Raw genomic sequence first — 54,323 nt, 5'->3', positions numbered from 1 at the left:
ATGGCGAACGGCTTGGCACCTGCCAGCAGTTCCTGCAGCCGGTCCTCAAGTAGCACGTCGGCAGGTCCGTACAGGAGGTACTCGATCGTCCGGCGGGTCGTCTCGCCGGCCGAGACGTCGCCCATGGTGTTCCACGCCGAGTTGAAGGTGGCCTGGTTGCCGGGGTGGGCTCCGACATCGGAGTTGGCGAAGTCCTTGAGGAGCCTCGGGTCGCACGCCCGCAATCCGTCGGGCGAGAAGATCCGCTGGTACTTCTCCCAGTAGGCCGCTACGTCGGGGTCGAATCCTGGCCTGGTGGCGAGGTACTGCGCCTTGAGGCGGGCCGCGCGTTCCAGCCACTTGGGCTCGACATCCTCGGTTTTCGGGAAGCGGGCCTTGAGGTCGTTGAAGGAGTTGGACGGCTTCTTCGGGGCGGGCGGCTCGCCGTGCTCCCACGCGTAGCCGCATCGGTGCTTCACGACCCGGCGCCCGTCATCGAGCATGCGGACCAACTCGATGTCCTCGTCATCGCTGCACAGCGGGCACATGGCCAACACCATGGCTCCCCCCCAATTTCACTGGGTGCTCGCGCCCCACCCCGTCAGCCGATGCACCATCGCTCAAGGGTCACATTCTCACATTCGGCCAAGGTGACTGCGTTCCGGGCTTACTCGTCCAGGAGGACGGGCGCCACTCCTGGCACCGCTCGGCCGGCTCACCTCACCGCCTGGTGCGCTCTCGTGCGTCGTGTGTGCCGCACCATGTTCCGGCCGGACTGATGGTGAATGCCGCGAAGCGTGGACGATCACCTTGCCCAGTTGCTCGTCGACTGCCGTGTCCAGCAAGGAGCGGTGGCCGTCCCAGAGCACGACAGTGTTGGACCTGGTCGGCGTCCCGCCAGTGCCCCGCGAGCAACCGGCCACTGGCACACACATGGCAGCCCGGAACGACACAAGCTCCTTGACGGCCTCCATCACCGCACGGCGAGGTGCGGCAGGCGAGTCATCCGCCGTGTCATGCTGTGGCGGTTTCTCAAGGGAGGGATGTCCATGGCTGACACGCCGCTGACCCATCAGCAGGCGCTCGCCAAGGTGGTACAGGCTCTTGGCGGTACATGGGATACGCAGCGCGCCGTGCTGGCCCTGCGGGTGGCGGGATACGAGCCTGCGGACCGGCAGGCTGCGGAGAAGGAGGCGCGGCGGAACCTACGCCTGCTGGCCGAGAGTGGACTGATCGTGAAGACCGACCCGGACACGGCTGTGTACGAGTTCGTGTGACTACGGCACTGGGCTGTCGGCTCCCCTGCGGCTGCGGTACCTCAGCGCGGGTCACCTTTTTCCACAGGGTTTTCCACAGGGGTGCGCGGTTATGGGCGGAATCAACGGAACAGTTCTCCAGAGCCTGCACGAGAAGCTGCGAGGACCCGTCGTCGCGCCGCAGGATACGGGCTACGACGAGGGCCGCAGCATCCACAACGCCATGATCGACCGGCGTCCCGCCGCCTTCGCGTAGTGCGCCGACGTGGCGGACGTCACGGCAATGATCTCGTTCACACAGGACACCGGAGTGGAGCTTGCGGTGCGCGGCGGCGGCCACAGCGGTCCGGGCCTGTGCCTGGTCGACGACGGGCTCGTGCTTGATCTGTCGCCCATGCGCTGGGTGCGAGTGGATCCGGAGACTGGCACGGCGCAATTGGGCGGCGGCAGCCTGCTGGCCGACGTCGACCACGCGACCCACACGTTCGGTCTCGGCGTGCCAGCCGGGATCATGTCCACCACGGGGGTGGGTGGTCTCACCCTGGGCGGCGGTCACGGCCACCTCACCCGCAAGTACGGGCTCACGATCGACAGCCTGCTCTCTGCCGACGTCGTGCTCGCCGGCGGCACCTTCGTCACCGCCTCGAAGCAGGATCACCCGGACCTGTTCTGGGCACTGCGAGGCGGTGGCGGAAACCTTGGTGTAGCCACCTCGTTCACCTTCCGGCTGCACCCGGTGGACACGGTCGGGGTTGCAGTGACGGCGTGGCCGGTCGACCGCATGCCAGAGGTGCTTCGCTGGTACAGGGAGTTCCTGCCCGCCGCGTCGGAGGACCTGAGCGGCTTCTTCCTCGTCCTGCCCAGTCCGCCGTTCCCGGAGCCGAACCACGGGCAGAAGATGTGCGGGGTGGTGTGGTGCTACACCGGCGACCTGAAGGCGAACCGCCTGGAAGAGACACTGTGCTGTGAACGAACCGGCGCCGCCCGCCTTCCATTTCACCACTCCCATGCACTACCCCGCCCTACAGCGCATGTTCGACGCGCCAATCTCCAAGGGGCTGCAGTGGTACTGGCGCGGCGACTTCTTCGACGCGATCTCCGATGCCGCGATCGAAGTGCACCACAAGTACGGCGAGAACATCCCCACCGACCTGTCGACGATCCACCTGTACCCGGTGGACGGAGCGGCCCACCGCCCGGGCACCGACGACACTGCCTGGTCCTACCGGGACGCCGTTTGGTCCGGCGTCATCGGCGTCATCGACCCGGACCCCGCCAACGCCGACCTGGTCCGGCAGTGGTGCGTCGACTACTGGACCGACCTGCACCCCACTCCATGGGCGGCTCCTACGTCAACTCCCTGGGCACCCACGAGAGCGCGGAGCGCGTCCTTGCCACGTACCGGGGCCACTACGACCAGGCTGGCCTCGGTCAAGCGCACGTACGACCCGGACAACTTCTTCCACGCCAACCAGAACATCCCACCGTCGGCCGGATGACCGAACCTGAAGCGCGCCGGGTTGCGGTGGCGCCCTGTGGTCGCGGCCGCAACCGATCAGTGGCAGTGGCTTGCTCAGCATGGTGGGACGGGCCTCGGTGGCGTAGCACTTCTCGTGCCTCGCCCGAGCGCCACCTCGAGTGCGAGCCAGCCCCGGACGGCGCCACCCATGCGTGTCCCGTCCTGCAAGCACCGCTGGCCAGAGCAGCCACCCACGCGGCGAGCACGATCCAGGCATCCACGACGTCGCTGCGGTGCCATGGGGGTCCCCGGCTTGAGCGAAGCCGAGGGTGGGGCCGGGTTCCGGCGCCAATGCCACGTCCAGCCCCTGCCGCAGTGTGTCGTGGTCATAGCCGACACTCCCTCGCGAGTACGGATAGCGTCACCCCCTTTCCCGGCGTCCTCCGGGAGACGTTGCGGAGCACCTGGCGCGTGCGGCGGATGCTCTCCAAATGGCGTTGTTATCGCACCTGTTACGCGAGTTTGGCCTCGCCTTTGCATAGTGCAAAATAGGATGGCGTCCGTCATGCGGCCGACCGTCCAGGCGGCCGTGGACGGCTGCTGCATACATTCCGGGGGGATGTGGGAATGAGCGACCTTGGCGTGCGCCGTCGTACCCGGCGTTTCGTGGTCGGCACCGTGGTGGTACTCGCGCTGGCCGGCATGAACGGGCCATGGCTGTACCGCTTCGGGAGCGAGAAGTACCACCACTACGCGATCAACAGACCGGAGTACAAGGCCGAGAACGGCCACTGGGACCTTGTGGACGTCCCGAAGGAGTTCCGGCAGAACACGATCCACGGGGCCCTGCTGCAGACCGGCAAGGTGCTGCTGGTGGCTGGCTCCGGCAACAACCTCGACAACTTCGACGCGAAGAACTTCCGCTCCGTGGTGTGGGACCCGGTCAAGAACACCTTCCACGAGGTCAAGACGCCGGCAGACCTGTTCTGCACCGGGCACATCCATCTGGCCAACGGCAACCTGCTGTTCGCGGGCGGCACCAGGCGCTACGAGAAGCTCAAGGGCGACGTCACCAAGGCCGGCGGGCTGATGGTGGTCCACAACGAGGACCCGGACAAGCCGATCACCCTGCCCGCCGGGACCCGCTTCACCGGCAAGGAGAACCACAAGACGTTCGTCTCCAAGGACTCCGTCACCGTCAAACCGGCGAAGAAGATCTTCGACAAGAAGACCGGGAAGTTCCTGCGCACCGAGGCGAGCCTGGGACGAGTCTATGTCGAGGCGCAAAAGAGCGGCACCAAGTACGAGACGGGCGCCCAGGAGAACTACCGGGTCGAGGGACTGACCGGCTCCGACACCCACAACGTGTACGCCATCGCCAACAAACTCGGCCTGGACAAGAAGGACTTCCAGGGCATCCGCCAGGCGTACGAGTTCAACCCGTACACCGAGAAGTTCACGAAGGTCGCCCCGATGAACGAGGCGCGCTGGTACCCGACCCTGACCCGGCTCGCCGACGGCCGGGTGCTGGCCCTGTCCGGTCTGGACGACATCGGCCAGGTGGTGCCGGGCAAGAGCGAGATCTACGACCCGAAGACCAAGACCTGGCACTACAGCGGCAAGGTCCGCCAGTTCCCCACCTACCCGGCGGTCTTCCAACTGCCCGACGGCACCTTCTTCTACTCGGGCTCGAACGCCGGTTACGGGCCCAGCAACGTCGGCCGCACGCCGGGCATCTGGCAGTTCGCCACCAACAAGTTCACCAAGCTGCGTGGCCTGGACGACGCGAACCTGATGGAGACCTCCGGCACGGTCCTGCTGCCGCCCGCCCAGGACGAGAAGTTCATGGTGGTCGGCGGCGGAGGCATCGGGGAGTCGACCAAGTCGTCGAACAAGACCCGGGTCATCGACCTCAAGTCGGCGGCCCGGCACTTCACGAACGGTCCGGAGCTGGAGAAGGGCACCCGCTACCCGGAGCTGTCGGTCCTGCCCGACGATACCGTTCTGGTCACCGGCGGCTCGCAGGACTACCGGGGTCCGTCCTCCGAGAACATCCACCAGGCCCGCATCTACGACGCCAGGACCGGCAAGATGCGCCGGGTGGCCGATCCCGAGGTGGGCCGCAACTACCACTCCGGCTCCATTCTGCTGCCCGACGGTCGCGTGATCACCTTCGGCGGCGACTCGCTCTTCGCCGACAAGGCCAAGTCCAAGCCCGGCGTCTTCGAGCAGCGCCTGGAGATCTACACCCCGCCGTACCTGTACCGGGACTCGCGGCCCTCACTGACCGACGGCCCGAGCGCCGTCAGGCTCGGCCAGAGCGCGACCTTCACCACCAAGTATGCCTCGGTCATCAAGACAGCGCGGCTGATCCACCCCAGCTCCACCACCCACGTCACCGACGTCGAACAACGCTCCATCGCCCTGGACTTCAAGAAGACCAAGGACGGCAAGGGCATCCAGCTCACCGTCCCTAACAACCGCAACCTGGTCCCCGCCGGTTGGTACATGCTCTTCGTGACCGACGACCAGGGCACGCCGTCCAAGGCGCGCTGGGTCAACGTTCCCTGACGGGCTCGAGCACGGTTGCTAGTGAGGATGAAGACGTGACGCCGGGGCCGAACCCTCGGTCCCGACGAGCGGCAGCGGCGTGTGGGCCTTCTGGACGGTGGCCGGCGAATACCGAACCGTCTCCCGCCAGGGCTACGCGGACCGCGTCCGGCGCATCCCCCGGGCATCCTGATCCGGCGGCCGGGACCACAACCTCGGCCTGTCTGCCGCGGCCGACGCAATCGCCGCAAGCAGCACAGCACGGCGGTCACATCGGCGAACCCGCCCGCCGAGCCACTGCGGGGTGAAACCGGGGCACGGCCGTGCGGGGGACGCGACGGCACGAGCACCGAGCAGCTGGCCGCGGCGGACACCCCTCGCCCAGGCAGAGCCCGTCGCGCATGTGTCCGCCGTAGAAGATCACGACGGTGGCCGGGCCGCGCCGATCGAAGCGGAACTCGACCGGCCATTCCTCAGCCGGGCCACCTTGGTCGGATGTGCGTCCCCGTCGTGGCGGCGTCCGGCCGTCACAGCAGATCTTCGATCCGGTGAAGCTCCTTGCGAACGGTGTCCAGGTCCGCGCGACTGCGTTCGAGGACCAGGTATAAGAACAGGCCCTCGTGGGACCGGCGGGTGAGCAGCCGGATGAGGTGGTACTCGGTGTCGAGGGTGATCAGGATGTCCTCGATGCGCTCGGGTGCGTAGCCGATCAGGTGCAGGGCGGCCAGTTTGGCGCGTACGACGTCGGTATCGCCGTGCGCCGCCCGATCGAGGTCGATGCCGACCGGGTGACCAGCGGTGCCAAGTGGCATGCGGCTGAGGTAGTCGACGACTGCGGCGCCCAGTGCTCCCTCGAGTTGCATCGCTCGTTGCAAGGCGATCTGGATGCCGGTCACGGCCGGACTCCTTTCGGCGCAGGGCGATGCTCCGTGCCGACCAGACTTCCCGGCGCTCCAGCCCCGGACCGGTGCCTCCTGCCGGAGAACGTGGGCCGAGCCACGTTTGCATCGTGCCACGGTCCGTGAGGCTTGACCCCGGAAACGACCCCACCGGTCGCGACGGGAAGCGGGAGAGGACGCTGCGCCGCGCGGCCGTCCCGGGTTCCCGGTCGCATACTGACCCGGGTGCTCGTTGCCGTGCTCTGGCAGGCTTCGGTGCCGTTGGCGGAGGCTGGCGTCTTGCGCTCAGGCGACCGGAGGTTCAGTCCCTTTCCGGGTCGCAGACGGCCAGGCCGGCCGGTTGTATCGTTCGGCAAGGAGCCGTCCAGGTGGTATGCGCTCGCGTCGGCGTGTCCGTCGGCGGCATCAGGAGCGAGACGGGAGCCGACTGTGCGTGCAGGTGACTTGGCAGTGGAGTACGAGACGGTCGGCGCCGACAGCGACGCCATGGCGGCCGCGCGGTTGATGGCCAAGCAGCGGCTGCCCGCTTTGCTGGTGGTCGACGAGGCGGGCGCGCCGAAGGCGATTCTCCCGGCATCCCAGATGATCAAGGTTTTGGTGCCGGTGTACGTCGTGGAGGATCCGACGCTCGCGGCCGTGGTCGACGAGCGTCATGCCGACCGACTGTGCGAGGCGCTGGCCGGCCGCACCGTACGCGACTGTCTGTCGAAGAGCGTTCCCGCTCCGCCGGTCGCTGAGCCGGACGCCACCGCACTGGAGGTTGCGGCGTTGATGGCTCAGGTCCGCAGCCCGCTGGTGGCGGTCGTGGACAAGGACAAGGCCGGCATGCGGCTGCTTGGCGTGATCACGGCCTCCCACCTGCTGGAGCGACTACTCATCGCCGCGACGTGAGCCGACGGGACCATCTCCCTCGTACATCTCGAGGTACCGGCCCAGACCCAGCTGGGTGAGGGTGCCCCGCGACTGCGGACCCACGTGGGTGGCGATCACCCGCGTGCTGTGCGACCGCGCCGCGCGCAGTGCCATGAAGAACACCGCGGTGCCGTCGCCGTTGAGATGCGTCACCCGCCGCAGGTCGAGTTCGAGGACGCCCGGCTGCGAGCGCAGGACCTCTTGCAGCCCTTCGCCGATGCGCTCGGCATTCTTCGCGGTGATCTCTCCCGAGAGCCGTACAACGACATGGCCCGGGGCAGATTCGCGTCCTCGCTCGCAATGCCGGAACGGGTGCCGCAGGCGGCTTCCGGCTCCCAGCAGCCCCCGGTGCCGGTGGGGGTCCCGCGCGGGGGAAGAGTCTGGCATCCGGGCTCCAGGGCAGAGGGCAGCCGATTGCCGACCAGACTTCCCGGCTCTCCTGGTGATCAGCGTAGGCGCAGCTCGTTGAGATCGCCGCCTCTGGGCCCGTCGCTGGGACTGGCCATCGAGGGCCGCACCACCGCGTCAGATAGCCGGGATTCGGCAATGGTCCAGCTCTCGGGGTGCCTGTAAGTGATCTGTCAAAGACGTATCAAGAACAGGTAAGGTTCCCCGTGGTGTGCCGGGAAGCCTGGTCGGCGAGCAGGGGATCAATCTCTCTTCCGATCGGGGGTGACCGTCATGGTTCTCGTGGTGGTGTTCGGTGCCGCGCTGCTGGTGGCGGTGCTGTTGTCGGGCCTGGCGGCACGGACGGTGCTGTCCACGTCGTTCCTCTTCCTGGTGGGCGGCGCGCTCGTCAGCGACGGCTTCCTCGGTCTGATCCACATCACCCCGGACAGCGAGATCGTGTCCGTAACGGCCGACCTGGCGCTGTTCGCGGTGCTGTTCACCGACGGCATGCACGTCTCCCTGCCGAAGCTGCGCGCCAGCTGGAAGAACCCGGCGCGCGCCCTGGGCCTGGGCATGCCGCTCGCGTTCGTGTTCATGGCGCTGATCACCCACTACCTGGTGGGCCTGGACTGGACGACGTCGTTCCTGGTGGGTGCGGTGCTGGCGCCGACCGACCCGGTGTTCGCCTCGGCGATCGTCGGCCGCACCGAAGTCCCGGCCAAGCTGCGGCAGTTGCTGAACGTGGAGAGCGGCATCAACGACGGCCTCGCGCTGCCGGTGGTGCTGATCCTGATCGCCGCCGCGGGCCCGACGGCGGACAGCGCGGAGGCCAGCGGCTCCACGATCGCGATGGAGCTGCTGCTCGGTCTCGTCTTCGGCATCGCGCTGCCGCTGCTGGTGAACTGGCTGGTGCGGTTCCGGCTGCTGGGCGCGGAGCCGAAGCTGCAGCCGCTGCTGCCGCTGGCGACCGGGATCATCCTGTACGCGGCCTGCCACCTGACCCACGCCAACCCGTACCTGGCTGCCTTCTCGGCGGGCGCGGTCATCGTGCACGTGTCCCCGGAGGCGAAGGAGTTCTTCGAACCGCTCGGCGAGGCCCTGGCGGAGCTGGCGAAGTTCGCCGCGCTGCTGGTCTTCGGGGCGCTGCTGACCCCGCAGCTGTTCGGTGACCTGTCGTTCGGCGGCTACGTGGCGGTCGTCCTGGCGATCGTCCTGATCCGCCCGGCCTCGCTGCTGATCTCGCTGCTCGGCACCCGCATCTCCCGCAAGGAGAGGCTGGTGGCGGCCTGGTTCGGTCCGAAGGGCTTCGCGTCGGTGGTGTACGGGCTGCTGGTGCTGCAGTCCGGCATCCCGCAGGCCGAGGAGGCGTTCACGCTCATCGCCGTATGCATCGCGTTCTCGATCATCGCCCACAGCTCCACGGACGTGCCGATCGCCCGCGCTTTCGATGTCGACGAGCTGGCCGGCATCCCGGACAAGCCCGCCGACGTGGATGCGCGACCCAAGGAGGTTCAAGCCGATGCGGGCACGTGAGATGGCCGAGTCGTACCCCACGGTGTCGGTGGACGACGACGCCGTGGCGGCGGCCCGGCTGGTGGTACGTGAGCGGCTGCCGGCGCTGCCGGCGCTGCTGGTCCTCGACCGGGACGAGTACCCGTACGCGATCGTGCCGGCCGCCCACATCGTCAAAGCCCTCGTCCCTGACTTCGTGCAGGAGGACCCACGGCTTGCCGCCGTGATCGACGACCGGCTCGACGACGATGCGCGGGAATCGATGACCGGCCGGTCCGTGGCCGAGTGGCTGCCGCGCGGTCACCTTCATACGGCTGCTGTGGTCGGGCCGGATGCGTCGCCGATGCAGATCGCCACGTTCATGACGCGCATGGACACCGCGGTTGTCGCGGTGGTCGAGCGTGACGGCGACCAAGCCATGTTGATCGGCGCGGTCGTCGCGGCTGCCGTGCTGGACCACTTCATCGGAGGATCGTGAACGACTGGCACAGCTGGGCGGCGATCGTCGTGTTCGTCGGCGCGTACGCCCTGATCATCAGCGAGAAGATCCACCGTGTCGCCGTGGCCCTGGGCGGCGCCGGCCTGATGCTGGCGATCGGGGCGACGGACGACGTCTCGGCGTTCTACTCCGAGGACTCCGGGATCGACTGGAACGTCATCTTCCTGCTGATGGGCATGATGATGATCGTCGGTGTGCTGAAGAAGACTGGCATGTTCGAGTACCTGGCGATCTGGTCGGTGAAGAAGGCGAGGGCCAAGCCCTTCCGGGTGATGGCCATGCTGGTCGTCATCACGGCGATCGCGTCCGCGCTGCTCGACAACGTCACCACGGTGCTGCTGATCGCCCCGGTCACCCTGCTGGTCTGCGAGCGTCTGTCGTTGCCCTCCGCTCCGTTCCTGATCGCCGAGGTGCTGGCCTCCAACATCGGCGGCACGGCGACCCTGGTCGGTGACCCGCCCAACATCATCATCGCCAGCCGGGCCGGGCTGACCTTCAACGACTTCCTGGTCCACCTCGCCCCGTTGGCCGCCGTCCTGGTCGTCGTCCTCGTCGCGCTGTGCCGGGTGATGTTCCGCAAGACGTTCGTGTACGACGAGGACCGCGCCGCCGAGATCATGGCCCTGGAGGAGCGAGAAGCCATCCGCAACCCGCGCCTGCTCATCCAGGGCCTGATCGTGCTGGCCCTGGTGGTGGCCGGCTTCGTGTTGCATCCGGTGCTGCACTACGAGCCCAGCATCGTCGCCTTGCTCGGCGCCGGACTGCTCATCGCCGTCTCCTCGGCCGAGACGAGCGAGGTGCTCGCCGAGGTCGAATGGCCCACGCTCGCCTTCTTCGCCGGGCTCTTCATCATGATCGGCGGACTGATCGACACCGGCGTCGTCGGCGAGGTGTCCCGGGCACTGGCGGACGCTATCGGCGGCAACGAGCTGGGCGGTTCCATGACCCTGCTGGGCGGCTCGGCCGTGCTGTCCGGGATCGTCGACAACATCCCGTACGTCGCCACGATGGCCCCCATCACCAGCGACCTGGTCAAGGACATGGGCGGCGCGAGTGACCACGTCATGTGGTGGGCCCTCGCCCTCGGCGCCGACCTGGGTGGCAACGCCACCGCGATCGGCGCCTCCGCCAACGTGGTCGTTCTCGGCATCGCCGAACGTAACCGACAGCCCATCTCCTTCTGGCAGTTCACCAAGTACGGCCTGATCGTCACCGCAGTCACCGTGGTCATCTCGCTCGGCTACGTCTGGCTGCGCTACTTCGCCCTCAGCTGACCTGAATGGGGGAGTCCGTGGATCCGTCGTTCATCGCCCCGATAGCGCTGGCGATGCTGGTGATCGGAACCGCCCGGCTGGAGATCCGTAACCCGGGGAGCGCACGCGCGCACTGGTCATGGCTCACCCACGGCCGCGCCAGGGCGGCCGGAGCGGCCGCAGCGCTGCTGCTCTCCGTCGCCGGCCGGGGGTTGGCCGGTGTCGCGGCCATAGCGTGGGCGGTGCTCGCGGGGCTGCTCGTTGCCCACATCGCCGACCTGGGCGGTGAGCCTGTGGCACCTTCGGTGGCGGAGCGGGGTGAAGGAGACGCATGCGTGCCGAGAGAGATCGTCCTGCTCGACGAGAGGAACGACGGGAGGCGCACGGTCATAGGGCGACTTCGGTTCCGTGAGTGCCCCAAGTGCCGCACCGGACGGATCCTGGACATCTGGGTCGACGAGGCGTGGCGGCGCCAGGGCCTTGGCCACGAACTGATCGACACCCTGCTTGATCGTCATCCCGGCCACCGCTGGAGCACCACCCTGAAGACACGCCGAGGACGGGTCTTCTTCGCGGTGATGGCCCGGGAGACGGCGGTGGCGTTTCCACACTGCGGTCCCTTGTGTGCCCATGTCGCGGGATGGCTTGCGCGTGCCTGGCGGCGTGTGACCGTTACGCGGTGAGCGGCACGCCGTGCTCGTCGGCGAAGATGCGTCGGCACTGGCCGTTGCAGAAGCCGTACAGGGTGCCCTCGTATTCCAGGATGAGATCGGTGGTGCCGAGGTCGACGGTCATGCCGCACACCGGGTCGATGACCTTGCCGGGCGGCAGGGTCTCGGCGGACATCCGGGCGATGGTGTCGCGGTGCGGATCAGTGAGGTGCTGGAGGAGGTCCAGGCTTCCCATGGGGCGGCCCATGGTTCCGAGGCTGCCCTCGGACACGCCGATGACGTGGATCCAGGCATGGGGATCGTGCCGCAGCCGCTCGGGATCGCGTCCGGCTTCGGTTTCCGCCTCGACGAGGGCCTGGGTGAGGCGGTCGACGGCATGGGCGCTCATGTCCTTGCGCCAGGCCGCCGGGGCCGTGACCCGGACTAGGTAGCGGGGCGGGTCGGCGGGGTTCACCGGCTGTTTCCCGCCCACCACCCACGTCGCGGGCTCATGGACGAGGACCTGCGTCAACGCCTGGGCGGAGTCGATGACTTCGGGTGCGTGGGAGGCGTCGGGGCGGTCGGATGTCATCAGCAGTTCGATCATCCGGCGGGCCAGCCGCTCGCGTTGCCCGGCGGCCAGCACGCCTGGCGGTGTGAGGAGTTCGATGAGAATCATGGTTTCATGCTCACCCCGTGTCCCGCGCCCCGGCGTCATACCGGCGGCGTGCATCGGGCCTACTCCGAGGGGAGTGGGGCGCTACGGTGCCGGGAGTAGCCCCCGATCGGCTGGCTCTGGTGTGCACGGTTGCGGGTCCGGATCCGGAAAATGACCAGCCCGACCGCGGTGAACGCGGCCGCCCAGGCCAGGCCGAGGGCGAGGTGCCCCCACAGGGCGGTGTGGCCGAAGGAGCCGCCAACCGCGAACTGCATGGGGCCGAAGGACGGAAACCACTCCAGGACGGGCTTGTTGGCGAGGGGGTTGCCCAGCGGGTTCTGCAGGAAGGTGTCCATCAGCCCGCCCATGATGATCAGGAAGAAGCCCTCCAGGTCACGCTTGACCAGCACGCCCAGGAGCAGGCCGAGGGCGCCGTAGGTGAGGGCGATGACCGCGAAGCCGGCGAATACCGCGAGCCAGCCGCCGACCGTCGGGCGCCAGAAGAACAGGATGGCGAATGCGGTGTAGAGGGCGATGGCGGTCGCGACCAGAGCGACGGCGAGGGTCTTCGCCCCGATCAGCGTGGCCTGACGGTATCCGGCGAAGACGAGGCGCCGGTCGAAGGCGAGCGCCTTGCGGACGGCGTCGAACACGACGAACCCGGCGATCATCGTGACGGAGTTGAGCCCGGCCGAGATCAGGGTGAGGCGGCCGCCGGCGACATGCAGGATGTCGCCGGTCGCGTACAGCTTGAAGTCCAGCACCTCGCCCGAGGCCAGCGCGTCCATCACCAGGTACCAGACGGGCACGAAGATCACGAGCAGCAGCCCGGCGAGCCGGTTGCGGGTCTGGTCGCGTACCGAGAAGCGCAGTGCGGTGGGGAACTGCCCGTACAGCGGCCGCGGTTCGGGTGCCTCAGGCGCTGACATGATGGTCCTCCCTGGAGGCCGGGCGCGGGGTGAGCCGGCCGCCGGTGAGGTCGGCCAGCAGGTCGAAGCGGTCCTGCTCGAACACGAGATGAGTGATGATCACGACGGCCTTGCTCCGGCCTCGCAGGTCCTCGACCAGGTCCCAGAAGCGCAGGTAGGTCTCCCAGTCGAAGCCCTGGTAGGGCTCGTCGAGGAGCAGGACATCCGGGTCGTGCAGCAGAGCCAGGGTGAGGTTGAGTTTCTGCCGGGTGCCGCCGGAGAGCTCGCCGGCGACGGTCTGCCGGTAGCGCTCGTAGCCCAGGCGGCCGACGAGATCGTGGCCGCGGTTGAGGTCGGGCAGGCGGTGCGCGGCGGCGAAGTGGCGCAGGTGCTGATCGACGGTGAGGCCCGCGTTGAGGACGGGGTCCTGCGGGCAGTAGCCGAGCGTCCCGGACAAGGTCACCTCGCCGCGGTCCACGGGCAGGGTGCCGGCGAGTGTCTTGAGCAGGGTGGACTTTCCGGCGCCGTTCTCGCCGACGACGGCGATGAGCTGACCGGGGGCGACGGTGAGGTCGGCGCCGCGCAGGACGTGGTGCTTGCCGTAGGACTTGTGGATGTCGCGGGCCTGGAGCAGGGATGGCGGTACGCGGGGGGATCCGGTCGGCATACGCGGTGTCCTCTCTAGCGTTGGTGAGGTGGGTCTCCCTGGGGTGAGGCGTTCAATCCGCCCGCGTAGATGCTCAGCATCTCCGGGGCCCAGCGGGCCATGCCGTCCGGCGACAGCGGGTCGGTGTCCAGGACGTCGGCGAGGCGGTCGCGCAGCAGGAACACGGCCAGGTCGTTGGCGAGCAGGAAAGCGGCGCGCACCGCCGGCTCGCGGCCGGGTGCGGCCAGTCCGGCCGCGGTCAGACCGTCCAGCGCGGCGCGGCTGAGGTCGAACAGGCGCCGGAACAGCTGTCGCCCGGCGTCCGTGTCGGACAGCAGGAGCCGCCGCAGGTAACCGGGCAGGGGGGAGTCGACGGGCAGGTGCCGGGCGAACGCCTCGCTCAGGGAGCCCGCCCCCGTCCCCGGATCGAGCAGTTCCGCCCCGCCCTCGCCGGTCAGCTCGCCCACCATCGCCTCGAAGACGGCGAGCACGTACTGATCGACCTCGCCGCGCAGTCCGTCCTTCGAGCCGAAGTGGTGCACCACGAGCCCGGCCGACACTCCCGCCGCCGCCGCGATCTGCCGCATAGTGACCTTCTCCGGACCCTGCTCAGCGAAGAGTCGCAGGGCCTCGTCGCGGATGACGGCGCGGGTGGTCCGGTCGTCCGGGATTGAACACATGTGCAGCATGTTAAACGTACGTTCAGTGCCGAGTCCAGCGCCTTGTGGATCGGGCGGGTTCGGGGATGGAGCTCCGGGCGGCCAGGCTCCGACTGCGGACGTTCGGGCGGCTTTTGTCCGGGGCGGGGGATTTCCCTCGGGTATGAGGGCCCTCATGCGGATCCTGGCGGCGGCGGCGATCGGCGGGCGGTGAGGGGAGATCGCCGGAGCGGACGTCTCATTCCGGCCTGCAGCCCCGTCTAGGACGGGCCTGCGGAGGCGAAACCAGGCGGGAGGTGCGTTGCCGTGGGCAGATCGGCGGGGGCCTCGTCCAGTTGCTGCACGGTGTCGCCCGGTCCGTCGTGCGGGGTGTCGGCGCGGGTGGACAGCTGGGACCAGGCCAGCAGGGCCAGGGTGATTGCGGTGGCCGTGGCAATCACGCGGACGCCGCGCCGGAACCTGGCACGGGTGCCCATTGCCCGCCAGCTTGGGCCAGCCCATGGGTCGTCCGGGTGCCACAACTCGCCGACCGCCCCGATCGGGTCGCGGGGGAGCGGTGCTTGCCGCACTGTCGCATCCGCCTTCAGGGGGCGGGTGGGCCATCCCGGTGCCCGCTCCTGCGCGGAGGGTTCCCTGGGGGCGGAGGTGCGGATGGCGGGCTCGCTGTCGGTGAGGAACTTCAGCCAGACCTCCTCGGGGGTGGCGTCCGGTTCCTCGGGTGTTTCGTTGCTGCCCGGGCCTGGGGTGGTCACGGTTCCGCCTTCCCCCTCGTGTTCACAGCTCGCCGACGACGACGTCCGGGGCGAGATGCATACGCATCCTTCTCTCCCCCAGGACCATGTACCTGCATGAATCTGGTGTTTTCGTTCCGCAGGTCGAGCCGACCCGGCGTTGTCCCGCCGCAGGCAGAGCGGCGGTGGCAGTGCCGGTCGGCCACCGGGCTCTGGAGGAGGGGGCCCGCCGACGGCCGTCATGCCGTCCGTAACCATGCCGGTGTCACTCCTGGGCGCCGAGCGGCAGTCGGCCGTCGGCTCGGCCCCCTGAGGAAATACTTGCACAGTGCAAAATATGATCGCCACCCTTCTCCTCCACCCGGTGAACTTCTTTTGACGCCTTTTTGCGGAGTGCCGCTCTCGTTGGTGGCCATTCTCCGGGCGTGGCGTCAGGGGAGTCCCTCAGACGTCCAAGACCTGACCGCGGTCGTCAATCCCCTCCGTGCCACTCGTCTCGGGCACTACCGCCCTGCCCGCGCGGTCTGTCATGGCGGCGAAGGGCCGAGCGGTGGCGTATGGGCAGGGGCACCAGACGGAAGGCGGTCTGGTTGACGGGCACCGGTCAGGGCCGAAAGCCTGCGGCGGCCTCGAGGCGAACGAAGGGGATGACTCGTCCGGCCTCGCGGTACGACGCCTCGCCGCCGTCGGTGGGAAGGCCCATGAAGGCGCACAGGCGGCGGGCCGTTCGCGGGTGCCGGCGCGCGTAGCGGGCCATGATCTCGGCTCCTTCGTCGGGCGGGAGGAAGTGGGCGGTGATGGCGTGCGGGCGGTTGCCGAACTGGATGAGGGTCTTCGGCTGTTCGCGCAGGTTCTGGTACCAGTCGGCCTTCGGTCCGAAGCCGGAGGCGACGGTCCAGCTCTCCTCGGCGGGATCGTAGGACACCACTTCCAGAACCACCCGTCGGTCGAGACCGGTGACGCGGCCGGTGTGGTGCAGCAGGAGCAGGCGCTTGCCGAAGAGCGGTCCCAGTCCTGCGCGGAAGAGATGGATGGGCAGCCGCGCCGCCAGGCGCCGCCATCCGGTGGGCAGTTGAGGTCGGCGAGGTGTCGTGTCTCTTCGCGTCATGGTCGCCTTTCGCGGGTCGGAAATGTCGGCTCTCGGACTCGATTGGGTAAAGGCCCGGTGCGAGAGCGACCTCAGGGAAGCAACCTTTGCATAGTCTAAAGGTGGGGGAGGGGCGTCTGTGGAAGTAAGGGGGCGGCTCTCGAGTGCCTGGACCGCTGGAGTGCCCATGACCGACCAGAAGCCGGCCGCGAGCGGCACGGTGTTGTCCTGCATGCCGGTCGCGGTGATGGCGGTGGTCGCGGCAGTGGACGTGGTGGCCGGGCCGGGGGTGGGGCTGCTGCCTCTGGTGTCGCTCGGGCCCGCGTTCTCCGGCCTGGTCGGCGGCTGGCGGCGTACGGCCGTGATCGGTGTGGTGGCGCTGATCCTCTGCGTGGGGCTCGGGGTGTACGACGGGCTGTTCGAGGAGCGCCGGGGCTTCGTGGCCATCGGGTCGGTGGCGGGCGTGACCGGCGCGGGGGTCGCGGCGGCCGTGATGCGCGGCCGCCGGGAGGCGGAGCTGGCCAGTGTGCGGTCGATCGCGGAGGTCGCCCAGCGGGTACTGCTGCGGCCGGTGCCGCTGACCGCGGGCCCGCTGCAGGCGGCCGTGTCCTACACCTCGGCGGTCGCTGAGGCGCGGATCGGCGGGGATCTGTACGAGGTGGTCGCCTCGCCGCACGGGATCCGGGTGATCGTGGGGGATGTGCAGGGCAAGGGCCTGGCCGCGGTGGAGACCGCCGCCGTGGTGCTCGGCGCGTTCCGGGAGGCCGCCCACGACGAACCGGACCTGGCCGGGCTCGGCGAGCGCCTGGAGCGCAGCGTCTCCCGGGAGCTGGAGGGCGAGAAGTTCGTCACCGCGATCCTCGCGGAAATCGGCACCGACCACGACGCCGTCTTCCTCAATTACGGCCACCCGGCCCCGATGCTCATCCGCGTCGGCGGCAGCGCCGACTTCCCTCAGCCGCCGTCGTACGCGCTCCCGCTGGGCCTGGGAGCGCACGGGGGCGGCGACCCGAAGCCCTACCGGGTGGGCTTCGCGCCAGGTGAGCAACTCCTGCTGTACACCGACGGTGTCACCGAAGCCCGCGACCACAGCGGGCGCTTCTATCCGCTCGCCGAGCGCGCGCATCTGCTCAAGGACGGTGACGCGCACCTCGCGCTCGAGGCCCTGCGCGAGGACGTGGTCCAGCATGCCGCCGGGCCGCTCCACGACGACGCCGCCATGCTCCTTTTGCGCTACCACGGTCATGGGGAGGGAAAATCTGCTCCGACCGGGTGAGCGAGCAGGGACTTCGGCGAGGTAGAAAGGACGCATGCCGGAGCATGAGACCAACACGGGGACGACTGACGACGGTGATGCCGTCACGCGTGCGGTACTGACCGCTTCGCGGCTGCTGGTGGCGGTCTCCGCCCGTTCGCTGGCCGCGGTCGAGGAGCGGGTGACGCTGCCGCAGTTCCGGATGCTGGTCGTGCTGTCCACCCGCGGTGCCACCAAACTGGTGGTGCTGGCCGAGCTGCTCCAGGTGGCGCCCTCGACAGCGATGCGCATGGTCGACCGGCTCATCGCGGCAGGGCTCGCCGATCGGCAGACCAACCCCGACAACCGCCGTGAGACCCTGTTGCAGCTCACCGACGAGGGGCAGCGCACCGTCCACGACGTGACCGCACGGCGCCGCGCCGAGATCGCGGCGATCGTCGAACGCCTCAGGCCGACAGAGCGGTTGGCCCTCATCGAGGCGCTCAGCGCCTTCAACGAGGCCGGGGGAGAACCTCCGGCTCCGGCGCTGGACGATCCGGAACCGTACCCGCTGGGCTGGGCGGTGGACGCGCGATGACGCGCGACGCCTGACGCCGCCCGCGTCGGCATGTCCGGACCGCTCTTCCTCTTTCCCCGACTCGTTTTGCATAATGCAAGGGAATCGTGAAGGTGTGCCCGGCGATGCGGGCCGCACTGCCTGCCCTACGAGGGCAGGGCCCGCGCCGTCAGGGTGCGGGGCGCAGACGGATACGGAATGACGCCCCGGGGGGGAGACGCACATGCGCCAACTGCGCCGACCCCGCTCCACGGCGCAACCGCACCTGATGGCGCATCTGCGGTCCACGGTGTGGGGACCGGCAGAATTCGTCGGTCTGCCCCCGTGGTGGCTGGTCGGAGAAGGACTCCTGGCCGGAACACTGGGGGCGGCGGTCATCGTCGGCACGGCGGTCGGGGGCGCCTGGTACGGGCACCCTCAACTGGCAGACGGCGAGGCCGGGCTGGTGTGCGCCGCCGCGCTCGCCGTCTATCTCTGCGTGGTGCGGGCCGGACGGGCGCTGGTCGGCATCGTCGCCCTGCTCGGTGTATGCCTGGCATTCCAGACACCCCAGGCGGCGGCAGCTGTGGTCCTGGCGGAGCGGGGACGCGTGGAGTCCGTGGTGGTGACATCCGTTGAGGACGCAGCAACCTCGGGACGAGGCCGCTACCTCTGCTCGGTGTCCGACCGGGACGGCGTACCCCTCAAGGTCCGTATCTGGCGGGGCTGCGGACAGACCACCAGTCCCGGCGACGCCCTCGCCGTCGTGCACGACCCGAAGGGGCAGGTGCCGCCGCGCGGCGTCGTGCCGTCCGGAACATCTCCGGCAGGCCCGCTGCGTGATCTGGGCGGCTGGGCGGCTGCCCTGGTCGCCGGGTCTGTGGTCGCGGTGGTGCGCTCCTACCGGCTCTCCGCCGTCACCCCCGCTCCCCGTTGATCACCCGACCGTCGCGCTTGGGGTGGGCGTCGGGGAGCTGGTGTTCACGTCGAGGTCGGGCCGCGGGGTGAGGACGACGAGGGGGGATCCGGGCTGGGGCGCGGGCGGGGTGAGCTGGTCCTTGGGGAGCTTGGGCGGCGTGGTCTGCTGGAAGTTGACCTGGTCGTAGTTGACCAGGCCGGTCTTCTCCAGAACCGTGATGTGGTCAAGGACGGTGTCGTTGGCCAGGTCGGCGAGCTGACGCACCATGGTGTTCTGAGTGGTGGCGCGGATCTTGGCGATGGTCGGGAAGATCTGGCCGTGGGTGACGCGCATGATGTTGACAGCGGAGGAGTCGAACTCCTTGCCGCTCTTGGAGTCCACGGTCGCCACGAACTGCTGCTGTTGCGGTGTGGCCTGGTTGGGCAGGGTGATGTTCAGCTCGGGGGCGATCTTGCGGCACAGGTCGTCCAGCCCCGCGTGACCGACGACCAGGTGCTCGCCGGCCTCCTTCATCTCCGCAGACGTGCCTCGCTGCATGGCCAGTTCACCCAGGGGGTACTCCCACAGCCCGGCCGAGCGGACCTTGACGACGAAGTCGCGGTCGGCCTCTGTCAGCGGCCCGTACTTCGTGTTGGCGATGATGCGCGACGTGTTCGTCGCCGTGTTCTGTATCCCGAGCATGCCGGGGTAGGCGAGAGCTGCGAGGGTCAGCGTCAGCGCACCGCCCACGAAGACGGTTCCGATCGTGTTGCGGGAGATGGGCATGCGGCCTCCTGGCGCGAGCGGACGGTACACCGGAAGGTACGGACGCGACGGGTGAATCAATCATTGCGCTGAGCAAAACTTGCATGCTGCTCGGCGTCGTGCGGGAGGGTCCGGTCAGCCGGTCGTCGGTGTGAGGGACGGGGTGGGCGTGGTCGTGCTGGGGCCCGTCGGTATTCCGTCGGCGGACACTCCGCGGGGCACGGTGAGGGCGACCACGGGTGCCCCCGGCTGCGGCACCGGTGGCGTGACCTGGCTGGACGGAAGCTTCGGCGGGGTCGTCTCCTGGAAGTTGACCTGGTCGAAGTTGACCAGCCCGGTCTTCTCCATCTGCTCGATGTGGTCCAGGACCACGTCGTTGGCCTGATCGGCCAGCTGGCGTACGAGGGTGTTCTCGGTGGTGGCGCGGATCTTGGCGATGGTGGAGAAGATCGAGCCATGGGTGACGCGCAGGATGTTGGCCAGGTCGGAGTCGAACTGCGTGCCCGTATCCGACTTGAACTTCTCCAGAAAGCCCTGCTGCTGTGGAGTGGGCTGGTTGGGGATGGTGATGTTCAGCTCGGGGGCGATCTTGCGGCAGCTGGCGTCGAGTGCGGCGTGCCCGATGACCAGGTGCCGGCCGGCCTCGCGCACGGCAGCGGTCGTCCCCTTCTTCATGGCCAGCTCCCCGGAGGGGCCCTCCCACAGCCCGGCGGAGCGCACGAAGACGACGAAGTTGCGGTCGGCCTCGGTCAGCGGCCCCCACCGAGTGTTGGCGATCACGCGGGACTGGTTGGTGGACGCGTTCTGGACGCCGAGCATGCTCGGGTAGGCCAGGGCGGCGAGCGTCACACTCAGTGCTCCGCCGACGAAGACGGTTCCGATCGTGCTGCGCGAGATGGGCATGGTCTCTCCTGGTGCGGACAGCGTCGTTGTCAGCACGTACGGGGCGGCACAGAAAAGCAACCTTTGCTCTAGGTAAAGATTGCATGATGCTACGTAGTGCGGGTCACGGGTGAGGGCGAAGTACCAACCCGGCGCCGCGGGTGACGGGGCGTCGGGGATCCGAACGGTGACTGACTCGCCGGTATGGCGGATCACGCCCAGGGTCTTGGAGTGTTGGTCGAAGTCCGTGACGCGAGTGGCCGATCCGGGCCGCGTGAGCCGGATGCCGGGGACGCGCGCGGCGTTTGAGGGTGAGCTTGTCGCCGTGCTCGATCTCGGTTGCGCCGCGTCAGGGGGCCGGGCGCTGTGGAAGAGGCACGGAGGCGAGGAGACTTCGACGCTGTTCGAAGTGGCCCGGACGGGAGTTAGCCTTGTCCAGCCAAGCGTGGCCTCCGCGGAGCAGGTTCGCCGGGGTTCGATCTTCTTCAAGGCTTGGGTGGCCGGGTCCCGCAGGGTGCTCCTGAAGATGCCGCCGTTGTTGCTGCCCCTTCCGACGATCAGCGGGACTTCGACTTTACCGACCGCAGGAGCACGTGAACCGGCTCTGAACTGCGACGATTCATAGAATACATGTCCGCGGCCCGACGCCGTGACTCCAACGAATCGACATGCGCCAGACGATCATCTGCCAGAGACCAAGCCTCCGACTGACGCGAGGCACCCAACCTCGAGCCGCGTCAGCCGTGCCTGTGGGCGCCTGTGCCGGGGGCAGCGGACAGCCTCGGCCGCTCGGGGGGTTCACCGTTCCAGCAGGCGGCGGCGCAGGGCGTCCTGCCTCGGTGTCACTGTGGGGGCCGGTGAGGGTGCCGGGGCCTTGTCGGAATGGGCCAGCGCGTAGTCGATGCGTTCGCTGGAACGCAGGACAGCTGCGTCGGCCGGTGAGGAGGGCCAGGCCAGGAGGAGATAGTCCTCCACCGGTGAGGTGGCGACTTTGTCGGGCAGGATGCTTCGTCCTCTTGCATGCACGCGGAGCCGGTACCAGCTCGGTCCGGACGGGCTGAGGAGGGGATGTCCGGGGACTGGTCCGTCTTCGAGGGATTCGACCTGAAGACGGCCGGCGGGGGCGTGCACGCTGACTTCCACGACCTCCTCCCATGCCTCGTCCGCCGATGTGTCCGGCGGGCCGTTCAGGGCTTCGGCGGTGACGCGGACTTGGCCGGTGTGGATGCCGGTGGCAATGAGAGCCCCGTGTGACATGGGGGCCGTGAGTCCGTTGCTCCAGTCTGCCGTCTGGACCGGGATTTCTCCGGCGTCCAGCACGCCGAAAGTGCCTTCGGGCACGTACACAGTGCGGGCGGTGGGCATGATTTTCTCCCCGGATCCGTGCCTTCGCTCCGGCAGAAAGCGTGTCACAGCTGGGCCCTGCGGTGGGGGGCGTAGTGACGGCAGCCGCCCCGTTGGGGGCGGCTGCCGTCACTCTTCTGACGACGGGCCGCCAGGGGGTGTCATGTCCACCACGACGGCCACACGGCTCGCTCCGGCCGGGGCGAGGCCGGTCCAGCGCCTCCAGTCAGGCCGGCGACTGATGGTGCGGCCCCACCACCGCTACCTCTCGTGCAGGCGCGCCGACGCGACGCGTCCTGGCCGCATGATGCGTATCTTGCGGCTTTCGCAGGCGGGGCAGGTAGGTGACTGCAACGGCGAGGGCACGCGCATGCCGCCGAGGTGGTAGACGGCGGTGATCCGCGCGTGCTCGTCGACGGTCACGTCGATGTCGTACGTGTCCTCCCAGCCGTGCCCGCAGTCGAGGCATGCGAACGAGTAGGAGCGCCGGACATGGTCTGTGTGCATCGCCCATCTCCCTGGAGCGGTCCGTCCATCGAGGTTTCCTCTATCCATTTTTGCACAGTGCAAAAAGTGCTGGTCTTGAGGGCGTTAACCGGAATGCCGTCAGGCGGGCGTGTGTACGGCGCGCAGGGCGCTCTGGTGGCTGAGCCAGCCGACCGGCTTGCCGTGGTCGGTGTCGAGAACGGGTACTCCGGTTCCGGCGGCTGACAGCAGGGTGTGCAGGGCCTGGGCGAGGGGCTGGTCCGCGGTGATCGGTGAGGGCGGTTCGGCGAGTTCCCCGGCCAGGGTCGGTGCGTCTTGCGGCTGTTCTGCGAGGGCCTCGGCCACTGCCTGTGCGGTGATCACGCCGATGTAGTGGCCGGCGTCGTCGACCACCGGGAGGGCGCCGTGGCCCGACAGGCTCAGCAGGTCGGCGGTGTCCGCCAGGGTCGTGGATGCGGACAGTGGGGAGGGCAGGGGGTCCATGACGGCGCCGACGTGCTGGGTGCCGATCCGGGCGCCGGGGGCGGGGCCCTCGAGGTCGATGCCGCGACGGCGCAGCTTGAGGGTGTAGATGGTTTCGCGCGAGATCAGGCGGCTGACGGCGGTGGCCAGGACGATCGCGAGCATCAGCGGGAGGATGATCGAGTACTCGCCGGTGAGCTCGAAGAGGATGACCACGGCGGTGATCGGCGCGCGGGCCGCCCCGGCGAAGACGGCGCCCATGCCGACCAGCGCGTACGCGCCGACCGCGCCGGCGGAGTGGGGCAGCAGGTGGTGGACACCGATGCCGTACGCCGAGCCCAGCATCGCGCCTATGAACAGGCTTGGTGCGAAGACTCCGCCCGAGCCGCCGATGCCGATGGTCAGGCTGGTGGCCAGCATCTTGCCCACCAGCAGCAGGAGCAGGAAGCCGACCGCGTAGCCGCCCTCGGTCGCCTTCTCCAGCACCGGGTAGCCGACGCCGTACATCTCCGGCAGCGCCAGCAGGACCACGCCGAGGGCTAGCCCGCCGACCGCCGGGCGCAGCCATTCCGGGCCGCGCCACACCCAGTCGCAGGCGTCCTCGATCAGGTACAGGAACCGGGAGAAGCCCACGCCCACGGCCGCGGCGACGATGCCGAGCACGGCGAACAGGCCGTACTGGGCGAGATGGTCGACATGGAAGTCCGGAAGGCTCAGGAAGGCGTTGTCGCCGAAGGCGGCGCGTCCGATGATGCTCGCGGTCACGCTGGCCAGCACCGTCGCCCCGAAGGCTTCCGCGCTGAACGTGCCCAGGATCAGCTCCATCGCGAAGAACACCCCGGCCAGCGGCGCATTGAAGGTGGCCGCGATGCCACCCGCCGCACCGCACGCCACCAACAGCTTCATCCGGCCCTCGGTCACCTTCGTGACCCGGCCGAGGGTGGAGCCGAGCGCCGAGCCGATCTGCACGATCGGGCCCTCGCGCCCCACCGAGCCGCCCGAGCCGATACACAGGGCGGAGGCCAGCGTCTTGACGACGGCGACCTTCGGGCTGATCCGCCCGCCGCGCTGGGCCACCGCCAGCATCACCTCGGGAACCCCATGCCCGCGGGCCTCCTTGGCGAACCGGTTCACCAGCGGCCCGTACAGCAGACCGCCGACCACCGGGGTCAGAAGCACGAAGTACGGACCCAGCCACGGCACGTGCGGATTGTCGGCACCGGGCGATGCCGCGTAGTCGGCGTGACCGGCGAGCAGGTGGGTGAACGTCTTGATGCACCAGCGGAACACGACCGAGCCCGCGCCGGCCCCGGCGCCGACCACGACGGCCAGGGCCATCAGCCCCCAAGAGGCGTTTCGCAGTCCCGCGAGCCTGGGTGCGGGGGTGAATCCACTGGTTGTGCTGTTGGACACGTGCTTCCCGTCCGTCGCTGCCGATATGGCGCTCATCGCCTCCCCTTCCTTACCTTTGCATTATGCAAAACGAGTCAAGGGTGCGCGTCACAGGCCGTCGTCCGCCGATCAGGGCCGAAGGGCCCTGGAGGCGCGGGTCGGCTCGCGGGAGAGTGGGCGAACGTACAAGCCGCGGAGGTGAACAGTGAGCAGTGAGGTGTCCCCGCCCTTGATCGTGGTGGGTGTCGACGGGTCCGAGTCGAGCAGGGCGGCGCTGCGCTGGGCGGCCCGCCAAGCCGGACTGACCGGTGCCGAATCGCGCCCCATGCAGGCGTGGCGGCTACCGGCCATCTACGGCGCTGCTGGGCTACTCCGACGCCGACTTCGAGAAACGGGCGCGTCAGAGCTTGCGGCGCACCGTCGAGGAGACGTGCCGATCTGTCTGGCGACCGGATGTGCCTGCGGGTCCGGAGTCGGCTGGCCGTTCTGCTGCCTGCAGTAAGGGGTCAGGTGTCTCGCCGCAGCGGTTCTCCGGCGATGCACGCGTCGCCGCTCACGAAGACGGTGCGTGCTGGCCGGAGTGGAACCGGCGTGAGCGGCAGCCGCAGGGGATGGTTCAGGTGGGGTTGTCGCGTGCGGCGAGGCGGGCGAGGTAGGCGTTGTAGGCGGCGAGTTCGGCGTCGTTGTCCCGGTCGGCCTGGCGGTCGGTGCGTACGGCGGTGCGGCGGTCGCTGCCGGCCCACTGCACGAGCACGGCCATCAGCACGAGCAGGGTGGGGATCTCGCTGAAGGCCCAGGCGATGCCGCCGCCGGTGTTCTGGTCGGCAAGCGGGCTGAGGTGCCAGGCGGCCGGGGGATGGGCGAAGAAGGTGGCGATGAGGGTGGTGGACATCATCACGGCGATGCCGAAGAAGGCGTGGAACGGCATGCCGATGAACAGCTCCAGCAACCGCAGCAGGTGGGAGGGGCGGCGGGGCGCGGGGTCGACGCCGAGGATGGGCCAGAAGAACAACAGGCCGGTCACCAGGAAGTGGGCCAGCATCCACTCGTGGCCGAGCCAGCTGCCCATCAGGAAGTCGAACAGCGGGGTGAAGTACAGCCCGTAGAGGCTGGCGATGAACAGCGGCAGGGTGAACAGCGGCGAGGAGACCACCCGTACCGCGCGGCTGTGCAGGAGCCGGGTGAGCAGTTCCCTGGGGCCGGTGCGACCGCGTCCGGCGGTGGGCAGGGCCCGCAGGGCGAGCGTGCTCGGCGCGCCGAGCAGGAGCAGGATCGGGGCGAGCATGGACAGCACCATGTGCTGCACCATGTGGACGCTGAACAGCTCCATGCCGTAGCCGCCCACGCCGGTACAGGTGACCGCCCCGGCGGTGAGCACGCCCGCGGTCCACAACACGGTGCGGGCGAGCGGCCAGCCATCGCCGCGCCGCCGCAGCCGCCACACGCCCAGACCGTAGGCGGCCAGGGCCAGGAGACAGACGAGGGGCTCCACGGGGAGCGGCTGGGGATGCCAGGCCAGCAGCCGCCCCAGGGTCGGCGGAGCGGTCGGCATCCACATCGGACCGGTCATGTTCATGTGCTGCATGCCGTGCATGCCTGTCATGTCATCCCTCCAGCAGGCTCTGGCCGACGTACTCGCCCGGTGCGGCGCCGCCGGGGACGGCGAAGACGGCACTGGACTCGTGGCGGCTGAAACAGGTGAGGTGGTCGGCACTGTCGAGTTTCGTCTGGATCTTGATGAAGGCGGCGGGGTCGGCCTGCCAGGCGATGAACAGCAGTCCCGCGTCCGGTTGTCCGTCGGTGTCGTATCCGTCGTGGTAGGAGAAGCCGCGGCGCAGCATCGCCGCCCCGTCGTTGGACTCGGGTGCGGCGAGGCGGATGTGGGCGTCCGCGGGGATGGCCAGGGAGCCGTGGGAGGTGAACTTGTTCAGGTCCGTGGGTGTGGTCTCGGGCGCGTGGTGAGGGGCGGACAGGGGTGCGCCGGTGTCCTTGCGGCGGCCGATGACCTGTTCCTGCTCGGTGCGGGTGAGGTCGGCCCAGTGGTCGAGGCGCATGCGGATGCGGCGTACGACGGTGTAGGAGCCGCCGTTCATCCACGCCTCGTCTCCGTGGCCGTGGGGGACGAAGATCTTGGCGGCGAAGTCCTTGTCGGTGGGCATGGGGTTGGCGGTGCCGTCGAGCTGGCCCATCAAGTTGCGAACCGTAATCGGGCGGGCGGTGGCGCCCGGGGTGCGGTTGAAGCCGCTCATCTGCCGGCGCACGTCGGCCGTTCCGGTCGCTTTGAGTTGGAGGATGCGCAGGGCGTGGAAGGCGACGAGGGGGTCGTCGGCGCCGATCTGGATCAACAAGTCGCCGTCGCTGCGCTTCGGGTCGATCGCGTCGGACGGGAAGCGGGGGACGGGCACGAGCGCGGCCGGGGAGCGATGGGCCAGGCCGGTCCTGGTGAAGAAGGTGCGGCCGAAGCCGAAGGTGACGGTCAGTCTGCAAGGGCCGGCGTCGAGGGCGATCTGATCGTGCCCGGCGGCGTAGGCAGCCGTGCCGCCACCCGCCCCGGCCAGGAGTCCCGCGGTGCCGGCGGCGCCCGCTGTACTCAGCAGCCGCCTGCGGGAGATGGCGCGCTGTCCTTCGCGACGGTGTGTGCTGTCTTCGCGCATGTCGAAGCCTCGTTGAACCTCTGGAGTACGGATGCCTGGGGGGCGAGGGCCGCCGCGGCGTTCGGGCGCGCGGACAGGCCCTCGCCGTGGGTCAGTTCGAGGGCAGGTAGGTCGTCGGCTTGACCGGTGCCCTGACCGTGATCGAGTCGGAGGCGGCGAAGCGCAGCCGCAACGTGATCGTCTCGCCCACGGTCGGCTTCTTTCCGAAGCCCATCAGCATCAGGTGGTCACCCCCGGTGCGCAGCACCAGGCGGCCGCCCGCGGGGATGGTGAACGCCTTCACCGGTTCCATCCAGTTCTGGGCCGTGGTGCGGTGCATCGTCACGCTGGTGGCGTCGTCGCTGCTCACGCCGGTGAGCCTGTCCGGCTGTCGGCCGGTGTTGGTGACGGTGAAGTAGCCCGCGGCCATGTCGGCGGTCGGCGGCTGACGTACGTAGGCGCCGGTCACCTTCAGAACGGGAGTGTCGTAGGCCGGTGCCGCCGCCGACGACGCACAGCCGGTCAGCGCGGTGGCGAAGAGCAGGAGTACGGCGGCGGCGAAGGAGCGGGTCACGGCATCCGTCCCTTGACGATCTTCGGAAGGTCGGCGGCGTACCGCTGCGCGGAGGTCCCCGAGGTGTAGAAGAGGTGCGCCTTGTCGTCCTTGGGGGAGAAGGCGAACACCTCGGCGCCGTGGCTGACGGTCACGGTGCCGTCCTGGTGTTTCACCGGCGGGGAGATGCCGACGCCCAGACTCCGCGCCGCCTTCTGTATGGCGGCGAAGTCGCCGGTCAGGCCGGTGAACGAGGGGTCGATGGCGCCGAGCCACTGCTTCAGGCGCCGGGGGGTGTCGCGGGCGGGGTCGGTGCTGACGAAGACCACGCGCAGCTCACGCCGGCCCGTCGGCGGCAGCTTCCGGGCGCCCTGGGCGATGTCGGCCATCGTCGTGGGGCACACGTCGGGGCAGTGGGTGTAGCCGAAGTACAGCAGCGTCGGGTGGCCCGCGGTCTGCCTGACGAGGTCGTAGGAGTGGCCGTTCTGGTCGGTGAGGGTCAGGGCGGGTTTCGAGTCCGGCGTGTCCAGCGTGACGGTGCCGGGCGCCGCCGGGGAGGAAGGGGTGGAGACGACGGCGGCCGGCTGGTCGCCGGACGGGCCGGCGCAGGCGGTCAGGCCCAGCCCGGCGGCGACGAACAGGGTCGCTGTCGCGGCTGTCCGGCGCGGGGTGAGGGTGTGCATCGTAAGGCTCCTGCGTGCGAGGCAGCGGGGCATGCGGCTCGCTCACACGCGCGAGCGGGGCGGCACACATGCGGGGATGGAGAGGTGAGGGCCCCGTCAGACGGGCGGAACGCGGCGCGAGGCGTCCGGCGACCGCGAAAACCGCTTTCCGTGAAAACGGGAAGCAAGAACGGGGGCTCACCCGTGCACCAGGGCAGCCATCACCCACCCTGGGCGTGCGAGCACGCAGGGAGGCTCAGGCCGCCGGGGCCACCGCGGGTGGTCCACGCCGGATGACGCAGGTCCACAGCACGGCGGACCGCAGCGCCCGTACGCCGTCGTCCGCTGTCCGGCGTGGGATGAGCACGGACCGCAACCGCTCGTGCAGGGCCGCGACCCGCACCAGCACCCGGGCCATGGCGAGCAGTCCGCTCAGCCGCCGCAGCAGGCTGAGCCGGGCCTGCCGGCTCGCTGCCATCGTCGGCAGCCGTACAGCCCGCCACAGCGCGACCTCGCAGCGGCGCAGCACCCAGCCCGTGACGACGGCGGCGGCCACGTGGGCGGCGGCCATCGGCAGTGTGAACATCGAGCTCAGCATCATCGCGTGCCCACCGTGGCCCGCCATGTGGGCCATTCCCGCCATGCCCGGTGTGCCGTGCACGGCGGGGGCGGCGCGGGCCGGATCGATGTGGGCCTGCCGCAGGATCCGCGCCGCAGCGGCCGGCGTGAGACGCGTCCTGTCGGCGCCGCACAGGAAGCGTTCGGCCAGCGCCACCACACGGCTGGAACGGTCGACCGGAGCGGAGCCCTGCCCGAGGGAGAAGAGCAGGTGCAGGCCGAACTCGCCGGTGACCAGGGCGAGCGCGATGCCGGGCAGCGTGCGCTCACGTCCGGCCAGGGGGCCCACGAGGCACAGCACCCCGGCCCAGCCGGCCGCCAGGGACCACAGGGGGACCCCGGTGCCCGAGGCCAGTATGTGCCCGCCCGCGGACAGCGCCACGCACACCGCTGAGAACACGGCGGCCCTCAGCAGTCTCAGATCGGTGGCAGCCCGTACCGGAACGTTCATGGCGCTCGCCATCATTCCAGCCGCCGGAGAGCCGGCGAACGCCGGGGCGGCCGTCGACGCGGACGGTCCCGGCCCCGCGGGGGTGCGGAGCCGGGACCAACGAGTCGTGACGGGTTGTCAGGCGGGGGCGGGCGAGCGGGCCGTGGGCGTGACCTGCTCTCGTCTCACCAGGTGGCCCTCCTCCTGCCGGTCGGCCGCGCGCCGCGCCGCACACGTGCGGCGAGGAAGGCACCCGCGGCGATCACAACGACAGCCCCGGCGGCGACGGCCAGGGCCTCGCCCCGGCCGAGTCCCAAGATCATGCCGTCCTCGCCCCCGCCCGTGTCCGTGCCCGGCGCCGCCAGGTTCAGGCCCTGGCAGGCGGCCGGAGCGGTCATGGCCTGGACACGGTCGGAGACCTCGAACTGGAACGCGTTGGTCTGTGTGTCCCCGTCGGCGGCGGTGACGGTGTACGTGAGCGTGGCAACACCCGCCTGCAGGGGGCTGACCGCGGCGCAGGTGACCGAGCCCGCGGCCACCTGGGGCCGTCCGACGGGCACGGTGGTGCCGTCGGATCCGACCAGGCTGACCTTCGGTGTGGTGCCGGGCTTCAGACGGGCGAAGGTCAGTGAGATGACGTTGGTGCCGGTACCGACCCTGGAGCCCGGCGCCGGTGTCGCGTCCTTCAGCGCGGTGTGGGCGTACGCGGGCGGGCCGCCGAACAGCAGCACGCCCAGACATCCCAGCAGGGCAACTGGCGCCCTCAGAAGTCGAAGTCCGCGCATGCGATCCGGTTGTCCATCGCTTCCATGGGGTGGACGACGAGGGCGAGCGCGCCCTTGCCGGTCTTCTTCGCGTTGTTCACCGTCGTCGTGCCCTTGCCGGTCTTGTCGGAGGTGAAGGTCAGCCACACCTCGTTCGGCGGCTTGGCCGGACCGCCCTTGGTGAACTGGAAGTGCTCCCCGCCGCCCGCGGCGGAGCAGTGCTGGGCGTGCAGGTGGGCCATGTAGTGGTGGCCCGGCTTCAGGCCGGTCAAGGACACCGTCACCGTGGTGCCCTTCGCGCCTTGGGCCAGCCAGGCGGTGCCCTTGGCGCCGTCCATGCCGGGCGGACGGGTGTCCAGCAGCTTGAAGGCGCCCTTCACCACGTCGGCGCCGGCCATCTTGTAGGCGGGCGTGGCCGACGGATCCCCGTACGTCATGTTCGTGTCGGACATGCCGCTCATGCTCTTCGACGGGGACGCGGAGGATGCGGCGGCTGCTTTCTGCGACGTGCTGTCCGAGGAGCCGCCGCATGCGGACAGCAGGGCGGCCGTCGCGGTCACGGCGGCACAGCAGGCGGTGAGAGACACGAATGCGCGGCGCGGATGGGAGGACCGGCGTCGCTCGGACGTCAACGTCCGTATCGCGGACGCGGTCTCCCGCCGGGGTGAACGGCCGTGCGTGTGTTGGTGCTTGGACATGGAACTCCCGATCGATGACGGGCTGGGCCGTTGCCGGCATCGGCAGAACGAGCGGCCGACGGCAGGGCACGGCCCGGGCCGGAGGTGGAGAGAAGCGGTCGACGGCATACGGACGCGTCGACCGTTCGCCTGTCCCCCGGCAGCCGCGCGACCGCCGGAATCAGACCGGAATCACGGTCTTGCGGCGAGCGGCGGAGCGGGAGAGGGGCGACTGGCAGTCGAACGGCTTCGCGGCGGCCCTCGGCGCACCACCGCGTATCTCAGCGAGGCGGGCGTCGGCAGGCGGCGCTCCCCTGAACCGGAGGCGGGCCCGCACGAGGGGGCCTCGGGTTCGGGCACTGCACGGAAGAGGACCCGGCAGACCCGGCGCAGCGGCGCGAACACGACCGCTGCCACAGCCCCGCCGATCCGCTGGGCGGCCGCTTCGCCCCGCCACAGCCACAGCCCGCACAGGACGGCGGCCAGGAGATGCGCGAGAACCATCCCGGCGGAGCCCAGGTGCGGCAGGGCGGACGCGAGGGGGGAGCCGGACGGCATCCCCATGGATTCCGTGTGGTGCATCACCATGCCGGTGTGAGGGGAAGCCGCCCCGGGGACACCGGTCACGGCGGCGGGGGCATGGGCCAGTTGGTGGGCGAGGGCGAACAGCGGATGCAGCGACCCCTGCGCGACGACCGTGGCGCCGACGACCACCGCGGCGCCACGCTCCCGGCCGGTCAGCCACCAGGCGCCCGAGACGGTCCCGGCGAATGCGTAGGCCACCGCCCACCAGGGCAGCGTGTCCCCGGACATGAGTGCGTGTCCCAGGGCGGTCGTTGTCACGCAGACGGCCGCGAACACCGCGGCCCGCGTCAGCCGCGGGAGGTCGACGGCATGTCCGTCGGCGGTGGACGCACCGCGGCCCGGGCTCGGTCCGCCGCGGCGGCTCTCCCGGGGCATCCGAACCTCCCTGGCGTCAATGCGCTTGTGCTGGGCCCCTGTCGGGCTTCCGTTGGGTACGGATGACAGGGCGTACGCGTTCATGCCCCGGCACCAAAGCGCCCCGGGTGTGTCCGCGCCGGTGGGTCATCGGCCGACCTTCACCGTCTTCTCCACGGTGACCTGGTCGATGTCGGAGACCCGGACCGTGGCCTTCATCGTCCAGGTCCCGGCGATCGGCAGGTTGAGGGTGTCGCTGCCCCAGTAGCCGCGCTCGTCGACGAGACTCGCGTCCAGCGGGCCGACCTGCTGGTCGGCGAGGGTGAAGGTCAGACGCAGTTCCGGGACGGCGACGGGGCTGCCGTCGGCGCCGTAGACGAGCGCCTCCACCACGTTGCGGCCGACCCGGCCCGGTTCCAGGGTGACCTGCACCTTGCCGCGTCCGGAGAGGGTGTTCTCGCCGGTGTCGTACGGGATCAGGGTCAGGGAGACTTCGGGCTGCCCGGCCACCGAGGTGGCCGCCGTGGTCTCGGCCGCCCGGCCCGTCTCGGTGCCGGTCAGCATTGTCGTCAGGACGAGGACCAGCACGCCGACCGCCACCTCGGCCAGCACGGACCTGCGCAGACCGCGCCGAGGTATCTCAGACCCGCAGCCGTCCGAGCCGTTTTGGTGCACCGGGGCGGTGGGAGGAGTCCCGCCGCGGCCCGCCGCCACCAGCACCCGGTCCTCCTCCGCAGGCGCATGCATCAGCCGGCCGGTCCACCGCCGCGAGTACGACGCGGCCGCCAGCATCACCAGCACGGCCCAGACCTTGAAGACGAGGACCCTGCCGTAGGTCGTCGAGAACGCCTCCCAGGAGCCCAGCCCGCGCCAGGACTGGTAGACGCCGGTGACGGCAAGCACGGCCACCGAGGTCAGCGCGACACGGGAGAAGCGGGCGACCGCGACGGGCGGGAGGGGATCGTCGCCCGGCGCCCGGTACAGCGCGAGCAGCAGTGCTACCAGACCTCCCAGCCACACCGCCATGGCCAGTAGATGCAGCATGGCGGAGGCCACGGCCACGGGCACCTGGATCCCCGCGGAGGCGTGCTCGGCCGCCGCCCAGGTGGCGGCCAGGCCGAGAACGAGCGCACCAGAGACCCCGAGGGCACGTCGACCGGGCAGCTGCTCCGCCCGCCGACTGCGCACCAAAGCGGCCACCATCCCAAGCAGTACCAACCGGACCAGCAGCGCGAGTCCCGGCCGACTGCCGGCCGTCTGCCGCAGCGCACCCGGGTCGAACACACCGCCCAGCCCGCCACCGCTGTCGTAGGGCCCGCGCAGCAGTACCAGCACGACCGTGGACACGAACAGCGCCCACCATCCGACCAGGAACGGCCGGCGCAGCAACCGCGCGGCGGTGGCCGAGCGCCAGCAGGCCAGCACGAACACGGCGAGGCCGATCAGCAGCGCCAGCCCGGCGTAGGCGACGTAGCGGCCGATGCCGTACAACGCGCCGACGGCGGGATCCACGGCCGGCGGAGGAGCGGCGGCGGCCCGGGTTGTCGACGGCTTGCCGACGGAGAAGGTGAAGGCGCCGGACACGGCGTGGCTGTCCGCCGACACCACCCGCCAGGACACGGTGTAGGTGCCCTGTTTCAGCCCGCTCGCCAGCGGCACGCTGTCGGTGTTGCCCCGGCCGCCCGCGTGCCGGGGATCGCCGTCCGTCACCGGGCGGTTGTCGGGATCGAGCACGCGCAGGGAGTCCTCGACGAGGGCGACCGACTCGTCGAAGGTCACGGTGATCTGCTTCGGCGCGGTCTTCAGCACGCTGTCCTCGCGCGGGTCGCTGCCGGTCAGCACCGCGTGCGCGGATGCGGGTACCGCACCCTGGAGAAGGGCACAGGCAAGGACGGCGACCACCACCAGGAACGAGCCGACCGTGCGCCTTGCGTTGTTCACTTGCCCTCGCACCACGTCATGTCTCCGGGGCCGGTTCCTGGGTCACGGAGGTATACGGACGTATCCGTCGCCGCACTCAACGGGACGCGCTGGCCGAAGTCGCCACCGGCGACAGGCGTCGAGGGACGTGGGATCAGTGCTGGAGTCCGGTGATCCCCCGTTCGAGGGTGAGGGCGAGGGCGAGGGCGAGGGCGACGGCCGCGGTGCGGTCGTCGACGCCGAGCTTGGCGAAGATGTGCAGAAGGTGAGTCTTCACGTGGCCACGCTGATGTGGAGGAAGGCGTAGACATGATGTGGGACCGGCTGACCCCTGACGGCCACGAAGCGCTCCGGCTCGCCCACTCTGAGGCCCGCGAACGGGGCAGGACTCCACCGTCACCGCCGGCGCACCCCTACCCGCGCCTGGCCGACGAACACGTCCTGCTCGGCCTGGTGCGGCACGGCACCAGCGAAGCCGCCGCGTTGCTGGGCACCCAGGACTTGGGGCGGGCGCGTCAGTCCGCGATGAACTGCGGTGGACCGGCCCCACGCTGAGCCGCCGGCCCGATCCCGCCGACGCCCTGCGCGGCTTTGGTATCGACGTCGAGGCCGCCGGGCCGCTGGTCTGCAACCTCCTGCTCCACTCGGTCGGGCCACTCGAATTGGGGGCTTCCTTGACACCCAAGCTTTGCATAGTGCAAAAGTGGGGGAGGGGTGTGAGCGCCGGGGCGTGCCCGGTCTGCGCGGAGTGGAAGAGGCGAGGCGCACTGATGAGAGCGGTGATCTGCGGGGCCGGTATCGCCGGGCTGTCGCTGGCCGGCCGCCTGCACAACGTGCTCGGCTGGGAGGTCGTGGTCCTGGAGCAGGCGCCACGGCCCCGCACCGAGGGCTACATGATCGACTTCTTCGGCCCGGGCTATGACGCGGCTGAGGCCATGGGCGTGCTGCCCTGGCTGCAGGAACTCAGCTACCCGGTCTCCGAGGCGGCTTTCCTCGACGACCACGGCCGCTGCCGCGCCCGGCTCGGCTACGACCGCTTCGCCCGTCCTCTGAATGGGCGCCTGTTGAGCATCATGCGGCCGGACCTCGAACTCGCCCTGCGGGAACGGCTGTCCTTCGCCGTCGGCCTGCGCTTCGGCGTCGGCCCGGCGCGCATCGACTCCCACGCCTACGGTGTCCGTGTCACGCTCACCGACGGAAGCATCGTCGACGCCGACCTCCTGGTCGGGGCGGACGGGCTCCATTCCACGGTGCGCGGTCTGGTCTTCGGCGAGGAGCGGCGGTACGTGCGTCAACTGGGCTACCACACGGCCGCGTTCACCTTCGACGACCCGGAGATGCACGCGGAGCTCGGCGACCGGTTCTGCCTCACCGACACCGTCGACCGGCAGATGGGCCTGTACGCCCTGCGGGACGGCAAGGTCGCCGCGTTCGCCGTGCACCACGCCACCGAATCCGGCCTGCCCGACGACTCTCGGGCCGCGCTGCGCCGCGAGTACGGCTCGCTCGGCTGGTTCGTGCCCCGCGCCCTGGCCCACTGCCCGCCGTCCTCGCAGATCTACTACGACCAGGTCGCCCAGACCGTCCTGCGCTCCTGGAGTCGCGGTCGTGTCGTGCTGGTGGGCGACGCCTGTCATGCCGTGTCCCTGGTCGCCGGGCAGGGCGCATCGCTGGCGATCGGCGGGGCCTACGTCCTGGCCGACCAGCTCGCCGGTGCCCGCCGCGTCGAGGACGCGCTGGCCGGATACGAACGGTTGTGGCGTCCGGTCATCGTCCGCAGGCAGCGCGCCGCCCGCAGGACCGCCCGCTGGTTTGTCCCCGGATCGCCCCGCCGGCTGCGTCTGCGCCGGGCTGCCCTGCGGTTTGCGGGCCTGCCCGGCGCAGGCCACATCGCCGGCACCACGCTCGCCGGCAGACAACGACCGTCCCTGCGCCAACTGGCCGCAGTTCCGGTCTAGGTCCTGTCATGAGGGGCGAGCGCGCCGGACACACCTCGCGGCGGAGCAAGTGCGCGCAGGCGATGGAGAGTCCGGGCGGGCAGCCCCGTAACGCGGAGAGGTCCAGATGCCATCAAGTCCCCGGCCTGGTAAGCGGGCGGTCGCCGCTCGCCTGCGCGACGCCCTGGAGACCGCCGACTGCCGGATGCTCGCCGAGGTCCTGCATCCGAACGTGTGCTGGAGCCCGCCCGACGGCGGTGACACCGGCTGCCACGCCCGTTCGCATGTCCTCAGCCGCTGTTCCCGGCTGCATGTGCTCGGACTGCGGGCCACTGTCGAAGAGACCTTCACCTACCCGGCAGCTGTTGTGCTTGGCCTGCGGATCCACGGCACCGTGCCTCCGGCCCACCCGGAGAGCGTGGCGTATCACGTCTTCGACGTCACTGGCGGCCTGATCACGTGTATCACCGGCTACGCCGATCGCGCCGAGGCGCTCGACGCGGCCTTCACCGGCGCCACGGCCGGATTCGGAGAGGTGCCGGTGCGTGCGCCTCGGCCGGAGGCGGGGCGTTCACGATGAGGTGACGCGTGCCTGGAGCCGGACCAGTCCGGCCACACCGAACTGCAGGGCCACCGGCAGCGTGTGCTTGGCGGTGACGCCGTGCACGTGGTGCAGCACCACGCGTGGTCCGTCGGCGCCGAAGGTGACGGTGGTGCTGCTTTGCAGCAGGATCCCTGCGGTGGACAGTGAGCCGTTGCCCTCGGTCGACTTTCCCCCGACCAGGACACCCCGCCCGCCGTCCGGGGTCGCGACCATGCCGAGGTGTTCGGGGACGCCGTCGTCGTTGCGCACGCTCATGTTGAGTGAGCCGTCGCCGGAATGGTCGAGGTGGGCGACGGCGTCTGTGATGGTCATGTCGACGTCGGCGACGTCCACATGAACACGGCCTGGGACGGACGGGTGGCCAGCGGACGCGGGAGCGGGGCCGGCGGCGTGGGAGGAGGAGTTGTCCGAGCAGCCTGCGGTCAGGAAGGCGAGTGCCACGGACAGGGATGCTGCCAGGAGTGTGAGGGTACGCGGGGCTGTGCCTGCCATGTTTGCAGTATGCCAAGGTCGGCCCTCGGGCGGACCGGCGCCCCCCTCCGGCAGGCGGGACTCTTCAGGTTGTTGACGCCTCGCATCCGCCGCGAGACGCCGGTTGACTCGGCCCTCGGCCGCTTGCGACAGGGTCACACGCTGCAGCCGGAGCGCACCCCGCCTGCACGGAAAGCCGGCGCACCATGTCGTCGTCCGTGACCTCGTACACGTCGATGCGTAGCAGCGGCTCACGTGTGCGCGAACACGTTCGACTGCCTTTGCAGAGGAGGACGGCAGACCATCTTTCGATGGGTTTCGACCCCGACGGTGCCGTCGACCCCTCCGGCAGGCTCCTTCCCGGCCCGGCGGCGGCAGGATGGCGCCCGGCCGGTGCCGCATTGCTACTGGCAGCCATCTGCTGTGCTGCCGTCGTCCGCTCGCAGCTCTAAGAAGACAAGTGGGGGCGGCAGTCGGAAGCCGCCCCCAGGATCCGGCAGACCTGGGCGTACTCGTCCGTCAGCCGACAACCCCCGCCACATACAGCAGATCCGCGATCTCGAACCGCCCCGGCGTCTCCGCGAGCGTCGGCCGCCAGCGCGGGAACACCGAGCGGTACGAGGACGGGTCGGCGTCCAGCAGGCCGATGAGGACCTCGGTGACGATGCGGGAGCCGACGGGGCCGAGATTGCGGCCGCGGTTGAGGACCTCCGCCTCCTTGAGGACGTAGTACCAGAGGTAGACCGGGCCTGTGGTGCCCAGTTCCTCGTCCGTCAGCGGGATCTCGCCGATGGCGCGGGCCACGTCCTGGCCGGACGGCAGGCCGAGGGTCTCGCTGCGCAGCAGGTTGCGTACGGCCAGGGAGGCCACCGGCTGGGCGAGGGCTCCCTGGCGGGCGCCGGGTACCGCGCTGACCGGGAGGTTCAGCAGTTGGGTGTTGAGTGTGGCCTCGATCCGCTTCGCGGTCTGCGGTTCGCTGGTGCGGGACACGTCGAAGAAGAACCGCCAGTCGACCGCGTGCTCGGGCAGGACGGTCATCCCGCCGCGCAGGTCCATGCGCGGGTTGGCGGGCGCGTTCGGGTCGTCCGGGAAGATCGGCGCGGCGAAGTCCTCGTTGACCCGGTAGCTGGTGCGCACCGTCGGGTGGCCGAAGCGGAAGGCCGCCACCGCGAACTCGACGGGAATGAACGGGGTCTTGCCGGGCTGGAAGAACCGCGGCCCGTTCTCCTCGACGTCCCGTGTGATCTTCGCGTCGGCGATCAGCGGCAGGTACTCGTGGACGATGATCCACTGGTAGTGCCACTGGACCAGTCGGCGGGCCGCGGCGAAGACGGTGTCGTAGTAGTTCTCCACGTCGAGCAGCTGGTCCAGCGGGACGCCGGGCTGCTGTGTCGGCGGCTCGGGCTCCGGTTTGGGCGGGAGCGGCTGCCCGAAGGCATCTGTGATCTCTCCCACGACGAGCTTGTCCACCACCCGGTTGTGGAACTTGATCATGGCCACTTGGAACTGGCTGAGGATCAGGTTCTCGTCGTTGCGTGGGTCGCCGATGAAGGGAACACCGGCCGGTGTCCGGGCGAGGTCCACCCCGCTCGGCGTCAGCGCCAGCTTGCCCTCGGGCGAGCCGTCGTACAGATGGCGGCTGACGACGGGCCCGGCGCCGTACAGGTTGTCCAGTTCGAGTCGTGGCGTACGGAAGTCGGTGATGGCGGACGGGTCGGTGTGGTCGCCGAGACGCGACATGACGTCCAGCGTCAGGTCGTGGTCGATGAACTGCCCGAAGTACGTGAATCCCGCCGGGAGTTCCGGGTCGAGCTGGCTGTCGCCGGTGTCCCCGCCGTCCATCAGGCCGCCGGGTGCGCCGAAGGTTAATGCCATCTCCAGGCCGGTGGCCCGGCGCGGCGGCAGCTGCGGGAACATCCGCCCGAAGCCTCCGCTGGTCTCGGCGCTGCTGAGACCGCGCGACGGCATGCCGTGAGATACGGACATGTGCTTTCCCCCTGTGTGTTTACCCCCGTGAGCGCGCATCCGGACCGTCGCCGTCAGGCGCCGGGCTCGGCGGGTCCCCTGGGCTCCTCCAGTCAACGGCCGCGCTCCTGTCCCTTCCAGAGTGCGACGCGCGTAGCGCAATCGCCGAATTGAAGGCCGAACCTTCATGCAAGGCTCACTGTCGGAAGGTCATCGTCCAGGGCGGAAGGCTGACACCGTGTCACCCGGCAGGCCGTCCGGGCGGGACAGCCCGCCCCTTGCGTGATCGGCTGGACGCGTGCGGCTGCTCCCCCACCCCGTCCGTCGCCTCGCCGCCCGGTGCGCCGTCGTGCCGCTCGTCGCCGAGGCACGTCTGCGTCGGGATCCGGCCGTGCGTGGAGTTCCGTACGGGCGTCATGCTCGCGCTGCTCGGGCCGCTGCACCGGTGGCGGGTGACGGCAGCCGGGCACGGCGGTTCGAGGCCCGAGTATGGGAGATGACGGCATGAGGGATGCGGTGAGCGCGAGGAGTCGCGGGCGATGGTGGCTGCCGTTCCGGATGGTCTGGGAGGACGGCGACCAGCACCGGTGGGCCGGTCCGCTGGCCGTGGTCGGCCTCGCGGTGGGGGCGCTGCTGGCCGTCCTCGGGCTGCCACCGGTGGATCTGCACGGTCCGCTGCACTACGCGGGCGTGATGGCTCCACTGTGCGGCGCCACACGAGGGGTGCACGCGGCGATGCGTGGCGATCTCGCCACGGGATGGCGCTACAACCCGCTCAGCATCGTCCTCGTCATGGGGGCGGCAGCCGCGGTGCTCCGCGAGGCGGTCGGCCGGCTGCGCGGCCGGTGGCTGAACGTCCGGGTCACTCACCGAAAGGCCGCGGTCGTGACCGGTGGCGCACTCCTTGCGGTACTGGAGGTCAACCAGCAGGAGCACGCCGACCTGCTGAGAACCGGCTCGGATGCCGCACCGTCCGCCTGGCTGCTGCTGTCCGTCACCATGCCGCTCGCCGCGGGCATCGTGCTCCTGACCGTGTTGGTGGTCCGGCGGGTCAACCGCGCCTGACCGTCGTATGCCTCCCCGGTGCGCACGCGTCGCAGTCCGGCTTGCGGGGTCCTTACTGCCGCCCTGCACGGAGCGGCAGGTGCGTGGCGGCGCGATGGCCGACCTCGAGCGCATCGGGAGCGGGTCAGCGCTCGAGGCGGATGATCCCCCGTTCGAGGGCGAGGGTGACGGCCGCGGTGCGGTCGTTGACGCCGAGCTTGGCGAAGACGTGCAGGAGGTGGGTCTTCACGGTGGCCACGCTGATGTGGAGGCGGCGGGCGACGTCGGTGTACCAGCGCCAGGGGCGCGGCCGCCGCTTGGCCCGCGGTGATGTGGTCCCGCAGCGGGCCCACCGTGGTGAGTGCCAGCCACGCGTAGAAGAACGCGTGCTGCCACAGCAGCCGCCGTCGCTGCCAGGAGTCGGGCCGTGTGGTCGTGGTCACGATGTCTCCCTCGCCTGCCCTTCCGACGATAGTCAGCGTCCGCCCCGGGCGGCATCCACCGGGTGGTTGACCAGCCGGTCCACCACCCGGTGGCGCACAACCGGTGCCCCGGTCGATGTGCGGCACCGGGCCGCCCGGCAAGACTCGACGGCGACAGCAGACCGGAAGAGACGCCGACGGGAAGTGCGCCATGAACGACTCACAGCTCCACCAGTACACGCCGCGCCGCGGACGGGCCATCGGCCCGATCGGCACCTGGGCACGCCTCCTGCTCGGCGGCGGAATGCTCGCCGCGCTCTACCTCGCGCCCTCCGGCGACCGACCGAACGCCTGGCAGGCCCTCCTCGGCCTCGCCGGCTTCACCGCCGTCCTGGCCGTCGTGCAGATCGGCTACGCACGCATGACCGGCAAGAGGTTGAACGCCACCGGTCCGCTCGGATACCTCGTGCCGCTGGCGGCCGGAACCGCCGCCGCGCTGCTGTACCCGCCGATTCTGCCGGGCTTCGCCGTCTTCATCGCGGCGTCCCTGCTGCTCGCGGGCATCCGCGGCTACGCGGGCTGCGAGATCACCGCCATCTCCAACTGGCTGCTGCGCCGCGACGACCAGGTCGGCTGTGTCCTGCTCTCGCCGCTCGACCACGCCGAACGAGGCCGGCGCAGGCACGGCCTCGACCATCAACCTCAGCAAACCGCCGGGCACGCCGGTTCTTCAGACACCGGACACGGAACGTGACCGAGGTGTCGAGCGGCGGCGCGAGCCGATCGCGGAGAGCACCCTTGACGCAGGAGAAGTCCACCGCGCGATGTGGTCACTGGGGCTGCCTGGCGTCTCGCTGGAATCCAGCAGGCCGGCCCGGCTGCGGCTCCGTTTCTTAGCAGAGCGCGTCCCTCACCCCGCGCGATCCCGAACCTGCTGTGCCTGCGCCCCGGCGGGCTGCAAGGGCTTGACCCTCACCCCGGGGGCAGAGAGATCTACTTCTCCGTCGTCCAGCGCAAGGCCGTCTCGCCCAACGACTTCCCCGACCTCGCCCAGGGCGCACCCAGACCCCGGCGGGCCGACTCCGCCCGGGCGTCCGTCACCCGCAGATCGCCCTCACCCACGAACAGCTCGCCGCCCTGGCCGGCACCTCCCGCGAGACCTGCACCTGGTCGCTGCACTCGCGGTGGCGGGCGCGGTGGTGTTGCAGGCGCGCTGGCTGGCCGCCATCGCCGGAGTCTGGGCGGTGCTGGCGTTGTGTCAGGGCCGGCTGGCCGTCAGGGAGTTCCGCCGCAGCGCGGGGTAGGTGGCACGGCCGGTGAACAGCCGCTGAATGAGGAAGCCGAGAGCGAGGGTGGCGGCCCCGGCGGCCGCGTCGGTGACGAAGTGGTTGGCAGTGGCCAGGATGACGGTGAAGGTCGCCAGCGGGTAGCAGACGCCCAGCACCCGAACCCAGGTGCGGCGGGCGAGGAAGGCCAGGGTGAGGCCGGACCAGGCGGACCAGATGATGTGCACCGAGGGCATCGCGGCGTATTGGTTGGAGAGAGAGGCAACATCCCCGGAGGCCCACGATCCCCAGGTGTGGTGGACGACCACGGTGTCGATGAATCCGTGCCTGGCCAGGAACCGGGGCGGGGCGGTGGCGCAGAACGCGAAGCCGGCCAGTGCCAACAGGGTGGCGGTGTACAGGGCGGTGCGCACCGAGCGGTAGCGGCCTGGATGGCGGACGTACAGCCACACCAGCACACCGATGGTGACGATGAAGTGCAGGGTGGCGTAGTAGTAGTTCATCCCCACAATCAGCCAGCCGATCCGGTCGGCCGCGTGGTTGACCGTGAGCTCGATGTTCACGTGCAGCGTCTGCTCGGCGCGCAGGATGGCTTGCGCGCGGTGCAGAGCTTCCGTGCGGTGGGCGGGCACGGCGTTGCGGGTGAGGGTGTAGGCCCAGTAGAGGAGTCCGGTGCACAGCAGTTCCACCCACAGCCGGGGCCGGTCCAGCGGGCGCAGGCGGGCGGGCAGCAGCGGGCCGATGCGCCATCCCGGATATGGGTGATCGGAGGCGGCCGGCGACGCTGGCGCGGCCTCCGTCACGCCTTCGCCCGCTGGGACGCCTGAGCAGGCACCAGCTCGGCATCCGCATCATCCCGAGCCGGGTACGGGGCGTCGTCGTCCGGACGCGAACGCCGGGAGACGATCAGGTAGGCCAGTGCGCCGGTGAACAGCAGCAGAGAGACGTAGTCGTTCAGGCGCAGACCCAGGAAGTGGTTGGCGTGGTCGATGCGCAGCGCCTCGATCCAGGCCCGGCCGGTGGTGTAGGCCAGGACGTAGCAGGCGAACAGCCGACCGCGCCGCAGCCGCTGGTGGTGGCGGGCGTCGAGCCACAGCAGCAGGACCATCACGCCCAGGTCCCACAGCGACTCGTACAGGAAGGTGGGGTGGTACAGGGCGACGGAGGGGGAGTCGGTGGGACGGTGGGCCGGGTCGATGTACAGCGCCCACGGCAGATGAGTTGGACTGCCGTACAGCTCCTGGTTGAAGTAGTTGCCCCACCGGCCGATCGCCTGCGCCAGCACCAGCCCAGGGGCGACGGCGTCGGCGAAGTCGGACAGCTTGACGCTGCGGCGGCGGCAGCCCAGCCAGGCACCCACCGCACCAAGGGCCACCGCGCCGGGGATGCCCAGGCCGCCGTCCCAGATGTACAGCGCGTGCAGGGGCTGCTTTCCGGCGGCGAAGTACAACTCCGGGTCGGTGATCACGTGGTAGAGGCGTCCGCCGAGGATGCCGAACGGCACCGCCCAGATCGCGATGTCCGCGATGTCCTCCCGTCGGCCGCCCCGCGCCTCCCAGCGTCGGCCGGTTAGCCAGACCGCGATGAAGATGCCGGCCAGGATGCACAGCGCGTACGCGCGGATCGGCAGCGGCCCGAGATGCCACACCCCCTGCGAGGGACTGGGCAGGTACGCCAGGTTCAAGGGCTCGACCGTTTCTTGCACGTGTGAAACCCGGCCCGAGGGCCGGGGGAGGACCCACCGACAATACATCGGACACCGAACCTTTTGGGAAGATGCCCAGGCAGGGTCGACCAGGCGGCCGGTCTGCGGGCGGCCGGGCGGCACCTGTGTGCGGCCCGGCTACCCTTGCCGCATGTCTGCGCAGCCCCGCTCCGAGGTCTCCTCGCCCCGCTCCGCCGCTCAGGCGCCCGAGGCCCGTCTGCTCACCGAGGCAGTGACCCGGTTGCGCCGCGCGCTGCGCTCCTCGATCCGCACCGACTACCCGTGGGAGACCCTCCCCATGGCGCAGGTCGAGCTCCTGCAGGTCCTGGGTGAGCACTCTCCGGCGCGGATCAGCGACCTGGCTGCCCGTCGGCGCCTGGCCCCGAGCACGGTCAGCGGGCTGATCGGCCAGATGATCACCGCCGGGCTGGTCGCGCGGGACGTTGACTCCGCCGACCGCCGCGCCTCCGTCGTCACCCTCACCGACGCCGGCCGCGAGAAGCTCGCCGCCTGGACCACCGCCCACGAGCGCCGAATCGACGCTGCCCTCGCCGCTCTCGACGACGACGCCCGCGCGGCCATCACGGACGCGCTGCCCGCCCTCTTCCAGCTCGCTGAACACCTTGGTGAGCCGGCCGATGGCGCGACGGAGCGGTGATTTCTCCCGGGCGTGTGTATGCACGGCCTGCGGTGCGGCTGAGCAGCGCGCACGGGGCACGCGGCCCGTCGCTGAGGATGCAGGATCGAGACCCGGTGGAGTCGTTCGTGAAGACGACGGCGGAGGTTGCCTTCGGAGGCACCTGCGCGGCGCGGGAGCGGCCTGTCCCGTTCATGGGTCGTCCGCTTGAGGCTCAGGGGCCAGATGGTCGTGCGATGATCACGGCACAGCCGACCGGTGCGTCGAATCCGACGATCAGTCCAGCCACAGCACGACCACCGACGGCGACCACCACACCGTCGACCAGCCAGACCCACCACGCACAGACGCTGCCCCTGCCGGCGCCTGCAGTCCGAGGCGGACCAGGCCAAGGAGCTGGCCGAGGGCAACCGCATCCGCACCGCCCTGCTCGCCGCCGTCAGCCACGATCTGCGCACGCCGCTGGCTGGCATCAAGGCATCGGTCACCTCCCTGCGCTCGGACGACGTGGAGTGGTCCGAGGAGGACCAGGCCGAACTCCTCGCGGCCATTGAGGAGGGCGCCGACCGCCTCGACCACCTGGTGGGCAACCTACTCGACATGTCCCGTCTTCAGACCGGCACGGTGACTCCCCTGATCCGCGAGGTGGACCTGGACGAGGTCGTCCCCATGGCGCTGGGCGGCATACCGGATCCTGACTCGTCCGTTGTGCTGGACATCCCCGAGACCCTGCCCATGGTGGCGGTCGACAAGGGCCTGCTGGAGCGGTCGGTCGCCAACGTCGTCGAGAACGCCGTGAAGTACAGCCCCGCGGACGAGCCGGTCCTGGTCTCGGCCAGCGCCATCGCCGACCGGGTGGAGGTACGCGTCGTGGACCGCGGCCCCGGCGTCCCCGACGAGGCCAAGGACCGCATCTTCGAACCCTTCCAGCGCTACGGCGACGCCCCGCGCGGCAACGGCGTCGGCCTCGGCCTCGCGGTCGCCCGCGGCTTCGCCGAGGCCATGGGCGGCACCCTCACCGCCGAGGACACCCCCGGCGGCGGCCTGACCATGGTGCTGAGCGTGCCGATGGCACCGGGCCGCTCCCTGGCGCACACCGACGTGTCGGAGGCGGTCACGTCGTAGACGGGCTGGCGTACGGCGTTTGAGAAGCGATGGCAGCAATCACTGCACGGTGAGCTCCGCGAGCTGCTCAGCCGCGGTGGTGTTGCCCTGATCGGCAAGCCGTCGCAGTTCCTCCAAGCCGCCCTGCTCGGTGGCGAGTTCGATCAGCTCGTCGACCGCGGTCGCGTCACCTTTGTCAGCCCGTTCCCGGAGGATGGACAGGTCAGAGTCGGTCATGCGGGGCAACCTCCATCGTGTTGGGCCGGGCCGACCGGCCTGGTCCTGTCGTCAAATGCCACCGCCACATGAGGGAGGATGCAAGGGCGAGGGGCTTGGTATGACGAGGCGGCGGTCTCCGCACCGAACCGCAATCAAGACAGAGGTGCTTCCTCTTGTCTCACCGTGAATACTGCTCCGAACTGCCATCACGCTGGGAGAAAACATGGCCGTCACCAAGCTCTTGAGACCCGCCCTCGCCGCCGCGGTCCTGGCCTCGCTCACCGCCTGTGGCGCGTCGTCCGTGCCGGGCGTCTCGGCGAGCACCACGACAGGCTCGGGGGCCGCCCAGACGCGTCGCTCGGCAAACCCCGAGCCGGTCACCGCCACCATGCCCGATGTCATCGGCGGCAACGCCGGGCGTGCGTACGAGCAGATGGGCTCCGAACTCGACATGACCTTCAAGGACGCAAGCGGGCGGGGCCGTCTGGTGGACGACCCGGCGGCGTGGAAGATCTGCAACTCCGAGCCGGGACCGAACCAGCAGATCACCGATTACCCGGTGGTCTTCGGCGTGGTGAGAGTTTCGGAGAGCTGCAAGGATGCGGTGCCGGAGTGACATGTCCGAGGACTCCGGCCCCCCGCCATGGTCTGCGTTTGATCCAAGTTGGTGACGCGTTGGCGCCACCGGACGAACTCCCTGGCTGATCTCCAACCGAACTCTCCTGGGAGTTGTCCTCCGATGTCACGCCCGCATCAGCAGGGATGCGAGGGTGACGGGGGCTGTGTAGGACTCGCGGTCTTGTCGTAGCGGGTCGCTATGCCGCGCCATTGCTTCAGGCGTGGCCGCCGCCAGAGCTGACGGCAACGGCACTCGCAGGGGGGAGTGGCGCATGGATCGGTTCGAGCTTTCCAGTCCGACTCGCGTCAGCCGTATGCACTTCGTGCTGGCCTGGGCGCTGTGTGTGCTTGCACTGCTGCTCACGACGGCAACCTGGCTACCCGGTCCGAACCAGGTCCCCTTCGCTGCCGTGGGCGTCGTGTTCGTCGCGATCTTCCCGGTCTTCGGCGCCGCGTTGGTGCGAGCCTTGTTTTCCGAGGGCGGCAGGACCCTGCTCGGCAGGGCGAACAGCATCGGGATGCTCCAGTTCGTACGAAACCTGTCGACCGGCCTGAAGTGCGCCTACGTGGTGGTGCTCGCCGCGCTGCTGCTGACCATGGCGACCGGGGGTGCGGCGCAGGACGCCAAGACCGACGGGCGCGGTGGCCACTACTGCACCCGCTGGAACAACACCGAGCGGCGCTGTGAGCCGGTCCCGCTTACTGCGCACGAGTACGACGAGGCCACCAAGGCCCAGGCCCGCGTCTTCGCCGCTGGAGCTGCGCTCTTCCATGCCATGGGCGGCTTCCTGGTCCTCGTGGCTGCGTCGCCGGCTGCCGCCCGGCGCGCAGGGACCGGCTCGGAGCGGGTGGCACGAATGGGCTGAGCCCGCAATTCGGGCTCGGCGAGGGGTGCATGCTGCAACGTGCGGTCATTTCCCGCGGTATCTCGTCGACGGCCCTCGGGGCCGGAAATCGTGGCCCCGGCCAGGTGCGACCCAAGAGGCGCAGCTACGCCACCTCACGCGGCGCCGAGCAGGCGCGCCGTCTGCTGGAGTACCTCCAGGATCTCTTGGCGGGCGGCGGGCCGAGAGGCGAACACTCGGGGGCTGGGGTGCCATGTAGGGAGCGTGTGTACCTTCGGCGCGTACCGTTGCTGGTAGGTGGCCCAGCCGGTCTGGGCCTTGCGTCCCATGGGGACGACCACCTCCAGGGCGGGCAGCAAGGTGATCACCTCGTGGAGAAACGGCGCCGCGCGCTGTATCTCCGTCCGTCCGGGCGCGGCTATGCGGTTCGCCGTGCCCAGGTACCACGGCACGACATTCCAGTGCACGGAAGCCCGGTACGGCAGACCGGCCTCCGTGCGCAGTGTCCAGCAGTTCTGCGCCGTCGGGTCGTCGTTGTCGATGGAGATGATGCCGCTGCCGGCGCGACGCAACTCGGCCTCCGCCCCCATGGACTTCTGACCCGGCGCCTCCAGCAGGAACAGACTACGGGCCTCGACTCCGCCGGACGCGGGATCGAACCAGGGCACGCTCTCGCCGTCACCGAGCCGGCCGCGCAGTTTCTCCACTCAGTCGTTCAAGGGCTGCACCGGCTCGGTCCGTACCGCACTCAGCCGGGCACGTAGCACGTCGGGATCACGCAGCGCCCTGGGCGCCGTGCAGTGGAAAGCGTCATCAGCGGACATGCAGCGCAGTGTGTCACCGTCTCTGGGAACGGTGTGCTGCAGCCGCCCCAGCCTGCCGACCTGCGATCAGCTCTCGCCGAGTCGGCGGCAAGCCGGCCCGGCACCCAGCAGGCCGCGTGCGATCACACTTCCAGACGGTCCAGCCAGGCGTCCTGACCGTCCGCCAAGGTGAAGGTCAGGGGCAGTGGCTCAAAACGGCAATGGAACTTCATGCCATTGTCGCGGCCCGCGCCCGTCACACGGTGGTCCCACACATCCGGGACATCTGCGTCGCCGTCCACTGCCAGTTCGAAGAAGGTGGTGTGGCGGGGGAAGCGGCGGATCGGGTGCGGGGTCTGCTCCTCAGCGATGGGGCGCAGGATGCGGACGCATGTCAGCCCGCACTCCTCTGCAACTTCCCGCAGCACTGCCTCTTCCAGTGGCTCCTCCGGTGCCACACCCCCTGCCGGGACATGCGTGCCGGACGGCAGGTCCGCGTCGTGGTCGAACACCAGCAGCTCCACCGGCCGTCCCGCGCGGCGTCGCAGCACATAGGCGGCCACCCGGACGCGCAACGTCAACTCCTGCATTCCCGCAGCGTATAGGCTGCACCGCCCGATCAGGAGAGATACTTCAAGATCGAGGAGGCCCCCCTAGGCTCGGCCTGGGACACCGGCCGTCTGCCGGGATACGGCAGGCGGCAAGGCCCGGCGGCCTCAAGGTTGGTATGCCGGGCCTTGCCGCAACAGCGCGATCAGACGGGGCGGATGTTCTCCGCCTGTGGGCCCTTCTGGCCCTGGGTGACGTCGAACTCGACCTTCTGGCCTTCCTGCAGCTCACGGAAGCCCTGGGCGGCGATGTTGGAGTAGTGGGCGAAGACGTCGGGGCCGCCGCCCTCCTGCTCGATGAAGCCGAAGCCCTTCTCGCTGTTGAACCACTTGACAGTGCCCTTGGCCATGACCGTCTCCTTCGAGGGAAACCGGGCCCGCGCCCTGCGTGCCCGGGAGGTGATCGCCCTGGTCCGGAGAGGCGCTGAAACGCAACAACGCCCGTGATGGCGATCACGGGCGAACGGGACTTCGGAACCACGACTGCTGGATCACGACGCCACACCCGCGGAATTGGCCGCCGCTACCGAGAAGGTGCCGGTATCAGCGCCTGGCCTGCCGGTGTGCTCCCAGGCGTCGGGCACCTCGGACCGTCGCGCGGGGCTGGCGCCTCGTTCCTGCGGCCGGGGCGGCGTGGAACGCGCGGATTCATGCATGTTTCGTTACGCTGGGACGTCGTCGCCGACAAGCGCCCCGGGTGGGCAGGTAAGGCCGGGCAGGTCAACGGCGTCGCTGCGGATACGCAGGCCGGTCATCATCCGCGTTCTCGTCCGTGTTGGCGCTCGGTCTTCACGGCAGCCGGGTTTCCCGACGGTCGGGCAGGTTCCGCTTGCGTCAGGAGCGAGCCGAAGACGGACCGCCCCAGGGCTTCGGCGCGGGTCTGGTCTATGGCCTTGCCGGTGAAGTCGGGGTGCTGCTCGGCCCAGCTCCGTGCGGTGCGGCCGCTGGTGAAGAAGTTCAGCGCTCCGCAGGCGATGTCGGCGGCGGGTCCGGTGCAGGAGCGTTGGCCGACGTAGACCACGGCGGTGGTGGGCCGCCAGGTCATGTGGCCGCCGGTGGAGGTGACGGTGACGGTCTCGCCGGTGACCGGGTCGGCAGAGGTGATCACGGCGTCGGTGCCGAGCATGTCCGGGACGCCGAGCGCGTCGATCGCGCACATCGCCCACGCCTCGGTGCCGTCGGCGAGGTGGAGCCGGTGGGCGGTGGGGGTGGCGGAGAAGGGGTACGCCGCCCGGATGCGTCCTTGGTCATCGAGGGTGAGGAAGTCCTCGGCGGCCAAATCGGCCAGGATCTCGCGCAGGTCCCGCCCGGAGGGGTCTGCCACCTGCTCCAGGTCGGCCGGCTCGGGTGCCTGGCCGGTGGTCGCGAAAGACCGCAGGATGGCCTGTTGCATGGCGCGCAGTCCTCCGCTGACGGGCGCGAGGCGGCCGCGTCCACCGCGGCCTGCCGCGTCCATGGGCGGGCAGTCGCTGTCTTCACCGGCCTTTGCGACGTACAGGGCACGCTGCAGATCAGCCAGGCTCGGCGCCCCCTCGACCCGCCCGTCCGGGCTCCGGTAGAGGCGGCAGGAGACGGACGCTGCAGCCCCCGGCACGGCGAACGGATCGGTGCCGTCGACGAGGACGGTCGGGGAGCCGGTCATCCCGAGCCGTGCGGCTTGCGCTTCGTCGGTGACCTCGACCAGCTCCACCTCTGGGGTCCGTCCGTCGAGCGCCTGGCCGATCCGCTCTCGTACAAGAGGCGCGTTGGGGCAGTCGGGCACCGTCAGAAGAGTGATGCGCATGGCTGCGTCCTTCCAGGTCGCTGGGAATACGACCGACGTTAGACCTTCCAGTGCACTGGAAGGTCAAGGCTAAGGGTCGTCCCGTAAATGATCTCCAAATGGGCGAGCATGGCCGTCTGGCTGGTGACTTGGCGGTCTATCCAGCGAGGATGAGGTTGTGCAGGCGGGCGATGCCGAGCATGGCGTGGTGGACTCCGTCGCCCTTGAGGCGGCAGTCGCGGAGGATTTTCCAGGTCTTCATGCGGGCGAAGGCGTGCTCGACGCGGGCCCGGACCTGCTTGTGCGAGCGGTTGTGTTCCTGCTTCCAGCCGGGCAGCTCCTCACCGGCCCGGCGGCGGTGCGGCATCACGAGTCCGGTGCCCGGATAGCCGCCATCGGCGATCGTCATCGTCTTGCCGACGGCGGCCTTGGCCCCGGATTCCTCCCACGCTCTGCAGTCGTTGCGGTTGCCCGGCAGAGGCCGGCCGACCACGACGACCAGACGGGTATCGGCATCGATGACGACCTGGTGGTTGGTGGAGTACCGATAGTTCTTGGACTGTTCGGCGATCGCGTGGTCCCGGGTAGGGACGAGTGTGCCGTCCACGATGAGCACCGTGTCCTCGCGGAACCGCTTGCGGGACCGGAGCGCGAGCGACGGCCCGAGATGGTCGATGATGCGGCCGGCCGCGGACTTCGAGATGCCGAACAGCAGGGCCAGCTGGCGCAGCGTCAAGTTCGTGCGCCAGTACGCGGTCACCAGCAGCACGCGGTCCTCCAGCGGCAGGCTCCAGGGACGGCCTTTGCGCACCGGCTCCACGCCCTCGCGGCGTAACGCGGTGATCAGCTTGCGGAAGCATGACGGGCTCAGCCCGGAGAACGGGGTTATCCAGGACGGCTCCGACGCCGTGATCACACCAGCCACGGCAAGATCGTCTCACCCGCTGTCCTGTCTCATCGAGGCGTGAGGGCATCCCCGGCGGCCCGTCGCTGACCGGGCCACATGTCGTCGTACGCGGCATCGAAGAACTGCACCTGTGGCCCGCGCAGCGCGGACGCGTCGGCCAGCGCGCCTCGGCCCGCCTCGGTAAGGCGGGCCGCATAGCGATAGGCAGCGCCCCGCAGGGGCTCGCTTCTGGCCGACAGGTCGATCTCCGCGTGCGCGAGCCACAGGTCGTCGACGAGTCGGTCGATCCCGGGATCGGCTGTGCTGACGCCGGCGTGTGGGGGCGTGAACGCCGCCTTCTCCACCTGCGACGCGATGCTCAGGAACTTCAGGATCACGTTCTTCAGCTCCGCGCGGTGCGCGGCTGACTCCTGTATCTCCAACTGCCGGGCGCTCGCTCGCGACACCAGGTACTGGCCAAACAGCGACCCGCCCGCGCCAAGCGCAACACCTGCCAGAGACAACAGCGCCGGTCCCAAGGTTCCCCAAGATCCCATGCCAGGAGTCTCTCAACTCACCGCTTGAGAGAGACGGGTGCCCCTGGACCGCCCACGCCGGGGGCAGTTACGGGACGACCCTTAGGCTCGCTGGTATGCGCATCGGAGAACTGGCCGCCGCGAACGGGCTGACGGCCAAGACCATCCGCTTCTACGAGCAGGCCGGGCTGCTGCCCGCGCCGCCGCGCACAGCGGGCGGCTATCGGGACTACCCGCCGCAGACGAGCGCCCGGCTGGCCTTCGTCCGCGACGCGCAGTCGGCAGGTCTGACGCTCGCGGAGATCCGCTCGGTTCTTGTCCTGCGGGATTCGGGCGAGGCGCCGTGTGCCCACGTCACGGATTTGATCCAGCAGCACCTCACGGACATCGAGCGGCGCATGGCCGAGCTGCGCAAGACCCGAACCGCCCTGCGCGGCCTGGCCGAACGCGCCGCCACCACTGACCCGAGCAGGTGCGGGGATGCGGACATCTGCAGCATCATCGGCGGCCTGGCAATGTAGTGACAACGAGGGATTGTCAGCCAGAGGGTGACAATCTACGGTTGTCAGCATGAGCGAAGAACCCACCGTGGAGCAGCTCATCGCAGCGGCCCACGCCCGCGCCGGAGACGACGAACTCGCCCTGCTGGACGCTGTCATCGCCGTCACCCAGGACCTGACCGGCCACGCCGACGAGGCCGTCGACCAGGTCGTGCGCCAGGTGCGCGCCGCCGGGCACTCGTGGACGGTGATCGGTGAACACCTCGGTGTCTCCCGCCAGGCCGCACGCCAGCGCTACGCCGATCGCGTCGACCGCATCCAGGAGACGCCCGCGGCCGGCAGCCTGATCCGCGGCCGGGACCTGAAGTGCGGCCTGTCCGCCGCGCTGGCCGCCGCCGAGGCCGACGGCCTCGCCGAAGCCGGCACCGAACACCTTCTGCTCGGCCTGCTCACCGATGGCGTGGCCGCCGCCACCCTCGAACACCTCGGTGTCACCCGCGACAAGATCCGCGAAGCCAGCCGCCGCCTCTTCGACTACCCCGCCGCTACGAGGGGGTCGGGGCAGCCTGTGATCTCCGAGGAGGCGACGGCTGCACTGGCCGCCGCCGAGCAATTGGCAACCGAACGCACGCCCATCTGCGCGCCCGTCGTGGTCAACACGCCACAGCTACTCGCCGTCATCGCGACCAACCCCGGCTCGCGGGCCCGCCGCGTCCTCAACGACATCGGCGTCGACCCGGCGGACATCAAGCGCCAACTCCACTGCTACATCAACGTCCCGCGCACTGCCCTCGGGCGCCGCAGCCGCCGAAAGCGCCGCCCGGACGACACCTCCGCCCGCTGTTCCTTCTGCGGCCACCCGGGAAGCGACGAACGTCGCCTGGTCGCCGGTCCCGACGTGTGGATCTGCGCGGACTGCGTCGTGCTGTGCGGTGAGATCCTCGCCCAGCCTGCGCCGGGATCCACGTAGCCAAGGAGCGCGCTGGGCGACGCGCTCGCCTCTTTTCCTTGGCGGACCTGCCTTGCGGGCTGCGCCCGCTGCGTGATCCGGACGCGGCGGGTGAGCACTGGGCCTGTGGCTGCGCAGCGTGCCGCGTGGACGGTGATCTCCATCAGGGCCAGGCGATGGCCAAGACGTTCGAGCACTACCGTGGATTCATGACGGCGCCTTTGGACGTGCTGGTGGTCGGTGCGGGTCCCACCGGGCTTGCGCTCACCGCGCAACTGCGCAGCTACGGGACCACTTTCCGCATCGTCGACCGCTCCCTCGACCGCGCCCATGAATCGCGCGCGCTGGCCATCCAGCCGCGCACCCTGGAGGCACTCACCGACTTCGGTGTGACACGGGAACTGATCGCCCGCGGCAATCCCGCGATGCAGTTGCGGATGCATCTGCCGCAGCGTGTGGTGCAGATGCCACTGTTCGACATCGGGCTGACCGATACCGCGTATCCCTTCCTGCTGTTCCTTTCGCAGGCCGAGACCGAGAGTGTCCTCGCGGAGCATCTGGAGGGGCAGCGGGTGGTCATCGAGCGGGGCACCGAGCTGGTCCGTCTGGAGCGGCAGGGCCCGTCCGTCATCTGCCGGCTCCGGCATGGCGACGGCACCCAGGAGAGCGTGGCGGCGCGGTACGTCGTGGGCTGCGACGGCGCGCACAGCACGGTGCGTGCCCAGGCGGGCATCGGCTTCGAGGGGCGCGCGTATCGGCAGACGTTCTTGCTCGCCGATCTGGAGGTCGACGGGCTGGAACGCGGTGCCGTGCACACCTACATGACCGGGTCCGGGATGCTGTTCTTCTTCCCGCTCGGCTCGCCGGCCACCTGGCGGATGCTCGCCATGCGACCGCCGGGCGCCCCGGATGCCGAGGTGAAACTCGGGTTCCTGCAGCAGATCACCGACAAGTACGCCTCCGATCGGCTGGTGCTGCGGGACCCGGTCTGGATGACCGACTTCCGGCTCCACAACCGCGGCGCCGCCCTCTACCGCTCGGGCCCCTGCTTCCTCGCCGGGGACGCGGCTCACATCCACAGCCCGGCCGGCGCCCAGGGCATGAACACCGGCATCCAGGACGCCCTCAACCTGGGCTGGAAGCTCGCCCTCGTGTGCCGTGACAGGGCACCGGAAGAGCTGCTGGAGACGTACGAGACCGAGCGCGCCCCGGTCGGCCGCAGTGTGCTGCGCTTCACCGATCGCGCCTTCACGATCGGCACCAGCCGCAACCCGCTCATCCGCCTCGCCCGCACCCACCTCGCCCCGCGCCTGGCTCCATTGGCGCTGCGCGCGACCGGACCGCGCGGGCGAGTCTTCCGTACGGTGTCGGAGCTCGGCATCCACTACCGGCGAAGCCCCGCCTCCACCGCGGGCTCGCGACCACCGAGGAGAGGTCCGCGGGCGGGCGACCGGCTGCCCGACCTGCCACGCGGGCTCCAGGCGCGGAGTGCGGGACCGGGCTGGCGTCTCCTGCTGTCCGGGCCACCCACGCTCTGGCCCGACGAACGCTTCACCTCAGTCCTGAGTGGACGAGCCGACCTGATCGGCGTGCATCGGCTTGGCTCGGACAGCCCGTGGCCGGATGCGGTCCAGGGACTCGTACGCCCTGACGGCTACCTCGGCTACGTCGCGCGCGGGGCACAGCTGGAAGGGCTGCTTGCCTACCTCGACCGTTGGCTGCCGACGAAGCACAGCTGACTCGTGCTTGGCGAGCATGCCAAGGAGCCCGGAAGCCGGGCGGAAGGCCCGAGGGCTGGAAGCGCGTGCCGCAATTCCAGCCCTCCCCCGTGCCTCAGACTGCGGCGACGGCTGCTCCGGCCTCGCTGGGGCGGCCATCGCTGAGGGCCGCCAGATACCGCTCGGCGTCCAGCGCGGCAGTACAGCCCGAAGCGGCGGCCGTGATCGCCTGCCGGTAGGTGTGGTCGACGACGTCGCCCGCGGCGAAGACGCCCGGGATGTTCGTACGCGTCGACGGGGAGGCCACCTTCAGGTAGCCGGCGTCGTCCAGCTCCAGCTGTCCCGCGAACAGTTCGGTACGCGGGTTGTGGCCGATCGCGATGAACAGGCCCGTGACGTCGAGGGCGCGGGTCTGGCCGGTCAAGACGTCACGCAGCACGA

At 69.9% G+C, this 54,323-nt stretch carries 57 protein-coding genes and 5 pseudogenes (2 of these 62 cut by a window edge); 24 read left to right on the top strand and 38 right to left on the bottom strand.

What is annotated here, in order from left to right; translation table 11 throughout:
• Positions 1-539 carry the 5' portion of a hypothetical protein gene (locus AB0D27_RS07380; RefSeq protein WP_362503331.1) on the bottom strand. Its footprint begins 292 nt before the window's first position, so only the first 539 of its 831 coding nucleotides appear in the window; the start codon lies at positions 537-539; the stop codon falls past the left edge of the window.
• Positions 540-1,028: 489 nt separating this feature from the next.
• Here AB0D27_RS07380 and AB0D27_RS07375 point away from each other — a divergent pair, with 489 nt between their 5' ends.
• From AB0D27_RS07375 to AB0D27_RS07365, 3 genes and pseudogenes are all read left to right on the top strand, one after another.
• Positions 1,029-1,256, top strand: a complete 228-nt coding sequence (locus tag AB0D27_RS07375) for a hypothetical protein (protein ID WP_362503329.1) — start codon at positions 1,029-1,031, stop codon at positions 1,254-1,256.
• A 91-nt stretch (positions 1,257-1,347) separates the two neighbouring features.
• A pseudogene (locus tag AB0D27_RS07370) lies at positions 1,348-2,734 on the top strand (FAD-binding oxidoreductase).
• A gap of 587 nt (positions 2,735-3,321) precedes the next feature.
• Positions 3,322-5,265 (top strand): galactose oxidase early set domain-containing protein, encoded by a 1,944-nt coding sequence (locus tag AB0D27_RS07365; RefSeq protein WP_362503326.1) that lies wholly within the window; start codon positions 3,322-3,324, stop codon positions 5,263-5,265.
• Positions 5,266-5,771: 506 nt separating this feature from the next.
• Here the strand turns inward: AB0D27_RS07365 and AB0D27_RS07360 are convergent.
• Positions 5,772-6,140 carry a hypothetical protein gene (locus AB0D27_RS07360; protein ID WP_362503323.1) on the bottom strand — a complete coding sequence of 123 codons (369 nt, stop codon included), beginning with the start codon at positions 6,138-6,140 and terminating at the stop codon, positions 5,772-5,774.
• 432 nt (positions 6,141-6,572) lie between these two features.
• Here AB0D27_RS07360 and AB0D27_RS07355 point away from each other — a divergent pair, with 432 nt between their 5' ends.
• Positions 6,573-7,034: a CBS domain-containing protein gene (locus AB0D27_RS07355; protein WP_362503320.1), complete on the top strand. Its 462-nt coding sequence runs from the start codon at positions 6,573-6,575 to the stop codon at positions 7,032-7,034.
• On the opposite strand, the gene AB0D27_RS07350 is transcribed toward AB0D27_RS07355, so the two are convergent.
• Positions 7,014-7,442 (bottom strand): STAS domain-containing protein, encoded by a 429-nt coding sequence (locus AB0D27_RS07350; protein WP_362503317.1) that lies wholly within the window; start codon positions 7,440-7,442, stop codon positions 7,014-7,016. The genes AB0D27_RS07355 and AB0D27_RS07350 overlap by 21 nt on opposite strands.
• A 294-nt stretch (positions 7,443-7,736) precedes the next feature.
• Here AB0D27_RS07350 and AB0D27_RS07345 point away from each other — a divergent pair, with 294 nt between their 5' ends.
• Genes AB0D27_RS07345 through AB0D27_RS07330 form a run of 4 tightly spaced genes read left to right on the top strand, consistent with a single transcriptional unit; the run spans position 7,737 to position 11,392 of the window.
• Entirely contained in the window at positions 7,737-8,978 is a 1,242-nt protein-coding gene (locus AB0D27_RS07345) for a cation:proton antiporter (RefSeq protein WP_362503314.1), read from the top strand.
• On the top strand, positions 8,965-9,435 hold the full coding sequence (locus AB0D27_RS07340) for a hypothetical protein (RefSeq protein WP_362503311.1): 471 nt from the start codon (positions 8,965-8,967) through the stop codon (positions 9,433-9,435). Before AB0D27_RS07345 ends, AB0D27_RS07340 begins: the two co-directional genes overlap by 14 nt.
• Entirely contained in the window at positions 9,432-10,730 is a 1,299-nt protein-coding gene (locus tag AB0D27_RS07335) for an ArsB/NhaD family transporter (protein WP_362503308.1), read from the top strand. Before AB0D27_RS07340 ends, AB0D27_RS07335 begins: the two co-directional genes overlap by 4 nt.
• A 5-nt stretch (positions 10,731-10,735) precedes the next feature.
• Positions 10,736-11,392: a GNAT family N-acetyltransferase gene (locus AB0D27_RS07330; protein ID WP_362503306.1), complete on the top strand. Its 657-nt coding sequence runs from the start codon at positions 10,736-10,738 to the stop codon at positions 11,390-11,392.
• Here the strand turns inward: AB0D27_RS07330 and AB0D27_RS07325 are convergent.
• From AB0D27_RS07325 to AB0D27_RS07300, 6 genes are all read right to left on the bottom strand, one after another.
• Positions 11,382-12,038 (bottom strand): YHS domain-containing protein, encoded by a 657-nt coding sequence (locus AB0D27_RS07325; RefSeq protein WP_362503303.1) that lies wholly within the window; start codon positions 12,036-12,038, stop codon positions 11,382-11,384. The genes AB0D27_RS07330 and AB0D27_RS07325 overlap by 11 nt on opposite strands.
• Before the next feature lie 59 nt (positions 12,039-12,097).
• Positions 12,098-12,946 (bottom strand): hypothetical protein, encoded by an 849-nt coding sequence (locus tag AB0D27_RS07320; RefSeq protein WP_362503300.1) that lies wholly within the window; start codon positions 12,944-12,946, stop codon positions 12,098-12,100.
• Complete coding sequence (locus AB0D27_RS07315) at positions 12,933-13,592, bottom strand: ABC transporter ATP-binding protein (RefSeq protein WP_362503297.1); 660 nt, start codon at positions 13,590-13,592, stop codon at positions 12,933-12,935. Before AB0D27_RS07315 ends, AB0D27_RS07320 begins: the two co-directional genes overlap by 14 nt.
• 14 nt (positions 13,593-13,606) lie before the next feature.
• Positions 13,607-14,251, bottom strand: coding sequence for a TetR family transcriptional regulator (locus tag AB0D27_RS07310; RefSeq protein ID WP_362503294.1), 645 nt, complete (start codon positions 14,249-14,251; stop codon positions 13,607-13,609).
• A 239-nt stretch (positions 14,252-14,490) separates the two neighbouring features.
• Positions 14,491-14,982 carry a hypothetical protein gene (locus AB0D27_RS07305; RefSeq protein ID WP_362503291.1) on the bottom strand — a complete coding sequence of 164 codons (492 nt, stop codon included), beginning with the start codon at positions 14,980-14,982 and terminating at the stop codon, positions 14,491-14,493.
• 583 nt (positions 14,983-15,565) lie between these two features.
• Positions 15,566-16,069, bottom strand: coding sequence for a nitroreductase family deazaflavin-dependent oxidoreductase (locus tag AB0D27_RS07300; protein ID WP_362503288.1), 504 nt, complete (start codon positions 16,067-16,069; stop codon positions 15,566-15,568).
• A gap of 166 nt (positions 16,070-16,235) precedes the next feature.
• On the opposite strand from AB0D27_RS07300, the gene AB0D27_RS07295 reads away from it, so the two are divergent.
• The 3 genes from AB0D27_RS07295 (at position 16,236) to AB0D27_RS07285 (ending at position 18,775) form a co-directional block, all read left to right on the top strand.
• The gene (locus AB0D27_RS07295) at positions 16,236-17,324 is read left to right on the top strand and encodes a PP2C family protein-serine/threonine phosphatase (RefSeq protein ID WP_362503286.1); all 1,089 of its coding nucleotides are present in this window, start codon (positions 16,236-16,238) and stop codon (positions 17,322-17,324) included.
• A gap of 34 nt (positions 17,325-17,358) precedes the next feature.
• Positions 17,359-17,880 carry a MarR family transcriptional regulator gene (locus tag AB0D27_RS07290; RefSeq protein WP_362503283.1) on the top strand — a complete coding sequence of 174 codons (522 nt, stop codon included), beginning with the start codon at positions 17,359-17,361 and terminating at the stop codon, positions 17,878-17,880.
• A gap of 202 nt (positions 17,881-18,082) precedes the next feature.
• A complete protein-coding gene (locus tag AB0D27_RS07285) occupies positions 18,083-18,775 on the top strand; it encodes a hypothetical protein (protein WP_362503280.1) in 693 nt (230 codons plus the stop codon).
• On the opposite strand, the gene AB0D27_RS07280 is transcribed toward AB0D27_RS07285, so the two are convergent.
• The 5 genes from AB0D27_RS07280 to AB0D27_RS07260 form a co-directional block, all read right to left on the bottom strand.
• A complete protein-coding gene (locus AB0D27_RS07280; protein ID WP_362503277.1) occupies positions 18,776-19,522 on the bottom strand; it encodes a DUF4142 domain-containing protein in 747 nt (248 codons plus the stop codon).
• Between the two features lie 114 nt (positions 19,523-19,636).
• A complete protein-coding gene (locus AB0D27_RS07275; protein ID WP_362503274.1) occupies positions 19,637-20,404 on the bottom strand; it encodes a DUF4142 domain-containing protein in 768 nt (255 codons plus the stop codon).
• Positions 20,405-21,181: 777 nt separating this feature from the next.
• A complete protein-coding gene (locus tag AB0D27_RS07270) occupies positions 21,182-21,748 on the bottom strand; it encodes a hypothetical protein (protein ID WP_362503271.1) in 567 nt (188 codons plus the stop codon).
• A 240-nt stretch (positions 21,749-21,988) separates the two neighbouring features.
• Positions 21,989-22,234 carry a hypothetical protein gene (locus AB0D27_RS07265; protein WP_362503268.1) on the bottom strand — a complete coding sequence of 82 codons (246 nt, stop codon included), beginning with the start codon at positions 22,232-22,234 and terminating at the stop codon, positions 21,989-21,991.
• Positions 22,235-22,333: 99 nt separating this feature from the next.
• Positions 22,334-24,013: a chloride channel protein gene (locus AB0D27_RS07260; RefSeq protein ID WP_362503441.1), complete on the bottom strand. Its 1,680-nt coding sequence runs from the start codon at positions 24,011-24,013 to the stop codon at positions 22,334-22,336.
• A gap of 259 nt (positions 24,014-24,272) precedes the next feature.
• Here AB0D27_RS07260 and AB0D27_RS07255 point away from each other — a divergent pair, with 259 nt between their 5' ends.
• Entirely contained in the window at positions 24,273-24,569 is a 297-nt protein-coding gene (locus AB0D27_RS07255; protein WP_362503265.1) for a universal stress protein, read from the top strand.
• A 114-nt stretch (positions 24,570-24,683) separates the two neighbouring features.
• Here the strand turns inward: AB0D27_RS07255 and AB0D27_RS07250 are convergent, their stop codons facing one another.
• The 10 genes and pseudogenes from AB0D27_RS07250 to AB0D27_RS07205 form a co-directional block, all read right to left on the bottom strand.
• The gene (locus AB0D27_RS07250) at positions 24,684-25,643 is read right to left on the bottom strand and encodes a cytochrome c oxidase assembly protein (protein ID WP_362503438.1); all 960 of its coding nucleotides are present in this window, start codon (positions 25,641-25,643) and stop codon (positions 24,684-24,686) included.
• Positions 25,644-25,671: 28 nt separating this feature from the next.
• Positions 25,672-26,721, bottom strand: coding sequence for a Dyp-type peroxidase (locus tag AB0D27_RS07245; protein WP_362503262.1), 1,050 nt, complete (start codon positions 26,719-26,721; stop codon positions 25,672-25,674).
• A gap of 91 nt (positions 26,722-26,812) precedes the next feature.
• Positions 26,813-27,274 (bottom strand): copper chaperone PCu(A)C, encoded by a 462-nt coding sequence (locus tag AB0D27_RS07240; RefSeq protein ID WP_362503259.1) that lies wholly within the window; start codon positions 27,272-27,274, stop codon positions 26,813-26,815.
• Complete coding sequence (locus AB0D27_RS07235; RefSeq protein WP_362503256.1) at positions 27,271-27,936, bottom strand: SCO family protein; 666 nt, start codon at positions 27,934-27,936, stop codon at positions 27,271-27,273. Before AB0D27_RS07235 ends, AB0D27_RS07240 begins: the two co-directional genes overlap by 4 nt.
• Positions 27,937-28,171: 235 nt before the next feature.
• Entirely contained in the window at positions 28,172-28,984 is an 813-nt protein-coding gene (locus AB0D27_RS07230; protein WP_362503253.1) for a hypothetical protein, read from the bottom strand.
• A 164-nt stretch (positions 28,985-29,148) separates the two neighbouring features.
• Positions 29,149-29,748, bottom strand: a complete 600-nt coding sequence (locus tag AB0D27_RS07225; RefSeq protein ID WP_362503250.1) for a copper resistance CopC family protein — start codon at positions 29,746-29,748, stop codon at positions 29,149-29,151.
• The gene (locus tag AB0D27_RS07220; protein ID WP_362503247.1) at positions 29,727-30,179 is read right to left on the bottom strand and encodes a superoxide dismutase family protein; all 453 of its coding nucleotides are present in this window, start codon (positions 30,177-30,179) and stop codon (positions 29,727-29,729) included. The genes AB0D27_RS07225 and AB0D27_RS07220 overlap by 22 nt, the downstream gene beginning before the upstream one ends.
• Positions 30,180-30,596: 417 nt before the next feature.
• Positions 30,597-31,364, bottom strand: a complete 768-nt coding sequence (locus AB0D27_RS07215) for a hypothetical protein (RefSeq protein ID WP_362503245.1) — start codon at positions 31,362-31,364, stop codon at positions 30,597-30,599.
• Positions 31,365-31,490: 126 nt separating this feature from the next.
• On the bottom strand, positions 31,491-33,284 hold the full coding sequence (locus AB0D27_RS07210; RefSeq protein ID WP_362503242.1) for a copper resistance protein CopC: 1,794 nt from the start codon (positions 33,282-33,284) through the stop codon (positions 31,491-31,493).
• A 133-nt stretch (positions 33,285-33,417) separates the two neighbouring features.
• Positions 33,418-33,540, bottom strand: a pseudogene (locus AB0D27_RS07205) (hypothetical protein); the annotation flags it as partial.
• A gap of 32 nt (positions 33,541-33,572) precedes the next feature.
• On the opposite strand from AB0D27_RS07205, the gene AB0D27_RS07200 reads away from it, so the two are divergent.
• The 3 genes from AB0D27_RS07200 to AB0D27_RS07190 all read left to right on the top strand — a co-directional run bounded on the left by AB0D27_RS07200 (position 33,573) and on the right by AB0D27_RS07190 (position 35,780).
• A complete protein-coding gene (locus AB0D27_RS07200; RefSeq protein WP_362503240.1) occupies positions 33,573-33,818 on the top strand; it encodes a hypothetical protein in 246 nt (81 codons plus the stop codon).
• Between the two features lie 215 nt (positions 33,819-34,033).
• Positions 34,034-35,221 carry an FAD-dependent monooxygenase gene (locus AB0D27_RS07195; RefSeq protein WP_362503237.1) on the top strand — a complete coding sequence of 396 codons (1,188 nt, stop codon included), beginning with the start codon at positions 34,034-34,036 and terminating at the stop codon, positions 35,219-35,221.
• Between the two features lie 106 nt (positions 35,222-35,327).
• Complete coding sequence (locus tag AB0D27_RS07190; RefSeq protein WP_362503234.1) at positions 35,328-35,780, top strand: hypothetical protein; 453 nt, start codon at positions 35,328-35,330, stop codon at positions 35,778-35,780.
• Here the strand turns inward: AB0D27_RS07190 and AB0D27_RS07185 are convergent.
• The 3 genes from AB0D27_RS07185 to AB0D27_RS07175 all read right to left on the bottom strand — a co-directional run bounded on the left by AB0D27_RS07185 (position 35,772) and on the right by AB0D27_RS07175 (position 38,658).
• Positions 35,772-36,296, bottom strand: coding sequence for a hypothetical protein (locus AB0D27_RS07185; RefSeq protein WP_362503232.1), 525 nt, complete (start codon positions 36,294-36,296; stop codon positions 35,772-35,774). The two genes, AB0D27_RS07190 and AB0D27_RS07185, sit on opposite strands and share 9 nt — an antisense overlap.
• Before the next feature lie 498 nt (positions 36,297-36,794).
• Positions 36,795-38,261 carry a heme peroxidase family protein gene (locus AB0D27_RS07180; protein WP_362503230.1) on the bottom strand — a complete coding sequence of 489 codons (1,467 nt, stop codon included), beginning with the start codon at positions 38,259-38,261 and terminating at the stop codon, positions 36,795-36,797.
• Positions 38,262-38,481: 220 nt separating this feature from the next.
• The gene (locus AB0D27_RS07175; RefSeq protein ID WP_362503227.1) at positions 38,482-38,658 is read right to left on the bottom strand and encodes a hypothetical protein; all 177 of its coding nucleotides are present in this window, start codon (positions 38,656-38,658) and stop codon (positions 38,482-38,484) included.
• 86 nt (positions 38,659-38,744) lie between these two features.
• Between AB0D27_RS07175 and AB0D27_RS07170 the strand changes: the two genes are divergently transcribed.
• The gene (locus tag AB0D27_RS07170; RefSeq protein WP_362503224.1) at positions 38,745-39,305 is read left to right on the top strand and encodes a DUF2752 domain-containing protein; all 561 of its coding nucleotides are present in this window, start codon (positions 38,745-38,747) and stop codon (positions 39,303-39,305) included.
• A gap of 124 nt (positions 39,306-39,429) precedes the next feature.
• On the opposite strand, the pseudogene AB0D27_RS07165 reads toward AB0D27_RS07170, so the two are convergent.
• Positions 39,430-39,570 (bottom strand): annotated as a pseudogene (locus AB0D27_RS07165) (LuxR C-terminal-related transcriptional regulator); the annotation flags it as partial.
• Positions 39,571-39,917: 347 nt separating this feature from the next.
• On the opposite strand from AB0D27_RS07165, the gene AB0D27_RS07160 reads away from it, so the two are divergent.
• Positions 39,918-40,460 (top strand): hypothetical protein, encoded by a 543-nt coding sequence (locus AB0D27_RS07160; RefSeq protein ID WP_362503221.1) that lies wholly within the window; start codon positions 39,918-39,920, stop codon positions 40,458-40,460.
• Positions 40,461-40,964: 504 nt separating this feature from the next.
• On the opposite strand, the gene AB0D27_RS07155 is transcribed toward AB0D27_RS07160, so the two are convergent.
• Complete coding sequence (locus AB0D27_RS07155; protein WP_362503218.1) at positions 40,965-41,795, bottom strand: phosphatase PAP2 family protein; 831 nt, start codon at positions 41,793-41,795, stop codon at positions 40,965-40,967.
• Positions 41,792-42,676 carry a prolipoprotein diacylglyceryl transferase gene (lgt, locus tag AB0D27_RS07150; RefSeq protein WP_362503215.1) on the bottom strand — a complete coding sequence of 295 codons (885 nt, stop codon included), beginning with the start codon at positions 42,674-42,676 and terminating at the stop codon, positions 41,792-41,794. Before lgt ends, AB0D27_RS07155 begins: the two co-directional genes overlap by 4 nt.
• Positions 42,677-42,848: 172 nt before the next feature.
• Here lgt and AB0D27_RS07145 point away from each other — a divergent pair, with 172 nt between their 5' ends.
• Both AB0D27_RS07145 and AB0D27_RS07140 read left to right on the top strand, forming a co-directional pair.
• Positions 42,849-43,355 carry a MarR family winged helix-turn-helix transcriptional regulator gene (locus AB0D27_RS07145; RefSeq protein ID WP_362503212.1) on the top strand — a complete coding sequence of 169 codons (507 nt, stop codon included), beginning with the start codon at positions 42,849-42,851 and terminating at the stop codon, positions 43,353-43,355.
• A gap of 339 nt (positions 43,356-43,694) precedes the next feature.
• Positions 43,695-44,459 (top strand): annotated as a pseudogene (locus tag AB0D27_RS07140) (ATP-binding protein); the annotation flags it as partial.
• A gap of 39 nt (positions 44,460-44,498) precedes the next feature.
• Here the strand turns inward: AB0D27_RS07140 and AB0D27_RS07135 are convergent.
• Positions 44,499-44,675 carry a hypothetical protein gene (locus tag AB0D27_RS07135; RefSeq protein ID WP_362503209.1) on the bottom strand — a complete coding sequence of 59 codons (177 nt, stop codon included), beginning with the start codon at positions 44,673-44,675 and terminating at the stop codon, positions 44,499-44,501.
• Positions 44,676-44,880: 205 nt separating this feature from the next.
• Here AB0D27_RS07135 and AB0D27_RS07130 point away from each other — a divergent pair, with 205 nt between their 5' ends.
• Entirely contained in the window at positions 44,881-45,273 is a 393-nt protein-coding gene (locus AB0D27_RS07130) for a hypothetical protein (RefSeq protein WP_362503206.1), read from the top strand.
• Between the two features lie 274 nt (positions 45,274-45,547).
• A complete protein-coding gene (locus AB0D27_RS07125; RefSeq protein ID WP_362503203.1) occupies positions 45,548-46,141 on the top strand; it encodes a hypothetical protein in 594 nt (197 codons plus the stop codon).
• Between the two features lie 134 nt (positions 46,142-46,275).
• Here AB0D27_RS07125 and AB0D27_RS07120 read toward each other — a convergent pair whose 3' ends face one another.
• The 6 genes from AB0D27_RS07120 to AB0D27_RS07095 all read right to left on the bottom strand — a co-directional run bounded on the left by AB0D27_RS07120 (position 46,276) and on the right by AB0D27_RS07095 (position 50,736).
• Positions 46,276-46,827, bottom strand: a complete 552-nt coding sequence (locus AB0D27_RS07120) for a uracil-DNA glycosylase (protein WP_362503200.1) — start codon at positions 46,825-46,827, stop codon at positions 46,276-46,278.
• 239 nt (positions 46,828-47,066) lie between these two features.
• Positions 47,067-47,513: an NUDIX domain-containing protein gene (locus tag AB0D27_RS07115; protein ID WP_362503197.1), complete on the bottom strand. Its 447-nt coding sequence runs from the start codon at positions 47,511-47,513 to the stop codon at positions 47,067-47,069.
• Between the two features lie 164 nt (positions 47,514-47,677).
• Positions 47,678-47,881, bottom strand: coding sequence for a cold-shock protein (locus tag AB0D27_RS07110; RefSeq protein WP_020120296.1), 204 nt, complete (start codon positions 47,879-47,881; stop codon positions 47,678-47,680).
• Between the two features lie 404 nt (positions 47,882-48,285).
• On the bottom strand, positions 48,286-49,314 hold the full coding sequence (merB, locus tag AB0D27_RS07105) for an organomercurial lyase (protein ID WP_362503193.1): 1,029 nt from the start codon (positions 49,312-49,314) through the stop codon (positions 48,286-48,288).
• 136 nt (positions 49,315-49,450) lie between these two features.
• Positions 49,451-50,218: a transposase gene (locus AB0D27_RS07100; RefSeq protein ID WP_362503190.1), complete on the bottom strand. Its 768-nt coding sequence runs from the start codon at positions 50,216-50,218 to the stop codon at positions 49,451-49,453.
• A gap of 29 nt (positions 50,219-50,247) precedes the next feature.
• Complete coding sequence (locus AB0D27_RS07095; protein WP_362503187.1) at positions 50,248-50,736, bottom strand: hypothetical protein; 489 nt, start codon at positions 50,734-50,736, stop codon at positions 50,248-50,250.
• Positions 50,737-50,831: 95 nt separating this feature from the next.
• Here AB0D27_RS07095 and AB0D27_RS07090 point away from each other — a divergent pair, with 95 nt between their 5' ends.
• The 3 genes from AB0D27_RS07090 to AB0D27_RS07080 are packed head-to-tail and all read left to right on the top strand — an operon-like array spanning position 50,832 to position 53,903.
• The gene (locus AB0D27_RS07090; protein WP_362503184.1) at positions 50,832-51,236 is read left to right on the top strand and encodes a heavy metal-responsive transcriptional regulator; all 405 of its coding nucleotides are present in this window, start codon (positions 50,832-50,834) and stop codon (positions 51,234-51,236) included.
• Positions 51,237-51,285: 49 nt separating this feature from the next.
• On the top strand, positions 51,286-52,185 hold the full coding sequence (locus tag AB0D27_RS07085; protein WP_362503182.1) for a Clp protease N-terminal domain-containing protein: 900 nt from the start codon (positions 51,286-51,288) through the stop codon (positions 52,183-52,185).
• Positions 52,186-52,223: 38 nt separating this feature from the next.
• Positions 52,224-53,903 carry an FAD-dependent monooxygenase gene (locus AB0D27_RS07080; protein WP_362503179.1) on the top strand — a complete coding sequence of 560 codons (1,680 nt, stop codon included), beginning with the start codon at positions 52,224-52,226 and terminating at the stop codon, positions 53,901-53,903.
• Between the two features lie 94 nt (positions 53,904-53,997).
• Here AB0D27_RS07080 and AB0D27_RS07075 read toward each other — a convergent pair.
• Positions 53,998-54,323 (bottom strand): annotated as a pseudogene (locus AB0D27_RS07075) (FAD-dependent oxidoreductase); its annotated part runs 291 nt beyond the window's last position; the annotation flags it as partial.

The organism is Streptomyces sp. NPDC048415, from assembly GCF_040651675.1.
Classification (GTDB): Bacteria; Actinomycetota; Actinomycetes; order Streptomycetales; family Streptomycetaceae; genus Streptomyces.
Note: the sequence above shows the minus strand (reverse complement) of the source record. Positions and strands in the feature narration are given on the sequence as shown.

Coding starts and splice junctions, on each gene's coding strand:
- AB0D27_RS07375 (WP_362503329.1), top strand. CDS start 1,029: ATGGCTGACACGCCGCTGACCCATCAGCAGGCGCTCGCCAAGGTGGTA.
- AB0D27_RS07365 (WP_362503326.1), top strand. CDS start 3,322: ATGAGCGACCTTGGCGTGCGCCGTCGTACCCGGCGTTTCGTGGTCGGC.
- AB0D27_RS07350 (WP_362503317.1), bottom strand. CDS start 7,442: ATGCCAGACTCTTCCCCCGCGCGGGACCCCCACCGGCACCGGGGGCTG.
- AB0D27_RS07345 (WP_362503314.1), top strand. CDS start 7,737: ATGGTTCTCGTGGTGGTGTTCGGTGCCGCGCTGCTGGTGGCGGTGCTG.
- AB0D27_RS07340 (WP_362503311.1), top strand. CDS start 8,965: ATGCGGGCACGTGAGATGGCCGAGTCGTACCCCACGGTGTCGGTGGAC.
- AB0D27_RS07330 (WP_362503306.1), top strand. CDS start 10,736: ATGGGGGAGTCCGTGGATCCGTCGTTCATCGCCCCGATAGCGCTGGCG.
- AB0D27_RS07325 (WP_362503303.1), bottom strand. CDS start 12,038: ATGATTCTCATCGAACTCCTCACACCGCCAGGCGTGCTGGCCGCCGGG.
- AB0D27_RS07320 (WP_362503300.1), bottom strand. CDS start 12,946: ATGTCAGCGCCTGAGGCACCCGAACCGCGGCCGCTGTACGGGCAGTTC.
- AB0D27_RS07315 (WP_362503297.1), bottom strand. CDS start 13,592: ATGCCGACCGGATCCCCCCGCGTACCGCCATCCCTGCTCCAGGCCCGC.
- AB0D27_RS07310 (WP_362503294.1), bottom strand. CDS start 14,251: ATGTGTTCAATCCCGGACGACCGGACCACCCGCGCCGTCATCCGCGAC.
- AB0D27_RS07300 (WP_362503288.1), bottom strand. CDS start 16,069: ATGACGCGAAGAGACACGACACCTCGCCGACCTCAACTGCCCACCGGA.
- AB0D27_RS07295 (WP_362503286.1), top strand. CDS start 16,236: ATGACCGACCAGAAGCCGGCCGCGAGCGGCACGGTGTTGTCCTGCATG.
- AB0D27_RS07290 (WP_362503283.1), top strand. CDS start 17,359: ATGCCGGAGCATGAGACCAACACGGGGACGACTGACGACGGTGATGCC.
- AB0D27_RS07285 (WP_362503280.1), top strand. CDS start 18,083: ATGCGCCAACTGCGCCGACCCCGCTCCACGGCGCAACCGCACCTGATG.
- AB0D27_RS07280 (WP_362503277.1), bottom strand. CDS start 19,522: ATGCCCATCTCCCGCAACACGATCGGAACCGTCTTCGTGGGCGGTGCG.
- AB0D27_RS07275 (WP_362503274.1), bottom strand. CDS start 20,404: ATGCCCATCTCGCGCAGCACGATCGGAACCGTCTTCGTCGGCGGAGCA.
- AB0D27_RS07270 (WP_362503271.1), bottom strand. CDS start 21,748: ATGCCCACCGCCCGCACTGTGTACGTGCCCGAAGGCACTTTCGGCGTG.
- AB0D27_RS07265 (WP_362503268.1), bottom strand. CDS start 22,234: ATGCACACAGACCATGTCCGGCGCTCCTACTCGTTCGCATGCCTCGAC.
- AB0D27_RS07260 (WP_362503441.1), bottom strand. CDS start 24,013: ATGGCCCTGGCCGTCGTGGTCGGCGCCGGGGCCGGCGCGGGCTCGGTC.
- AB0D27_RS07250 (WP_362503438.1), bottom strand. CDS start 25,643: ATGAACATGACCGGTCCGATGTGGATGCCGACCGCTCCGCCGACCCTG.
- AB0D27_RS07245 (WP_362503262.1), bottom strand. CDS start 26,721: ATGCGCGAAGACAGCACACACCGTCGCGAAGGACAGCGCGCCATCTCC.
- AB0D27_RS07235 (WP_362503256.1), bottom strand. CDS start 27,936: ATGCACACCCTCACCCCGCGCCGGACAGCCGCGACAGCGACCCTGTTC.
- AB0D27_RS07230 (WP_362503253.1), bottom strand. CDS start 28,984: ATGAACGTTCCGGTACGGGCTGCCACCGATCTGAGACTGCTGAGGGCC.
- AB0D27_RS07225 (WP_362503250.1), bottom strand. CDS start 29,748: ATGCGCGGACTTCGACTTCTGAGGGCGCCAGTTGCCCTGCTGGGATGT.
- AB0D27_RS07220 (WP_362503247.1), bottom strand. CDS start 30,179: ATGTCCGACACGAACATGACGTACGGGGATCCGTCGGCCACGCCCGCC.
- AB0D27_RS07215 (WP_362503245.1), bottom strand. CDS start 31,364: ATGCCCCGGGAGAGCCGCCGCGGCGGACCGAGCCCGGGCCGCGGTGCG.
- AB0D27_RS07200 (WP_362503240.1), top strand. CDS start 33,573: ATGATGTGGGACCGGCTGACCCCTGACGGCCACGAAGCGCTCCGGCTC.
- AB0D27_RS07195 (WP_362503237.1), top strand. CDS start 34,034: ATGAGAGCGGTGATCTGCGGGGCCGGTATCGCCGGGCTGTCGCTGGCC.
- AB0D27_RS07190 (WP_362503234.1), top strand. CDS start 35,328: ATGCCATCAAGTCCCCGGCCTGGTAAGCGGGCGGTCGCCGCTCGCCTG.
- AB0D27_RS07185 (WP_362503232.1), bottom strand. CDS start 36,296: ATGGCAGGCACAGCCCCGCGTACCCTCACACTCCTGGCAGCATCCCTG.
- AB0D27_RS07180 (WP_362503230.1), bottom strand. CDS start 38,261: ATGTCCGTATCTCACGGCATGCCGTCGCGCGGTCTCAGCAGCGCCGAG.
- AB0D27_RS07175 (WP_362503227.1), bottom strand. CDS start 38,658: ATGACGCCCGTACGGAACTCCACGCACGGCCGGATCCCGACGCAGACG.
- AB0D27_RS07170 (WP_362503224.1), top strand. CDS start 38,745: ATGAGGGATGCGGTGAGCGCGAGGAGTCGCGGGCGATGGTGGCTGCCG.
- AB0D27_RS07160 (WP_362503221.1), top strand. CDS start 39,918: ATGAACGACTCACAGCTCCACCAGTACACGCCGCGCCGCGGACGGGCC.
- AB0D27_RS07145 (WP_362503212.1), top strand. CDS start 42,849: ATGTCTGCGCAGCCCCGCTCCGAGGTCTCCTCGCCCCGCTCCGCCGCT.
- AB0D27_RS07135 (WP_362503209.1), bottom strand. CDS start 44,675: ATGACCGACTCTGACCTGTCCATCCTCCGGGAACGGGCTGACAAAGGT.
- AB0D27_RS07130 (WP_362503206.1), top strand. CDS start 44,881: ATGGCCGTCACCAAGCTCTTGAGACCCGCCCTCGCCGCCGCGGTCCTG.
- AB0D27_RS07125 (WP_362503203.1), top strand. CDS start 45,548: ATGGATCGGTTCGAGCTTTCCAGTCCGACTCGCGTCAGCCGTATGCAC.
- AB0D27_RS07115 (WP_362503197.1), bottom strand. CDS start 47,513: ATGCAGGAGTTGACGTTGCGCGTCCGGGTGGCCGCCTATGTGCTGCGA.
- AB0D27_RS07110 (WP_020120296.1), bottom strand. CDS start 47,881: ATGGCCAAGGGCACTGTCAAGTGGTTCAACAGCGAGAAGGGCTTCGGC.
- merB (WP_362503193.1), bottom strand. CDS start 49,314: ATGCGCATCACTCTTCTGACGGTGCCCGACTGCCCCAACGCGCCTCTT.
- AB0D27_RS07095 (WP_362503187.1), bottom strand. CDS start 50,736: ATGGGATCTTGGGGAACCTTGGGACCGGCGCTGTTGTCTCTGGCAGGT.
- AB0D27_RS07090 (WP_362503184.1), top strand. CDS start 50,832: ATGCGCATCGGAGAACTGGCCGCCGCGAACGGGCTGACGGCCAAGACC.
- AB0D27_RS07085 (WP_362503182.1), top strand. CDS start 51,286: ATGAGCGAAGAACCCACCGTGGAGCAGCTCATCGCAGCGGCCCACGCC.